This window comes from Burkholderia humptydooensis, assembly GCF_001513745.1.
Lineage (GTDB): Bacteria > Pseudomonadota > Gammaproteobacteria > Burkholderiales > Burkholderiaceae > Burkholderia > Burkholderia humptydooensis.
Genome location: NZ_CP013380.1, coordinates 1,091,359 through 1,148,040, shown reverse-complemented (window position 1 = coordinate 1,148,040; position 56,682 = coordinate 1,091,359). Strand labels below are relative to the sequence as shown.

The following is a 56,682-nucleotide window of genomic DNA, read 5'->3' as shown; positions in this document are numbered from 1 at the left end:
GCGTTCGAGCTGCACGTCGCGAAAGGCGCGGGCGCGTATGTCTGCGGCGAAGAGACGGCGCTCCTCGAATCGCTCGAGGGCAAGCGCGGCGTCGTGCGCGCGAAGCCGCCGCTGCCCGCGCTGTCGGGGCTCTTCGGGCAGCCGACCGTCATCAACAACGTGATCACGCTCGCGACCGTGCCGGTCATCTTCGCGCGCGGCGCGGCGTTCTATCGCGACTACGGGATGGGCCGCTCGCGCGGCACGCTGCCGTTCCAGCTCGCGGGCAACGTGAAGCGCGGCGGGCTCGTCGAGCTCGCATTCGGCGTCACGCTGCGCGAGCTGCTGTTCGACTTCGGCGGCGGCACCGCGAGCGGCCGCCCGGCGCGCGCCGCGCAGGTGGGCGGCCCGCTCGGCACCTACCTGCCCGACAGCCAGTGGGACATCCCGCTCGACTACGAGGCGTACGCGGCCGTCGGCGCCGTCGTCGGGCACGGCGGCATCGTGCTGCACGACGACACGTCGAACCTCGCCGCGCTCGCCGAATACGCAATGCACTTCTGCGCGCTCGAATCGTGCGGCAAGTGCACGCCGTGCCGGATCGGCTCGACGCGCGGCGTCGAGACGATCGCGAAGATCCGCGCGGGCGACACGTCGGAAAAGCAGGTGCGCCTGCTGCGCGACCTGTGCGACACGATGACCGCGGGCTCGCTCTGCGCGATGGGCGGCATGACGCCGTACCCGGTGTTGTCCGCGCTCGACCACTTCCCCGAAGATTTCGGCCTCGCCGCGCACGCGAGCGGCGCGGCGCCCGCCACGGCCTGACAGCAGGAGCCCCGATGACCTCTTCCGCATTCGATTCGTCCCGGCAAGGCTGCGGCTCCGGCCAGTGCGCGTGCAAGAGCGCGGCGCAAGCGCGCCGCGCCGATCCGTTCGACGACACCGACTACGGCACCCCGAAGCGCCACGCCGACGCCGACGTCACGCTCGACATCGACGGCCGCACGGTCACGGTGCCGGCCGGCACGTCGGTGATGCGCGCGGCGATCGAGGCCGGCATCAACGTGCCGAAGCTCTGCGCGACCGATTCGCTCGAGCCGTTCGGCTCATGCCGCCTGTGCCTCGTCGAGATCGAGGGCCGGCGCGGCTATCCGGCGTCGTGCACGACGCCCGTCGAGGCCGGCATGAAGGTGCGCACGCAAAGCGACCGGCTGCAGGACCTGCGCCGCAACGTGATGGAGCTCTACATCTCCGATCATCCGCTCGACTGTCTCACGTGCGCGGCGAACGGCGATTGCGAGCTGCAGGACATGGCGGGCGCGGTCGGCCTGCGCGAGGTGCGCTACGGCTTCGACGGCAAGAACCATCTGAACGACGCGAAGGACGAATCGAATCCGTACTTCAGCTACGATCCGTCGAAGTGCATCGTTTGCAATCGCTGCGTGCGCGCGTGCGAGGAAACGCAGGGCACGTTCGCGCTGACGATCGCCGCGCGCGGCTTCGAATCGCGCGTCGCGGCGAGCGCGGACGAGGCGTTCATGGATTCGGAATGCGTGTCGTGCGGCGCATGCGTCGCCGCGTGCCCGACCGCGACGCTCGTCGAGAAGAGCGTCGTGCGGCTCGGCCAGCCCGAGCACGAGGTCGTGACGACCTGCGCGTACTGCGGCGTCGGTTGCTCGCTGAAGGCGGAGATGAAGGGCGAGCAGGTCGTGCGGATGACGCCGCACAAGAACGGTCAGGCGAACGAAGGCCACGCGTGCGTGAAAGGCCGCTTCGCGTGGGGCTACGCGACGCACAAGGACCGCATCACGAAGCCGATGATCCGCGAGAACATCACCGATGCCTGGCGCGAAGTGAGCTGGGACGAAGCGATCGGCCATGCGGCCGCGCGGTTCCGCCGCATCCAGGACAGGCACGGCCGCGATTCGATCGGCGGCATCACGTCGTCGCGCTGCACGAACGAGGAGACGTACCTCGTGCAGAAGCTCGTGCGCGCGGCGTTCGGCAACAATAACGTCGATACCTGCGCGCGCGTCTGCCATTCGCCGACGGGCTATGGCCTGAAGGTCACGCTAGGCGAATCGGCGGGCACGCAGACGTTCGCGTCGGTCGGCTCGGCCGACGTGATCGTCGTGATCGGCGCGAATCCGACCGACGGCCATCCGGTGTTCGGCTCGCGCCTGAAGCGCCGCGTGCGCGAGGGCGCGAAGCTGATCGTCGTCGATCCGCGCCGGATCGATCTCGTCGATGGCCCGCACGTGAAGGCCGTCCATCATCTGCAATTGCGCCCCGGCACGAACGTCGCGCTCGTCAACGCGCTCGCGCACGTGATCGTCACCGAGGGCCTCGTCGACGAGGCATTCGTCGCCGAGCGCTGCGAGCCGCATGCGTTCGACGTGTGGCGCGCGTTCGCCGCGCAGCCCGAGAACTCGCCCGAGGCAACCGCGGACGTCACCGGCGTGCCGGCCGACGCGGTGCGCGCCGCCGCGCGCCTGTATGCGACGGGCGGACGCGCCGCGATCTTCTACGGGCTCGGCGTGACCGAGCATGCGCAGGGCTCGACGATGGTGATGGGCATCGCGAATCTCGCGATGGCGACGGGCAACCTCGGCATCGAGGGCGCGGGCGTGAACCCGCTGCGCGGGCAGAACAACGTGCAGGGCTCGTGCGACATGGGCTCGTTCCCGCACGAGCTGCCCGGCTACCGGCACATCGGCGACGCCGCGGTGCGCGCGCTCTTTGACGAAGCGTGGTCGACGACGCTGCAGCCGGAGCCCGGCCTGCGCATCCCGAACATGTTCGACGCGGCGCTCGACGGCAGCTTCAAGGGCCTCTACTGCCAGGGCGAGGACATCGTCCAGTCGGACCCGAACACGCAGCATGTCGCGGCCGCGCTGTCGTCGCTCGAATGCCTCGTCGTGCAGGACATCTTCCTGAACGAAACCGCGAAGTATGCGCACGTGTTCCTGCCGGGAGCGACCTTCCTCGAGAAGGACGGCACGTTCACGAACGCGGAGCGCCGGATCTCGCGCGTGCGCCGCGCGATGAAGCCGCTTTCCGGCTACGCGGACTGGGAGGTGACGCTGATGCTGTCGCGCGCGCTCGGCTACGACATGCATTACGCGCATCCGTCCGAGATCATGGACGAGATCGCGCGTCTCACGCCGACGTTCGCGGGCGTGTCGTACGCGCTGCTCGACGAGCTGGGCAGCGTCCAGTGGCCGTGCAACGACGCGGCGCCCGAAGGCACGCCGACGATGCACGTCGATCACTTCGTGCGCGGCAAGGGCAAGTTCATGATCACGCAGTACATCGCTTCGCCGGAGAAGGTCACGCCGCGCTATCCGCTCATCCTGACGACAGGCCGGATCCTGTCGCAGTACAACGTGGGCGCGCAGACGCGCCGCACGGAAAATGTCCGCTGGCACGGCGAGGACCGGCTCGAGATCCATCCGCACGACGCGAACGATCGCGGGATCGGGACGGACGACTGGGTCGGCGTCGAATCGCGCGCGGGGCAGACGGTGCTGCGCGCGCTCGTCACCGAGCGGATGCAGCCGGGCGTCGTCTACACGACGTTCCACTTCCCGGAATCCGGCGCGAACGTGATCACGACCGACAGTTCCGACTGGGCGACCAACTGCCCCGAGTACAAGGTGACGGCCGTGCAGGTCGCGCCCGTCGCGCAACCGTCCGAGTGGCAGCGCGCGTACACGCGCTTTCGCGCGGAGCAGCTCGCGCTGCTCGAGCGGCGCACGGCGGCGGGCGCGCCGGCAACGGCATCGGGCAAGTGAGGTCGACATGGAAAGCCGACACCTGATCGACATGGCAAACCAGATCGGCGCGTTCTTCGCGTCGATGCCGGATCACGACGAGGCGGTCGCGGGCATCGCCGACCACATCCGGCGCTTCTGGGAGCCGCGGATGCGCCGCGCGCTCCTCGCCGCGCTCGACGATCCGCATGACGAGGCCGCGCAAAGCGTCGCACCGATCGTTCGCGAGGCGATCGACAGGCACCGCGCGTCGCTCGAGCCGGCGCCTGCCTCGCCCGTCGCGCCGCACGCCGCGTAGGACGGGCGCAGGCGCTGCGCCCGCCGGGCGCGCCGTCGCCTTCAGCCTTCGAGCCGCATTCCCGAGAACCACGTCTCGCAATGGCGCAGCAACGCGTTCGCATCGGTCGCCGGGCGGCCGCGCGCGGCGACGTAGCCGTCCGGGCGCAGCAGGTAGAACACGGGCCGCGCGCGCCCGTACGCATCGGCCAGCAGCGGCGCGCCCTCGCCTTGCGCATCCGTCACGCGCCAGCAGCGCACCGCGCCCGGCATGATCCGCTCGAGCGCGTCGGCGAGCGTGCGGCCGTCCTCGCCGGGGTCCGACGGCAACGTGTCGTCAATCGCCTCGCGCGGCTCGAGCACGAGCAGCGTGAAATGCGCGGGATCGTGCAGATCGAAGAGGCGCGCGACGCCGGGCGCCTTGCCCAGCGGCCCGTCGAGTACCTGCACGAGCGCGTCCGGCGCGCGCTCGCCTGCGCGCGGCCCGCCGTCGAGCACGCGCTCGAGCGTGAGCGGGCTCTTCCGATACTGGATCGCGAGCTCGCTGACCGTGCGGCGCGCCGCATCGCGCAGCGGCCCGAACGACGCGAGGATCGGCACGACGTGATCGCGCAGCAGCTTGAGCGGCCCGCGGTCCGCCTCGACGAGCTGTGTCGCGAAGCTCGTCTGCCGCAGCATGTCGCGCTCGATCGGATGGCGCTCCGCGTGATACGTGTCGAGCAGCCGCTCGGGCGCGTTGCCGGCCAGCACGCGCGCGAGCTTCCAGCCGAGATTGAACGCCTCCTGGATACCCGTGTTCATCCCCTGCGCGCCCGCCGGGCTGTGCACGTGCGCCGCGTCGCCCGCGAAGAACACGCGCCCGACGCGCAGCTTCGCGACCATTCGGCTGTGCAGATGAAAATACGACGACCACGCAAGATCGCCGATCTTCAGATCCGGCGTCACGCGCGCGCGCACGATTTCGCGGCACAGGTCGAGCGACGGCCCGTGCTCGTCGTCGAGCGCGCCGTTGCGCGGCGGCCGATCGGCGACGAGCCGGTAGCGGCCGTTGCCCATCGGAAACAATCCGGCAATGCCGTCGCCCGTCGTGAACAAATGAATCTCGTCGTCCGGCCAGTCGGCGCCGACGTCGAGATCGGCGAGCATGAACGTCTGCTCGAACGCATGTCCGACGAAATCGACGTCGAGCAGACGCCGGACGGTGCTGTGCGCGCCGTCTGCCGCGACGACGTACGACGGCTGCAGACGCTCGTCGCGGCCGTCGCCGTGGCGCAGCCGGACGTCGAGCGCGCCTTCCGGCTCTCCGCAGTGCGTGAGCGTCACGCCGCGCTCGACGTGGACGCCGAACGTCGCGAGATGCTCGGCCAACAAACGCTCGGTGACGGTCTGGTCGAGAAACAGCAGGTACGGATAGCGCGTTTGCAGCGGATCGAAGTCGAGCTCGGCGATACGCTGCCCGGCCGAGTACAGGATCGCGACGCGCGCGCGATGGCCGAGCTCGACGAACCGGTCGACGACGCGCTGCTGCTCGAGGAGCTCGAGCGTTCGGGCCTGGATGCCGATCGCGCGCGAATGGCGCGCGGGCTGCGCCGCCTTGTCGACGATTCGCAACGGCACGCGGGCGCGCGCGAGGCAAAGCGCGGCGGCGAGCCCGGTCGGCCCGGCGCCGACGATCAGCACGGGAGGCGTGGCGAGCGGAACGACTGCCATAAGGACCTCGTCGATACGCAACATCCGCAGTCTACGCCCGCCGCCGCACCGCATCCATAGCGGGCGGCCGCACCGGTGGATTCGGCCGGCGCGGTTCGAGGTATGGGAAAATGCGGGGTTTCCCGTTTGTCCCGCGTCATGGAATCCGCTTTCGACCGCGCGTTCGCCGCGCACCGCGCCGGCCGGCTCGACGATGCCGAGCACGGCTACCGGGCGGCGCTCGCCACCAATCCCGCCGATGCCGACGCGCTGCACCTGTTCGGCGTGCTGCGCCATCAGCAGGGCCGGCACGAAGAAGCAGCCGATCTCGTCGGCCGCGCGGTGGAGTTGCGCCCGAACGACGCGGCGCTGCAACTGAACCTCGGCAACGCGTTCAAGGCGCTCGGCCGGCTCGACGAAGCGATCGAGCGCTTTCGCAACGCGCTCACGCTTGCGCCGGAGTTTCCGCTCGCGCATTACAACCTCGGCAACGCGTACGCGGCGCAGGAGCGCCACGACGACGCGGTCGACGCGTTCGAGCGCGCGCTCGCGCTCACGCCCGGCGACGCGTCGATCCACAACAACCTCGGCAACGCGCTCAACGCGCTCGGCCGGCACGACGGCGCGCTTGCGGCGTTTCGCCGCGCGCTCGAACTGCGCCCCGGCCACGCGGGCGCGCACAACAACCTAGGGATGGCGCTCGCCGCGCTCGGCGATACCGACGAGGCGGTCGCGCATTTTCGCGCGGCGCTCGCCGCCGAGCCGCGCTTCGTCGCCGCGCATTTCAATCTCGGCAACGCGCTCGACGCGGTCGGCCGGCATGCGCAGGCGCTGCGCGCGTTCGAATCCGCGCTCGCGCTGCAGCCGCGCTTCCCGCTCGCGCTGTTCGGGCTCGCGAACGCGCTCGCGGCGCTCGGCCGCCATCGCGACGCGCTGCCGCATTACGAGCGCGCGGTCGGGCTCGATCCGTCGTTCGTGCTCGCCTGGCTCAACCTCGGCACCGCGCATCACGCGCTCGGCGCGCACGAGATGGCGCTGCGCGCGTTCGATCAGGCGCTGCGGCTCGATCCGTCGCACGCGCTCGCGCAAATGCATCGCGCGGTCACGCTGCTCACGCTGCGCGACTTCGCACGCGGCCTGCCCGCGTACGAAGCGCGGCATGCGCTGCCGGGCGCGGCGCCGCTCGGGCCGCTGCCGCGCTGGCAAGGCGAGCCGATCGCGGGCCGCACGCTGCTCGTGCGCGCCGAGCAGGGCTTCGGCGACACGCTGCAGTTCGTGCGGCTCGTGCCGCTCGCTCGCGCGCGCTGCGCGCGGCTGATCCTGCAAGTCCAGCCCACGCTGCTGCCGCTCGTCGCGCCGATGGCCGCGCGCTGGCGCGTGAGCGTCGTGTCGGCCGATGCGGCGCAAACGCCCGCCGCCGATCTCGTCTGCCCGCTCCTGAGCCTGCCGTTCGCGCTCGGGCTCGAATACGACTCGATCCCGTCTCACACGCCGTATCTCGACGTGCCCGACGCCGCGCGCCGCCGTTTTCGCGGCTCGCTCGGCGGGCAGGCGAAGCGCAAGCTCGGCATCGCATGGTCCGGCAGCGCGCAGGTGCAGGAGAATCGCGCGTTGCCGCTCGATGCGCTCGCGCCGCTCTTCGCGCTCGCCGGCATCGACTGGATCGTGCTGCAGCCGACGCTGACGGATACCGAGCGCGCGGCGCTCGACGCGCATCCGGATGCGGCTCGCATCCATCGGCTCGACGGCCTGACCGATTTCGCGGCGACGGCCGCGCTCATCGATCGGCTCGACGGCGTCGTCTCGATCGACACCGCGGTCGCCCACCTCGCGGGCGCGCTCGACAAGCCGCTGTGGCTGATGCTGCCCGTCGCCGCCGACTGGCGCTGGAGCACGGGCAACGACAGCCCGTGGTATCCGCGCGCGCGGCTCGTCCGGCAATCGGAGCCGGGACGCTGGGACGACGTGGTCGCGGCCGTCGCGGGCGAGATCGCACGCGGGTGACGGCGCGCGCGCATTCGTGCGTGCCCCTTTTGACCGTATGAGCATCGCGTCCACGATGCGTCCGACGGGATTCGCCTTCTCGCCTTCTCGCCCTCTCGCTTTCTCGCTTTCTCGCCGCGACCTGCTCGATTCGTCGATGCTGCGCTCGCACGCCCTCACGGCTCGCGGCTTGCCCCGGCGTCTTCGCTGCGCGCCCACGCCAACGCTTCGCCCGAACAAAAACGGAGCGCGACGCGCTCCGTTTTCCGATTCGCCGACGACGGCCCGCTCGCGGCGGGCCGCCCGTCCGCTCAAGTCGTCTTGTACTGCTTGCGCGCTTCCGGCGACCGGTACAGCACGAGCGTCGCGATCAGCCCGCAGATCGCGGCGAGGCCGAGCCAGAGCCCCGGCGCCGCCTTGTTGCCGGTCTCGTGGATCAGCAGCGTCGAGATCGCCGGCGTGAAGCCGCCGATCGTCGTCGCGAGGCTGTACGCGAGCGAGAAGCCCGCGGTGCGCACGTCGGCCGGCATCGCCTCGGTCAGCGCGACGACCATCGCGCCGTTGTACGAGCCGTACAGGAACGACAGCCACAGCTCGACGGTCAGCAGCCGCAGGAACGACGGCGAACCGACGAGCCACTGCATCGCCGGATACGCGGTGAGGATCGTGAGCGCCGTGAACGCGATCAGCACCGGGCGACGTCCGATCCGGTCGGACAGCGCGCCCGACAGCGGCAGCCAGACCAGGTTCGACAGCCCGACGCAGACGGTCACGACGAGCGCGTCGGTCGCCGACAGGTGCAGCACTTCCTTGCCGAACGTCGGCGTGTACGCGGTGATCATGTAGAACGACACGGTCGTCATGATGACCATCCCCATGCCGGCGAGCACGACGCCCCAGTTTTCGAGCATCGACTTCATGATCTCGCCCATGCTCGGACGGCGGCGCTTCGCGAGAAACTCGTCGGTCTCCTTCAGCGAGCGGCGGATCAGGAACAGGAACGGCACGATCAGGCAGCCGATCAGGAACGGGATGCGCCAGCCCCACGACGTCATTTGCTCGACGGGCAGCGCGCGGTTCAGCAGCACGCCGACGAACGCGGCGAACACGACGGCCACCTGCTGGCTGCCCGACTGCCACGACGTGTAGAAGCCCTTGTTGCCCTTCGTCGCGATCTCCGACAGGTACACCGACACGCCGCCCAGCTCGACGCCCGCCGAGAAGCCCTGCAGCAGGCGGCCGAGCAGCACGAGAACCGGCGCGAGCACGCCGATCGTCGCGTACCCCGGAATCGTCGCGACGGTCAGCGTGCCGAGCGCCATCAACGCGAGCGTCAGGATGAGGCCCTTGCGGCGGCCGTGATGGTCGATGTACGCGCCGAGCACGATCGCGCCGACGGGACGCATCAGGAAGCCCGCGCCGAACACCGACAGCGACAGCATCAGCGAGGCGAACGCGTTGCCGCTCGGAAAATAGGTCTTGGCGATCGCGGACGCGTAGTAGCCGTAGACCATGAAGTCGTACATTTCCAGGAAGTTGCCGCTGACGACGCGGAACACGGTCCTGGCCTTGGATTCCTGCTGGATTGCGGGGGACGCGGTAGTCATGTCTCTCTCGATAAGGCTGCGCCGCGGCTGCCCCGAGGGCGGCGCACGGCGCATGTCACATCGTGTTTCTTGCCCCGGCGCGCCGGGGGCCGCGCAGATCGATGATGCGCTGCGCGGCGTCCGCCATCTTACTGCGAACGACGGCGAGATGCGTCAAAGCGCCGCTTGCGAAGCAATCCGAAAGGCATTTGAAAAAAAGCGCTTTTCGAGTCCTTTTACACGTCTTCTTACGCGCGGCGCGATCGCGCGATCATCCGGCCGACGCTCCGGACGCCGAACGAACGACGGGCCGCACCGAAGTGCGGCCCGTCTCTTTCCTGCTCGCGGGGAAATCGCGTCGCGCCGGCTACAGCCGCGTCTCGCGCGCCGCGCGCAGGAACGTGTCGAGAAGCGGCGTGCAGTCGAGCAGCTCCGGGCCGCCCGCGCGATGAAACTCCGGATGCCATTGCACGCCGACGACGAACGGCGCGCGGCGATAGCGGACCCCTTCGATGATCCCGTCTTCCGCCGACACCGCCTCGATGTTCAGATCGCGGCCGATGTCGCGGATCGCCTGATGGTGGATCGAATTGACGATCGCCTCGCGGCGGCCGGGGAACATGTTCGCGAGCGTCGAGCCGTCCGGAAAGCGGATCGCGTGCCGGTGCTGGTCGTAGTGCTCGCTGACGTGCGCGCCCGCGGTCGGCACGTCGGTCGCGATGTCCTGATAGAGCGAGCCGCCGAACGCGACGTTGATGAGCTGGCAGCCGCGGCACACGCCGAGCACCGGCTTGCCCGACTCGATGAACTCGTGCAGCAGCTCGAGCTCGTACATGTCGCGCACGCGATCGCCGGGCCATTCGGGACGCGCGTCGGACGCCGCGTAGGTCTGCGGCGACACGTCGGCGCCGCCTTGCAGCAACAGACCGTCGAGATGCTTCGCGTAGTCGCGCAGCCGGATGTTGCTCGGATGCAGCATCCCCTGATGGCCGACCGTCGGAATCATGAACACGAGCACGTCGCGCGACATCACCCAGTGCGCAATCGATTCCTCCAGATACTGCAGCGTCTTGCCGCGCAGCCCCGGCGCGCCCACCTCCGGATGGAAGATGCGCGCCGACACGCCGATGCGCAGCGTGCGCTGCGTGATTCGCTGCCCGGCGCGGTCGAAGAGCCGCCGCGCGCGCGCCGCGATGATCCGGCCGAACACCGACCACGGCGTGTCGCTCTGTTTCAGGTAGGCGGGCGGCGCAGGCGCGGCCGCGCTCGCGGGCGGCGGGCGCGACGTCTCGAAATCGGGTTGCGCGCCGAAGCCCGGCGGCGGCGAGCCGGCTTTCGCGTGCGCGGCGGAGCCCGCGGCGCCCGCCGCCGATGCGCCTGCGCTCGTCGCGCCCGAGGGCGCGGCGGCAGGCGCGCCGTGCGCGGCTGCCGCCGGCTCCACGGCCGCGCCGCCCGCCGCAACGCCGGGCGCGCCGGGCTCGGCGATCGTGCCGGTCGGCGCCGAGCCGGGATCGCCGACGTCCTGCGCGGCGGCGATCTGCGCGGCGAACGCGCCGACGTGAACAGTCGCGCCCGCGGGCGGTTTGTCGGAGACGGGAGACGGTGCGGAAGCCGGGCCGGCGTGCCCGGAGGGCGTCGCGGCGGAAGAAGAGGAAGAACCGGACTGGTCGGCTCTTGCGGACGTGTTTTCGCTCATGACGAAGGTCTGGCGCGTCGGTCACGCGGAGAATCAACAAAGATTCATTATGCTTCAGTACACGATCGACGGCAAACCGACAGAATTTCGTCAATATTGTTGCAACGCTGTGTCGAATTCACGCCGACGCGCGTTGCAATTGCGCGACGACACGCACGATTCGACGTGCGATTCGACCGACGAAACGACGCGCGGCGGCATCGCAACGGCAGCGGCGCGACAAGGTGCGCCACGCGAGCGCATCGACTTCGCGATTTCATGCCCGGCTCGCGGCCCTCGCCTCCGCGACGCACCGCTGTTCTACAATGCGCGAAGCCGCCCGCCGCCCTCCGTCGCGCGGCTTCGCGACGCGCCGGACCGTTCCGGGCCGCTTCGCGCGGCGCTTCGCCAACCCGATCCAGCCCGATACCGCCATGACCACTTTCGCCCCCTTCCCGCCGCTCGCCCGACTCGCCGCCGACCTCGCCGCCGGCACGACGACGAGCCGCGCGCTCGTCGAAGCCGCGCTCGAACGGATCGCCGATCCGGCGGGACAAGGCGCGCTCGCATTCACCGAGGTCGACGCGCAAGGCGCGCGCGCCGCCGCCGACGCGCACGATCGCCTGCGCGCGGCGGGCACCGTGCTGTCGCCGCTCGCGGGCATCCCGGTGTCGGTGAAAGACCTGTTCGACGTCGCGGGCCAGGTGACGCGCGCGGGCTCCCGCGTGCTAGCCGACGCGCCCCCGGCGGCCGCCGACGCCGTCACGGTCGCCCGCCTGAAGCGCGCGGGCGCCGTGCTCGTCGGCCGCACGAACATGAGCGAGTTCGCGTTCTCCGGCCTGGGCCTGAATCCGCACTACGGCACGCCGCGCTCGCCGTACCGGCGCGGCGTGCCTGGCGACGAGCGGATCGCGGGCGGCTCGTCGTCGGGGGCGGCCGCGTCGGTTGCGGACGGCATGGCGGCCGTCGCGCTCGCGACCGACACGGGCGGCTCGATCCGGATTCCCGCCGCGCTCTGCGGGCTGACGGGCTTCAAGCCGACCGCGAGCCGGATTCCGAAGCAAGGCGGCGTGCCGCTGTCGACGACGCTCGATTCGTTCGGCCCGATCGGCGTATCGGTCGCGTGCTGCGCGCTCGTCGACCGGATTCTCGCGGGCCTCGAGCCGCACGTGAGCGCCGCGCGTCCGCTCGAAGGCGTACGGCTGGGCATGCTGACGAACTACGTGACGGATGGTGTCGACGCGCACGTCGCGGCGTCGCTCGACGCCGCGCTCAAGCATCTCGAGGCGGCGGGCGCGATCGTGTCGGACGCGCGCTTCGCGCCGCTCGACACGCTGCCCGACATCAACCGCTTCGGTTTCGCTTCGATCGAGGCGTACGCGTGGCATCGCCCGCTCGTCGCGCGCCACCGCGACGCGTACGATCCGCGCGTGCTCGCGCGCATCCTGAGGGGCGAGCCGGCGAGCGCCGCCGATTACCTCGATCTCGTCGCCGCGCGCGCGGCGCTCATCGACGAGGCGGCGCGCACCGTGTGGCAGCGCTTCGACGCGCTCGTCGCGCCGACGGTGCCCATCGCGCCGCCGCGCATCGCCGAGCTCGAACAGGACGACGACGCGTTCACGCGCATGAACGCGCTCGTGCTGCGCAACCCGAGCGCGTTCAATTTTCTCGACGCGTGCGCGCTGTCGCTGCCGTGCCATCCGCGCGACACGGCGCCCGTCGGCCTGATGCTCGCCGCCGCGCCGCACCACGACGACGCGCTGCTCGCGATCGGCCAGGCGGTCGAAGCGGTGCTCGCGACGATCCGCTGAGCGCCGCTTGCGCGCCGGATGCCGCGCCGTCGGAAAGCGGCGCGGCGTTCGCGTTAAAATCCGACGATTGATTTTCCCGACCGCTCGAAGGAACTCCGTTTCGATGAACCATCTGACGCTCTCGCTGCGCCGCGAACGACGCCTGCTCGTGCTGCTGGGCCTCGTATGCCTCGCGCTTCTTGCCGGCGCGCTTTATCTGCAGTACGTGAAAAACGAGGACCCGTGCCCGCTGTGCATCATCCAGCGCTATTTCTTCGTGCTGATCGCGGTGTTCGCGTTCATCGGCGCGGGGGTGACGAGCGGCGCGGGCATCGCGGTGGCCGAGGCGCTCATCGTGCTGTCAGCCGCCGCGGGCGTCGGCACCGCGGCGCGCCACCTGTACGTGCAGCTCAATCCGGGCTTCAGTTGCGGCTTCGACGCGCTGCAGCCCGTCGTCGACAGCCTGCCGCCCGCGCACTGGCTGCCGGGCGTGTTCAAGGTCGCCGGGCTGTGCGAGACCGTCTATCCGCCGATCTTCGGCATCCTGCTGCCCGGCTGGGCGCTGATCGCGTTCGCGCTGATCGTCGTGCCCGTTGCAGTGAGCCTGCTGCGCCACCGCGGCCGGCTGCGCTGATCGGCGTCGGCGCGTCGGCGCCGCATCCGCCCCCCGCCCCGCCGCGACCCGCGCGGGGCAACGGTTTCCCGCCGCCGGCAACTTCGGCCCGGCGCGCGAATCCTACGTGCATCATGATCGCCGCCGAATAGCTCGCATCATTGCCAGGCCATACCGCCGCTTTTTTGCGGTGCTATCTTCGTTTCCGGATGGCGATCTACGTGCGCGAGGCGGGAGCCTCTCGACCCTGCGTAACGCGCGCCTGATCCGCAATGTCCCGTGGATTCGCCATGACAACGCAAACCATCCGCATGTCCCGCCGCGGCTTCGTCCGCGCCGCCGCTCGTCCTTGCCGCATCGACGACGTTTCCCGCATCGGCTTCGGCCACAGCGAGCAAGCCGGCCGCACGGGCTTCGCGCGCCGCATGCCGTGGGCTCGCGCTGCAATCGCACGTTCGCCGCGCCGCGACATGAAGTGCGCCCGCGCGCGATGCGCGCTTCACGCGGCAACCGCCGCCCGCCCGGCCGCCACGGCCTGATTCACGATCAGGAGAAACGCCGGATGGAAACCTGGCTCACCGACCTGCAGCATCTGCTCGCCCGCGGCGACGCGGCCGTCCTCGTGACGGTCGCGCGCGTCGACGGCTCCGCGCCGCGCGACGCGGGCACGAAGATGCTCGTCACGCGCGAGGCCGCGCGCCACACGATCGGCGGCGGCCATCTCGAATGGAAGGCGATCGAGATCGCTCGACAATTGCTGAAGGAAGGCGCGCACACGCCGCACGCACGCCGGCTCGAACGGCTCGCGCTCGGTCCGAGCCTCGGCCAATGCTGCGGCGGCGCGGTCGTGCTCGCATTCGAGCGGCTCGACATCGCCGATCTCGGCTGGATCACGTCGCTCGCGAAGCGCACGGCGGCGGGCGCGCCAACCGTGCGCAGCGTGTCGTTCGGCCCCGTCCCCGACGCGGTGATGCTGAGCGAGCCCGAACCGGGGTCGGGGCCGAACGCCGCGCGCACCGACTGCCTGTTGTGGGAGATGGGCGACGCGCCGCTGCTAACCGAGACGATCGCGCCGCACACGTTTTCGGTCGTGCTGTTCGGCGCGGGGCACGTCGGCGCGGCGCTCGTGCGCGTGCTCGGCACGCTGCCCTGCCACGTGCGCTGGGTCGACGAACGCGACGCGCAATTCCCGCCGCCCGACGCGCTCGCGGGCATCCGCAACCTGTCGCTCGACGCGAACGACGCGCCCGACGAAGCGGTCGATGAAGCGCCGCCCGGTGCGTACTTCGTCGTGATGACGCACAATCACGCCCGCGATCTCGAGCTCGCGCACCGGATTCTCGCGCGCGGCGACTACGCGTACTTCGGCATGATCGGCTCGCGCACGAAGCGGATGCAGTTCGAGCACCGGCTCGCCGCGCGCGGCATCGATCCGCTGCAGATCGCGCGGATGCAATGCCCGGTCGGCGTGCCCGGCATCGTCGACAAGGCGCCCGAGGCGATCGCGATCGCCGTCGCCGCGCAGATCCTGCAGACCGTCGACGCGCGCCGCGCGAACGAGCGTGCGGCCGCGTCGCCTTCGCCACCCGGCGCAAGCGCGTGCTGAATCGCCATCATTCAAACCAGGATACGACCACCGACACCACAATGACCCCGACATTCAAAGACAAGATCGCCCGCGCGCCGAAGGCCGAACTGCACATCCACATCGAAGGCTCGCTCGAGCCCGAACTGATCTTCAAGCTCGCGCAGCGCAACGGCGTGAAGCTCGCGTACGAATCGATCGACGCGCTGCGCGCCGCGTACGCGTTCACCGATCTGCAGTCGTTCCTCGACATCTATTACGCAGGCGCAAGCGTGCTCCTCACCGAGCAGGATTTCTACGACATGACGGCCGAGTACGTCGAGCGCGCGCTCGCCGATCACGTCGCGCACGCGGAGATCTTCTTCGATCCGCAGACGCACACCGAGCGCGGCGTGCCGATCGAGACGGTCGTCGCCGGCATCGATCGCGCGCTCGCCGATGCGCAAGCGCGCGGCTTCTCGAGCAAGCTGATCCTGTGCTTCCTGCGCCACCTGTCCGAGGAAGACGCGCTCGCGACATTCGAGGCGGCACTGCCCCTCTTCGAGCGCTACGCGCAGCGCCTCGTCGGCGTCGGCCTCGATTCGTCCGAGCGCGGCAATCCGCCGTCGAAGTTCGCGCGCGTGTTCGCGAAGGCGCGCGAGCGGGGCCTGAAGCTCGTCGCGCACGCGGGCGAGGAAGGCCCGCCCGAATACGTCACGCAAGCGCTCGACGTGCTGAAGGTCGATCGCGTCGATCACGGCGTGCGCAGCGCGGAGGACGCGGCGCTCGTCGCGCGCCTCGCCGGCGAGAAGATCGCGCTCACCGTCTGTCCGCTGTCGAACCTGAAGCTCCGTGTGTTCGACGACCTGACGAAGCACACGCTGAAGGCGCTGCTCGATCGCGGCGTCGCGGTGACGATCAACTCCGACGATCCCGCGTATTTCGGCGGCTACGTCAACGAAAACTACTTCGCGACCGTCGACGCGCTGCAGCTTGGCGAGGCCGACGTCTACACGGTGATCAGGAACGGCTTCGAAGCGTCGTTCGTGAGCGCCGACGAACGCGCGGCGCTGATCGCGAAGCTCGACGCGCACTGGCACGCGGCCTGACAGCCGCACGACGCGCGCGCGCTGCGACGCGGCGCGCCCGACGCGAGACTCTGAGGAGAGCTTAACGATGGACATCTATCAAGGCACCGCCGCGCCCGCGAAACGCTCGGCGCTCGAGCGCCATTTCGGCATCCGCGAGTCCGGCTCGCGGCTGCGCACCGAGATCGTCGCCGGCGTGACGACGTTCCTGACCGCGATGTACATCATCGTCGTGAATCCCGGCATCCTGTCGCAGGCGGGCGTGCCGTTTCCGGCCGCGCTGACGGCGACCGTGATCGTCAGCTTCCTCGGCAGTTGCGCAATGGGCCTGTACGCGCGCAATCCGGTGCTCGTCGCGCCTGGCATGGGCATGAACGCGCTCTTCACGTTCGTGATGGTCCACGGCGGCAAGATGCCCTGGCAGACCGCGCTCGGCTGCGTGTTCTGGGCGGGCGTGCTGTTCGCGACGCTCGCCGCGTTCAACGCGCGCAAGCTCGTCGTCGACGCGATTCCGGCCAGCCTGCGGCACGCGGTGTCGTGCGGCATCGGCCTGTTCATCAGCCTGATCGGGCTCGTGAACGCGAAGTTCATCGTAGGCGACCCGGTGACGATCGTCCATGCGACGTCGCTCAATCCGGTGATCGTCACGTTTCTCGCCGGCCTCGCGATCACGACCGTGCTCGTCGTGCGCCGCGTGACGGGCGCGCTGATGCTCGGCATCGTCGCGACGACGCTGCTCGCGATCCCGATTGGCCGTGTGTGGGGCGACGGCAGCGCGTACTGGCCCGCCGCGATCGCGACGAAGACGCTCGTCAACTGGAACGGCTTCGTCGCCGCGCCGGACTTCTCGGCGCTCGGCCAGCTCGATCTGCTCGGTTCGCTGAAGTTCGCGTACTGGCCGTTCATCTTCGTGATGCTGTTCACCGCGTTCTTCGACGCACTGTCGACCTTCATGGCGATCTCGGAGGCGGGCAACCTGCGCGATGCCGGCGGCAATCCGCGCAACATCCGCCAGTCGATGATCGTCGACGCGTTCTCGGCCGTCGTGTCGGCGCCGCTCGGCACGAGCCCCGCGAACGCGTACATCGAATCGGCGGCCGGCATCTCGGCGGGCGGCCGCACGGGGCTTGTCGCGGTGATCGCGGGCTTGTGCTTCGTGCCGTTCCTGTTCCTGTCGCCGCTCCTGTCGCTCGTGCCCGCGATCGCGACGGCGCCCGCGCTCGTGCTCGTCGGCGTGTTCATGATGGAATCGATCACGAAGATCGAATGGCACCGCTTCGACGAGGCGATCCCCGCGTTCCTCGCGATGATCCTGATTCCGCTCACGTACTCGATCACCGAAGGCATCGCATACGGTTTTCTCGCGTTCGTCGTGCTGAAGCTCTTCACCGGCCGCCGCCGCGACGTGAAGCCCGCGATGTGGGTGGTCGCCGCGCTGTCGGTGCTGCTCGTCGCGCAGCTCTGATTTCAATCGATACGGATTCCAAACGATGACTCAAACCGCTTTCCGCGCCCGCCTGCTGAGGTTCGACGGCGATCCCGCGCAATCGGACGATGCGATCGCGTACGACGAAGACGGCCTCCTGATCGTCGACGGCGGACGCGTCGTCGCGGCGGGCGCCCATGCGGCGCTCGCGCCGCGTCTCGCCCCCGACGCGACGCTCGTCGAGATGCGCGACAAGCTGATCGTGCCCGGCTTCATCGACACGCACGTCCATTATCCGCAGACCGAAATGATCGCGTCGCCGGCGCCGGGCTTGCTGCCGTGGCTCGACCGCTACACGTTCCCGACCGAGCGGCGCTTCGCCGATTCCGCGCACGCGCGCGACATCGCCGAGTTTTTCCTCGACACCCTGCTCGCGTGCGGCACGACGACGGCGCTCGTCTACTGCACGGTGCACAAGCAGTCGGCCGACGCGTTCTTCGACGCGAGCGACGCGCGCGGCCTGCGAATGGTCGCGGGCAAGGTGCTGATGGACCGCCACTGCCCCGAGTTCCTGCGCGACACCGCGCAATCGGGCTACGACGACAGCGCCGAGCTGATCGCCCGCTGGCACGGCCGCGGCCGGCAATCGTACGCGCTCACGCCGCGCTTCGCGCCGACGTCGACGCCCGAGCAGCTCGAAGCGTGCGGCGCGCTCGCGAAGCTTCATCCGGACGTGTTCATCCAGAGCCATGTCGCGGAGAATCTCGACGAGATCCGCTGGGCGGCCGAGCTGTTCCCCGAGCGGCGCAGCTATCTCGACGTCTACGATCATTACGGCCTGCTGCGCCGACGCGCGGTCTACGGCCACTGCATCCATCTCGACGACGACGATCGCCGGCGCTTCGCCGAAACGGGCGCGATCGCCGCGCACTGCCCGACGTCGAACCTGTTCCTCGGCAGCGGCCTGTTCGACTTCGATCGCGCGAACGCGCGGCAGATGGCCGTCACGCTCGCGACCGACGTCGGCGGCGGCACGTCGTTCTCGATGCTGCAGACGATGAACGAGGCGCACAAGATCGCGCGGATGACGGGCCATCATCTGAGCGCGACGCGAATGTTCTGGCTCGCGACGGCAGGCGCCGCGCACGCGCTCGACCTCGCGGAGACGATCGGCACGCTCGCGCCGCGCGCGGAGGCGGACTTCGTCGTGCTCGATCCGGCCGCGACGCCGCTGCTCGCGCGCCGCACAGCGCGCGCGGAATCGCTCGAGGAGCTGCTGTTCGCGCTCGCGCTGCTCGGCGACGATCGCGCGGTCTATCGCACGTATGCGGCGGGCCGCTGCGTGCACCGGCGCGACGCCGCCGACGCGGGCTGAGCGCGCGAAGGCCGCCGGGACCGCGGCCCGGCGCGGCAGGCGGCAGGTGGATCGCAACAATCGCCCCCTTCGTGCAAAAAAGGCGTGCTAGAATCCGCTCCTCATTGGGGAGTAGCCGCTCCGCTCGAGCCGACGCCGCCCGGCGCGCTCGTGACGGGGGCGTCCGTCAACAGACTTGGCCGTCGCGGCCATGGCGGACGCAGCCCGCAGGGCCTGGCGAGACCGATGGTTCACCGCACGCCGCAGATGGGCCCGGCGCGCGGCGAATCGTCGCTCGCGTTCAACCTGGCCCTGGGATATTCGTTCCGTGACTGAAGCCTTCCTGATCTCGACGGGCGCCATCGCCCTCGCCGAAATCGGCGACAAGACCCAACTGCTCTCCCTCGTCCTCGCCGCACGTTACCGCAAGCCGCTGCCGATCATCGCCGGCGTCCTCGCCGCGACCCTGATCAACCACGGCTTCGCCGGCGCGCTCGGCGAGTGGCTCGGCGTCTATCTGACGCCGACGGTGATGCGCTGGGCGCTCGCGATCTCGTTCATCGGGATGGGCTTGTGGACCCTCGTGCCGGACAAGCTCGACGCCGACGAGGCGAACGCGAACCGCTCGCGGCTCGGCGTGTTCGGCGCGACGTTCGTCGCGTTCTTCCTCGCGGAAATGGGCGACAAGACGCAGATCGCGACCGTCGCGCTCGCCGCGCGCTTCCAGGATTACGTGGGCGTCGTCGCCGGCACGACGTTCGGGATGATGCTCGCGAACGTGCCGGCGATCCTGCTCGGCGACCGCTTCGCGCACCGGCTGCCGACGAAGCTCGTTCACGGCATCGCGGCCGTGCTGTTCATCGTGCTCGGCGCGCTCGCGTTCATCCACGGCGACGTATGACGGCGCGAAGGGAACTGCCGGCCCGCCGTCGAGACGTTCGCGCGCCCCGCGCATCGCAGCCGCTCGTCACGGCGGCTGCGGCAACAGCGGCAACAGCCGCGGCAACTGACGGCCGGCTGTCGAACCGGCGTGGCGCCCGGTTCGGCATCGCGCCGTTTCACGGGTTCGCCGCTTCGCCTTTTTCCCGGCTCCCCTTTCACTGCGCCGGCGAGCCGGCTCGCCGATTCGTCGGCTCGCCGTTTCAACGCGCCGGCGCGACGGCTGCGCCGGATGCGGGCGCGGCCGGCACCGCGCGCTCGTTCGACGGCATCGGCGCGGGCGCGCCGTTCTTGTCGACGGGCAGGCGCACCGCGCGCACGGTGCCGTTGCCGAGCGGGAAGTCGGCGAGCGCCGCGCGGGCGAGATACGGCATCGCCTGCAGCAGCGACGAGCCTTCGCCCGCGTTGCGCGCGGCGACGTTATAGACCTCCGTGCCCGTCGCGCGCTCGGTGATCCGGATCTCGAGCGAGCGCTGGAAAATCTGGTAGCTCTGATTCACGTAGCCCGCTGGAAACGGTCCCCACGGACCGTATGGCCCCCACGGGCCGCCGCGCCAGTACGGGCCGGGGCCGAACCACGGGTCGTAGTAGACGGGCTGAGGCACCGACACCCAGTCGCTCTTGATGCCGTACGCGAGCCGGACGAGATAGCGCGCGTCCTTCGTCGGCACGCGCTTGAACGAATAGGTCGACAACTCGTTGCCGACGATCTGCTCATAGGTCGACTGCTCGAGGCTGTTCTGCTGCTCGGCGGTCCGCGCGAACGCGTAGGTGCGCGTCGCGTCGTTGCCGCTCCAGTTCGAGAATGCCGTGACCTGCGTCGTGACGTAGGACGTGCAGCCGGACAGCAGCACGATCAGGGCGCCCGCGACGAGCGCCGTGCCGCGGATGAAGGAAATGCGTTTCATGTTCGTCCTCTGGGTCAATGGCGCCGCGCGGGCTGGCCGGGCGGCGCGATGACCGGATCATACGCCGTCGCGCCGACGCCGCGCCGATATGACGAAGACCGCCCGCGCCGCCGAAAAGTTCGTCCCGCGCGCCTTGCGCAAAGGCTTTGTACAATGGGCCCTTGCCGCCGCGCCGCCCGCCCGGCGCGTGTCCATACTTTTCCTACGCCCACGATCGCCATGTCCGACATCGCCGCTCCCTCCGCCGTGATCCGCCGCAGCGACTACACGCCGCCTGCGTTCCTGATCGATACCGTCGCGCTCGAGTTCGATCTCGAGCCGGCGCGCACGATCGTCAAGAACACGATGCGCGTGCGCCGCAACCCGGACGCCGCGCCCGCGCCGCACTTCGAGCTGATGGGCGAGGCGCTCGTGTTCGCCGGCGCGCGTCTCGACGGCAAGCCGTACGACGCGGTGCGCGTGCACGAGCATGGCCTCGCCGTCGAGAACGTGCCCGACGCGTTCGAGCTGACGATCGAGAGCGCGTGCGCGCCCGAATCGAACACGACGCTCTCGGGCCTGTACGTATCGAGCGGCAACTTCTTCACGCAGTGCGAGGCGGAAGGCTTCCGGCGCATCACCTACTTCGTCGACCGTCCGGACGTGATGGCGTCGTACACGGCCACGCTGCGCGCCGACAAGGCCGCGTATCCGGTGCTGCTGTCGAACGGCAATCTCGTCGATTCCGGCGATCTGCCGAACAGCCGCCACTTCGCGAAGTGGGAAGACCCGTTCAGGAAGCCGAGCTATCTGTTCGCGCTCGTCGCGGGCACGCTCGTCAAGCTCGAGGAGACGATCAAATCGGCGAGCGGCAAGGACAAGCTCCTTCAGGTGTGGGTCGAGCCGCAGGATCTCGACAAGACCCGCCACGCGATGGATTCGCTGATCCATTCGATCCGCTGGGACGAACGGCGCTTCGGCCTCGAACTCGATCTCGACCGCTTCATGATCGTCGCCGTCGGCGACTTCAACATGGGCGCGATGGAAAACAAGGGGCTCAACATCTTCAACACGAAGTACGTGCTCGCGAATCCGGAGACGGCGACCGACGTCGACTTCGCGAACGTCGAATCGGTCGTCGGCCACGAGTATTTCCACAACTGGACGGGCAACCGCGTGACCTGCCGCGACTGGTTCCAGTTGAGCCTGAAGGAAGGCCTCACCGTGTTCCGCGACCAGGAATTCTCGGCCGACATGTCGGCGGGCGCCGAAGACGACGACGCCGCGCGCGCGGTCAAGCGCATCGAGGACGTGCGCGTGCTGCGCCAGCTTCAGTTCGCCGAGGACGCGGGCCCGATGGCGCATCCGGTGCGGCCCGAGAGCTACGTCGAGATCAACAACTTCTACACGATGACCGTCTACGAGAAAGGCGCGGAAGTCGTGCGGATGTACCAGACGCTGTTCGGCCGCGACGGCTTCCGCAAGGGGATGGACCTGTACTTCCGGCGTCATGACGGACAAGCCGTCACGTGCGACGACTTCCGCCACGCGATGGCCGACGCGAACGGCCGCGATCTCGCGCTGTTCGAGCGCTGGTACAGCCAGGCGGGCACCCCGCGCGTGACGGTTCGCACCGCTCACGACGCCGCCGCGAAACGCTACGCGGTGACGCTGCGGCAAGGCTACGGCGACACCTCGCCCGCCGCGCGCGACACGCAGGAGGGGCCGCTCCTGATCCCGTTCGCGATCGGCCTGATCGGCGCCGACGGCCGCGACCTGCCGCTGCGCCTCGACGGCGAAGCGGCCGCGTCGGGCACGACGCGCGTGCTCGAGCTGACCGAGACCGAGACGACGTTCACGTTCGCCGACATCGACGAAGCGCCGCTGCCGTCGCTGCTGCGCAATTTCTCGGCGCCCGTGATCGCCGAATACGACTACCGCGACGACGAGCTCGCATTCCTGCTCGCGCACGACAGCGATCCGTTCAACCGCTGGGAGGCGGGCCAGCGCCTCGCGACGCGCGCGCTGCTCACGCTCGCCGCGCGCGCGGCCGCGCAGCAGCCGCTCGCGCTCGACGACGCGTTCGTCGCCGCGTTCAGGCGCGTGCTGACGGACGACACGCTGTCGCCCGCGTTCCGCGAGCTCGCGCTCACGCTGCCGTCGGAGGCCTATCTCGCCGACCAGATGACGCAAGCCGATCCGGCCGCCGTCCATCGCGCGCGCCAGTTCGTGCGCCGCCAGCTCGCGACCGCGCTCGCCGCCGACTGGCTCGCGGTCTACGAGCGCCATCAGACGCCTGGCGCGTATACGCCGACGCCCGACGACGCGGGCCGCCGCGCGCTGAAGAACCTCGCGCTCGCCTACCTCGCCGAGCTCGACGAGCCGGCCGACGCGATCCGTCTCGCCACCGCGCAATACGACGCCTCGAACAACATGACGGACCGCGCGTCCGCGCTCGTCGCGCTGCTGTCGGCGGCGACCGCGTCGGCCGACGCCGCGCGCGACGCCGATCGCGCGCTCGACGATTTCTATCGCCGCTTCGAGAAGGAAGCGCTCGTGATCGACAAGTGGTTCTCGATGCAGGCGACGCGGCGCGGCACGCCCGAGCATCCGACGCTCGACCTCGTGCGCAGGCTGCTCGCGCATCCGGCGTTCAACCTGAAGAATCCGAACCGCGCGCGCTCGCTGATCTTCGGCTTCTGCTCGGCGAATCCCGCGCAGTTCCATGCGGCCGACGGCTCGGGCTATGCATTCTGGGCCGACCAGGTGCTCGCGCTCGACGCGCTCAATCCGCAGGTCGCCGCGCGGCTCGCGCGCGCGCTCGAGCTGTGGCGCCGCTTCACGCCGGCGCTGCGCGACAGGATGCGCGACGCGCTCGAACGCGTCGCCGCGAACGCGCAGTCGCGCGACGTGCGGGAGATCGTCGAGAAGGCGCTCGCCTGACGGACGATGCGGGCGGCCGCGGCTCTTTTCCCGGCGGCCGCGGACGAACGAGCCGGCATCGCGCCATCCGATGCCGGCTTTCTTATCGGACCGTATTCGATCGAACCCAGCAGAATCGCGTCAGGCCAGCGCCGTCTGCTCGACCGTCTGCCGCACGCGCTTCGCCGCGTCGACCATCGCCGTGAGCGCCGCGTCGACCTGCCCCCACTCGCGCGTCTTCAGCCCGCAGTCCGGATTCACCCACAGGCGCTGCGCCGGAATCCGCTCGAGCGCGAGCAGGATGAGCCGCTCGATCTCGTCCGAGTGCGGCACGCGCGGCGAATGGATGTCGTAGACGCCCGGCCCGATCTCGTTCGGATACTCGAACGTCTCGAACGCGTCGAGCAGCTCCATGTTCGAGCGGGTTGTCTCGATCGAGATCACGTCCGCGTCGAGCGCCGCGATCGACGGCAGGATGTCGCCGAACTCCGAATAGCACATGTGCGTGTGGATCTGCGTCGCGTCCGCGACGCCCGACGCCGCGATCCTGAACGCGCGCACCGCCCACTCCAGATACGCGGCGCGATCGCGCGCCTTCAGCGGCAATCCCTCGCGCAGCGCCGGCTCGTCGATCTGGATCATCCCGATGCCGGCCTTCTCGAGATCGAGCGTCTCCTGCCGCAGCGCGAGCGCGATCTGCAGCGCCGTCGTCGCGCGCGGCTGGTCGTCGCGCACGAACGACCATTGCAGCATCGTCACGGGCCCCGTCAGCATCCCCTTCACCGGCTTCGTCGTCAGGCTCTGCGCATACGACGCCCAGCCCACCGTCATCGGCTCCGGCAGATAGACGTCGCCATAGACGAGGGGCGGCTTCACGCAGCGCGAACCATAGCTCTGCACCCAGCCGTTGCTCGTGATCGCGAAGCCCCACAGCAGCTCGCCGAAGTATTCGACCATGTCGTTGCGCTCCGCCTCGCCGTGCACGAGCACGTCGAGGCCGTACGCGAGCTGCTTGTCGATCGCGATGCGCACCTGCTCGCGCATCGCCTCCAGATAGCCAAGGTGATCGAGCACGCCCTGCTTGAACGCGGCGCGCGCGCGGCGGATCTCCGGCGTCTGCGGGAACGAGCCGATCGTCGTCGTCGGCAGCGGCGGCAAGTCGAAGCGCGCGCGCTGCGCGGCCGCGCGCGCCGGATACGCGCTCGCGCGGCGCGCGTCGGCGTCGGTCAGCGCCGCGACGCGGCGCTTGACGAGCGGATTGTGGATGCGCGCCGACGTGCGGCGCGCGGCCGCCGCCGCAGCAGCGGCGTCGAACTCCGCCGCGACCGCCGCGCGCCCCTTCACGAGCGCGTCGCGCAGCGCCGCGACCTCGCGCGTCTTCTGCGCCGCGAACGCGAGCCACGCCTTCAGCTCGTCGTCGAGCTTCGGCTCGTGCGCGAGATCGACGGGCGCGTGCAGCAACGAGCAGCTCGTCGCGACCCACAGCCGCTCGCCGAGCGCGTCGCGCACCGGCGCGAGCCGCGCGAGCGAGCGGTCGAGGTCGTTGCGCCACACGTTGCGGCCGTCGACGATGCCGCACGACAGCACCTTGTCGGCCGGATAATCCGCGACGAATGCGTCGAGCTGCGCGTCGCCGCGCACGAGGTCGATGTGCAGGCCCGCGACGGGCAGCGCCTTCAGCCGCGCCGCGTGCTCGCTCGCGTCGTCGAAGTACGTCGCGACCAGCAGCTTCGGCGCGCCGGGCGCGAGCGCTTCGTACGCGGGCTGCGCCGCGTCGCGCCACGCGGCGGGCAGATCGAGCGCGAAGATCGGCTCGTCGATCTGCACCCAGTCGACGCCCTCTTCCTTCAGCCGTGCGAGCAGCGCGCGATACGCGGGCACGAGGCGCGGCAGCAGATCGAGACGCTCGGCGAGCCCGTCGCGCGCCTTGCCGAGCCAGAGCAGCGTGAGCGGGCCGACGAGCGCCGCCTTCGCGCGGTGGCCGAGCGCGCGCGCTTCGCGCACCTCGTCGAAGAGCCACTCGACGCCCGGCCCGAACGTCGTCGCGGGCGAATACTCGGGCACCAGGTAGTGGTAGTTCGTATCGAACCACTTCGTCATTTCCATCGCCGGCTGAGCGGCGTTGCCGCGGGCGGCCGCGAAGTGATCGGCGAGCGTGAGCGCGCGCGCGTCGAAGCCGAAGCGCGGCGGCAGGCCGCCGACATGCGCGAGCGTCGTCAGCACGTGGTCGTACCACGCGAAATCGCCAACCGTCACGCAGTCGAGCCCGGCGTCGCGCTGCGTGCGCCAGTGCGCGGCGCGCAGCGCGCGGCCGGTGTCGACGAGCGCGCGCTCGGCGTCGGCCGACGCACCGTCGCGCCAGTAGCGTTCGAGGGCGAACTTCAGTTCCCGTTGCGCGCCGATGCGCGGAAAACCCAGGATATGTGCGGTGCTCATCTCGATCCTCCAGAAGTGACCAGCAGTATCGGATTTGCCCTATCATTACTCAAACGAAAGTTTTTGCCGAACAACATGAATATTTTTCAACTTCAAACCCTGCGACGCGCACTGCGATGATCCGCTCCCCGCTCGAATTCCGGCATCTGCAGACGCTCGTCGCGCTGCGCGATACCGGCAACCTGTCGCGCGCCGCGCAGGTGCTGTGCCTCACGCAGTCGGCGCTGTCGCATCAGTTGAAGGCGCTCGAGACGCACTTCGGGCTGCCGCTCTTCGTGCGCAAGTCCGCGCCGCTCACGTTCACCGCGGCCGGCAAGCGGCTGCTCGCGCTCGCCGAGCAGGTCGTGCCCGCGATCGAGGAAGCCGAGCGCGACATCGCGCGCCTCGCGCTCGGCACGGGCGGCGCGCTGCGGATCGCGGTCGAATGCCATACCTGCTTCGACTGGCTGATGCCCGCGATGGACGCGTTCCGGCAGCGCTGGCCGGAAGTCGAGCTCGACATCGTGTCGGGCTTTCACGCGGACCCGATCGGCCTCCTGCACCAGGACCGCGCGGATCTCGCGATCGTCGCCGAGGCCGACGCCGACGAAGCGGTCGACTATCACCCGCTCTTTCGCTTCCAGATCGTCGGGCTCGTCGGCAACGACCACGCGCTCGCGCAAAAACCGTCGCTGGCGGCCGCCGACTTCGGCGACGAAACGCTCATCACGTACCCGGTGCCCGACGAGATGCTCGACATCGTCCGGCAGGTGCTGAAGCCCGCCGGCATCGAGCCGAAGCGGCGCACGTCGGAGCTGACGATCGCGATCCTGCAGCTCGTCGCGAGCCGGCGCGGCGTCGCGGCGCTACCGCTGTGGGCGGTCGCGACCTACCTCGACAAGCGTTACGTGAGCGCGCGCCCGGTGCTGCGCGCCGACGGCTCGACGCTGTCGGGCGAGCTCTACGCGGCGACGCTGCCCGCGTTCTCGACGCGCGCGTACGCGGCCGACTTCGTCGCGACGATGCGCGAGACGAGCGCGGCGTCGCTGCCCGAGATCGAGCTGCTGTAGGCGGCGCGCCGCCCGCCGCTTGCGGCCCGTTTTCGCCGAAAAACCGTCTGCCACGGGTCGCGACGGGTAAAATCGAGCCTATTCCTATCCCAACATCCAACGCATTCTTCAGCCTCTCGGAGTTCCCCATGTCCATTACCCGACGCACCACGCTGTCCAAGTATCTGATCGAGCAGCAGCGTGAGACCCACAACCTCCCCGCCGACCTGCGCCTGTTGATCGAAGTGGTCGCGCGCGCGTGCAAGGCGATCAGCTACAACGTGAGCAAGGGCGCGCTGGGCGATGCGCTCGGCACGGCCGGCAGCGAGAACGTCCAGGGCGAGGTGCAGAAGAAGCTCGACATCCTGTCGAACGAGATCCTGCTCGACGCGAACGAATGGGGCGGCAATCTCGCCGCGATGGCGTCGGAGGAAATGGAGACGTTCTTCCCGATCCCGGAAAATTACCCGCGCGGCGAATACCTGCTCGTGTTCGATCCGCTCGACGGCTCGTCGAACATCGACGTGAACGTGTCGATCGGCACGATCTTCTCGGTGCTGCGCTGCCCGGACGGCCAGTTGGCGACCGAGCAGTCGTTCCTGCAGCCGGGCACCGAGCAGGTCGCGGCGGGCTACGCGGTGTACGGCCCGCAGACCGTATTCGTGCTGACGACGGGCAACGGCGTGAACTGCTTCACGCTCGACCGCGAAGTCGGCTCGTGGGTGCTCACGCAGAGCAACCTGCGGATTCCGGAGGACACGCGCGAATATGCGATCAACGCGTCGAACGCGCGCCACTGGTACGACCCGGTGAAGCGCTACGTCGACGAGCTGAACGCAGGCGCCGAAGGCCCGCGCGGCGAGAACTTCAACATGCGCTGGATCGCGTCGATGGTCGCCGACGTGCACCGGATCCTGAACCGCGGCGGCGTCTTCATGTACCCCGCCGACAAGCGCACGCCGGATCGTCCGGGCAAGCTGCGGCTGATGTACGAGGCGAATCCGATGTCGTTCATCGTCGAGCAGGCGGGCGGCGCGGCGACGACGGGCCTGCAGCGGATCCTCGACGTGCAGCCGACGGGCCTGCACCAGCGCGTGCCGGTGATTCTCGGCTCGAAGAACGAAGTCGAGCGCGTCGCGCGCTATCACCAGGAAGCGCAGTCTTGACGCACGACCGCGGGCGTCGGGGCGCCGCCGCCGGCACCGCCCTGCCGCATCCGGCGCGCTCCGCTCGATGTGCACTCGTCGAATGACGGCGAACCGGCGCGAATCGGTTGCGCGAAATATCGACGAATCGGGCCGTTATCCGCGCGGCAAAAAACATCGATTTTTTTTCGCCAACCCTCTTGCCAAGCCTCCAGTAGCTCCCTATAATTTCATTTCTTTGTTGCCGGTGTAGCTCAGTTGGTAGAGCAGCGCATTCGTAATGCGAAGGTCGTAGGTTCGACTCCTATCTCCGGCACCAACAGATTCAAGGGCTGCGATGCGAAAGCATCGCAGCCCTTTTCATTTATCGATCCGATCAAGCCCGCCCATGCGGCCCGATCCGCAAGACACGTCGAAGCTTCCGCCTCTGTCGGCGTTGCGCACATTCGAAGCGTCCGCGCGCGGCGACAGCCTCGCCGAAGCCGCGCGTCATTCGCATGTCACGGTCGCGAGCAGCGGCAGGATCGACAGCCGCGTTCTCCTCACGACAACCGTCGTCGCGCTCCAAGCGATACCGGACAGCAGTCCGAACCAATCGCCAATAACGGTCCCGAATAAAGCAGCGCCTTCACGTGGCTCGACGTCGTTGGCGCGATGCCAGCGCGATCGCAATCGATCGCCACGCCTTCGACATGTTTCGACTCAAGCGCACTTGCGCGTTCATTCGTCCGCCTGAACGGTGCCGTACCGCACTGTGCGCATGCCCACCGTCGGCTACCGTCAAAACCATTCGCTGCGCCGCCGCACGCGCGCCGCTCGCAACGCAGCGCGTCATCGCAAGCCAATCGAGCACACGTTTTCTTACGCTTTTATTTCAATGCGCGCATCGGCATTCGTCCGGCAAAAAATATTTGGTCAATCCGGACGGGATGCGTAACATTACTTAACGATCCTGACCCGCCTATTGCAGTAAATTGCGTGTGCGACGCTCCGGGATCGGCGTGCGATCCGCGTCACGTCACAGGCAGCGCCCGACGTCGGCTCATTCGTGGGAACTAACAAAGGAGAGGACCACCATGGCTCATGGCTTGATTATGTGGCTCATCATCGGCGCAATCGCCGGCTGGCTCGCCGGCCTGCTCGTGAAGGGCGGCGGCTTCGGGCTGCTCGTGGACATCATCGTCGGCATCGTCGGCGCCGTCATCGGCGGCTGGCTCGCCGGCATTCTCGGCATTCACATCGGCGGCGGCTTCATCAGCTCGGTGATCGTCGCCGTCATCGGCGCAGTCATCCTGCTGTTCGTGATCCGGCTATTCAAGCGAGCCTGACGTATAGCGACGTTGCCCGGCGCGCCGCATGGCCGCCGGGCGCTTTCTCGCCGTCCCCCCGCCTTTCTCGCGGCCGCGCGCCGCGTTCTTCTGCATTCCGGATCGCTTACTCGCGCCGACGACCTTCGCCTCCCCACCGATCGTCAGGAATCCCGATGTTGCAGCCAAGCATCGAGCACGGCCGGCGTGAGCAAGCCGCTCTTCGCGCGCCGCGTGCCGTCCGCGCCGATCCACAGCGTGCGCGGCAGTTCGCCACGCCACGCCGGATCGAGCGCCGCGCGCAATCGTTCCGGCATCGGCTCCGCGTTCGCGTATTGCCTGACCGTTGCGGGCAGTTGCATCTGCGCGAGCGCGCCGGCGAGCGCCTGCGCGTGCTCGTCGAGCGAGTCGAGCGCGACGAGTGCGATGCGCACCTGCGGATGCCGCCGCTGCCATTCGACGAGATGCACGGCGTTCTCGCGGCAGTAGCCGCAGTCGAGCGACCACACTTCGACGACGAGCGGCGCCCCGCTTCCGCTCGCATAGAGCGATGCGACCTCCGACGCGCGCAGCGGCTGCGGCGCCGGCACTTCTCCCGCGACGCCCGACGCGACAATCGCGAACGCAGCGAGTGCGAAAACCATTCGTTTCATTGCTGCGCCTCCACGTCGATCAATCGATAGCCGTCGTTGCGCGTGCGCCATGACAGATAGATGCGTCCGCGGTCGGCCAGCAGTTGCGGGTTGTCGCTCGCGCCCGACGTGTACGCGAGCGTGCGCGGCGCGCTCCAGTGCATGCCGCCGTCGTCCGACCGGCGCAGCCTGATGCGCATCGTGTCGCCGTCGAACGCCTTCCACGCGAGCCATAGCGTGTCGCGCTGCGCGACGAGTGCCGCATGCGACGCCTGTTCGTTCGGCGCCGCCGGATCGTCGCCGAACGCGAGCGGCGTGCCGAGCGGCGCGCCGCTCGCATCGAGTCGCGAATAGAACACGTCTGCCTTGCCGTCGACGACGCCGAACCATGCGAGATGCCGCACGCCATCCGTCGTGATCGCGAGCGCAGGCCCGTGATCCGGGCACGCCTCGACATGCCAGTTCGAGAATGTCGCGCGCACGGGCTCGACCGCGCGGTCCGCCGACGCGGGCAGCACCGCCACCGCATGATCGCGGATCTGGCCTGGGAACACGTTGCGCCACGCGGCCTGCACGCGGCCGCCGGCATCGATCGCCATCGCGATCCGGCAGCATTCGCACGTGTGGTCGCTCACCTTGCGTTCCGGCTCGAACGTCGCGCCGCCGTCGGTCGACACCGCGTAGTAGATCGCCGCGCCGTCGTACGAACGCCCCGCCCGGTGCGCCGCGACGAGATCCCGCTTGTCGATCCACACGACGAAGATGCGGCCTTGCGGATCGATCGTCAGCATGTCGAAACGATGTGTGATCGCCTGCCGGTCGCGATGCACGGTGACGGGCACCGACCACGTCGCGCCGCCGTCGAGCGAGCGCGAGAAGCGCACCATCCCGGTGTAAGGCGCATCGAGCGGCATCGACCACGTGACGTAGATCGCGCGCCCGTCCGAGCTCGCGGCGATCTTCGGCCGGTTCTCTGCGCTCGTGTAGACCGGTTCGGGCAGCGCGTTGACCGTCGCGGGCGCGCTCAGCGTGCGCCCGGCGTCGTCCGAATGCGCGACGACGACATGCTGCCCTTCGACCCACGCGACCCACAGCCGATGACGCGCATCGAATGCGGCTCCCGTCGCGAGCGGCGCCTTCTGCGCCGCGCCGGCCGGCGCAGCGTCCATCTCTATGTGCGCAGCATGCGCGGACGATGCGCCCGCGGCCGGCTGCGCGTCGTGCGCGAGCGCACCGCGCGCGAACGCAACAAGCGCGACGAGCGCGACGCCCGCCGATCGATGCTTCATAGCGACCATTTCAACTCTCCATAAAAAGTGCGGCCCGGATAAGGATGGAACACGTAGTAGCGGCGATCGGTCACGTTGTCGATGCCGAACGACGCGAGCCAGTGCCGATCGAACCGGTAGCGCGCCTTCAGGTCGACGACCGCATACGAGCTGGTGCCGCCATACACGTTCGGATTCACGTCGCTGTTGTCGAGCGCGTTGTACTGCCGCCCCGAATAGCGAACGCCGACGCTCGTCATCCAGTGCTCGTCGAAGCGGTACGACGCGAGCAGGTTCGCGCGCATCCGCGGAATCCTCGGCCAGCGCGCGCCGACGTAGTTCGGGTTCGCCGCGTCGGCGAGCGTCTGCGCATTCGTCGCGGACACGTTCGCGTCGACGTCGAGCCCTCTGATTGCGACGTCCTGCCCCGAGAACGCGAGCTCGACGCCGCGCACCCGCACGCGGTCGACATTCGAGATGTTCGTGTACGTCGAAGCGCCCGCGAGCGTCGTCTGGCTGTAGATCGATTGGTGCAGATCGCTCTGGAACACGCTCGCGCGCACGACGCCGAAGCCCATGTCACGCTCGGCCGTGAAGTCCCAGTCGATCGCCTTTTCCGGCTGCAGGTTCGGGTTGTTGTTGACGATCGCGTTGTTCGAGATCGTGCCCTGGAACAGCTCGGCGACGGTCGGAAAGCGCGTGCCCGTCGCGAACGACAACCTCAAGCGCCACGCATCCGCCGGCTGCCATTCGAGCGAGAGCTTCGGCGAGAACGCGGTCGCGCCGCGGTCCGCATAGCCGAGCGTCGCGCTCGCGTTGCCGAGCTCGCCTCCATACGCGTCCCACCGCTCGTAGCGCAGGCCGAGCGTCGCGAGCCAGCCGGGCGCGAAACGCCACGCGTCCTGCGCATACAGCGCCTGCGTGCGCGTGTTGCCGCGATAGCGGTTCGCGAGCGTCGTCGGCACGGCGTTTTGCCAATCCGCCGTGTTGTAGGTCGCGTTGCGCAGGAAATAAGCGTCGAAGTGATAGCCGAACGAAAAGCGGTGCCCACGCACGTCGGGCGACTCCGCGCGCAAGTCGACGGTGCGCCAGCCGGTGCCGTCGCCGCGGAACACCGTTCCAGGCCCGCCGTCCCATGCGCCGGGCGGCGCGCTCGACGCGCTGCGCAGCACGTCGCGCGACACCTCGTACGCGGACGCGGTCGCCGACAGTTTCCAGCCGGACGCGAGACGCGCGTCGAGCCCGAGGCCGTACAGCCAGTTCTCCTGATCGCCGTTCTGCGGCGCGAACGCGGTGGGCGACACCGTGTAATTGCGCCCGCCGAACGACACGTTGCCGCCGTACACCGGATTACCCGCCGCGTCGCGCAGCAGCGTGTCGCCGTGCTGCCGGTAGTGGTTCTCCCAATGGCCGAGCGTGACCGTCGCGTCGACGTGGTCGGTGAACGCATAGCCGAAGCGCAGCGTTTCGTTGAGCTGCTCGGTGCGCTCGATCGTCTGCGCGCCGACGATTGTCCGCGGCCGCCCGTTCGGGCCGATGTCGGAAACGGCGCCCGTCACCGGCACGCTCGCGCCGAGCCTCGGATCGAACGCGCCGTTCGGGCTCGCGTATTGCATCGGCTGGCTGTCGTTTTCGAGCCGGTCGAGCGACAGCGCGTACCAGAAGCGCCCGACGCGGTCGGCGATGCGCGCGGTCTGGTGATTGCCGCCGAAGCTGTCGGCAAAACCATAGCCATCGTGATAGCGCTGCGTGAAGAACTGCGTCGACACCGACGCCTCGAGCCGATCCGGCTTGCGCGTCGTGATCTGCACGGTCGAGCCGATCGCGTTGCCCGGGTAGAGCGCGGAGAACGGGCCGTACAGCACGTCGACGCGCGCGACGTCGTCGGGCTGGATCAACGACCAGCGCGGCGGATACGAATAGCTGGAGCCGAGCAGATTGGACAGCAGGATGCCGTCCGCGTAGACGAGTCCGCGCGCGCTCTGCAACTCGTTGAAGTCGCGGCCGGCGAACACGGAGTTGCGATCGCCGATATAGCGCCGGCGCACCATCAGGTTCGGCGCGTACTTGAGCGCGTCTTCGGTCGTCACGTTGACGTGCGAATCGATCTGCTCGCACGTGAGCGTCTCGACGACGCCAGGCGTGCCGGGCGCGAATGCGGGGCGCGGCGCGGTGATCCTGACGACATCCAGGGTCTTTCCGGATGCGGCCGGCTCGGCGACGGCGGGCGTTGAATCGGCAGGGACGGCGGCGCCCGTCGTGGCGGCGTGGGCGGCGGGCCAGGCGAACGCCGCAGCGCACGCGGCCGCGAGCCGCCTGCGCGCGACATGCGCGGCAAGTTCATGGGACATGGAAAAGCGAATCCTGAAACGTGGTCGGCGGATCGCCGCGCGGGCGAACGCGCGCCGCGCCTGTCTTCAAGGAAGAACGGGCACGACGCCAGACGTCGCGCGCACGACGACGCTCACGCGTGGCGATGCGCGAGCGGGCTGCGGAAATCAGACCGGGACGGTTTCAGGCGGAGCGCGCGGCTGCGCGATGCGCACGCCGCGGCGAAAGAAGACGGTAGGCCGCTCGGCGCGGTTTGCATACACGAACGCGCGGACGAAGCGGGGCAACACGGGCGCGCTCGAGCCGAGCGCGACATTCGCGGCGAAGCCGGGACAGTAGACACAATGCGCGGCGTGCGCGAGCGAACCGTCGTCCTGGCGCGTCGCCCCGCCGCTGCCGATGACGACGCGCTGCGCGCCCGCTGCGCTGCACAATTCGAGCGCGAACGGCATGTCGTGTGCGTTCGCGGCGGCGCGCGCATAGCCGATGACGGGCGACAGTACATTGAGTACCAGCGCCAGCCAGACGAGGCTCAACCATCGCGTCGAACGTTTCATCGCAGTTTGGGGAAAAGAGGCGCGCAGTATAACAAGGCGGTTCGCGATCGCGCTTCGAAGGAGGCGCATCCCTGCGGGATCACGCATTGCTGCACATCAACGCAAACGCATGTGCTGTTTAAGCAACAGAGACAAAATCTAACGATTGAACACTGGCATAAAGCAAAGCTCGCGTTCGATAATCGTTTCACCAAGGAGAGAAATCATGGACGAAAGGCCCACCCGCATTCCGCCTCCCGAGAAAGTGATGAGCCCGGACCCTGAGCCCGTGGCCGTCGAGTTTCTCGCCGAGTTGCCCGAGCACGTGCGCGCGTTCTTCGACGAGCAGCGCAAGCTGTGCTCACCGAAATGACCGTGCATCCGCTGGCGGCACGTGCGGGCCGGTGAATCGTCGCGTGTCCGCGAACGCTTTCGTGCGCCCCACCACTTCGCCGTCCCGGCAAGCCGCACGAAATCCGGCCCGCCATCGTGAGCCGGGTCGAGGTTGTTGCGTCCGCTGATCTCCCGCTTGCGCCACGTCGCTGCGCAACGTCTTCGCTTATTCTTCTGTTTTTTCCATCGCCCGGTTCCCGCACGCCGGCATTGTCATTTTTCGCCATGAAACAGTCGCTTCGCGCAAGCCTGGCCGCCGCCTTGCTCGGCTGCGCCGTGCTGAACGCGCCCCGCATCGCCGCCGCCGACGGTGACGACACCGCGCTCACGAACCTCGTCGCGCTCGCGTCGCAGCGCCTTGCGCTTGCCGAACCCGTCGCTCACTGGAAATGGATCAACAGGAAGCCGATCTCGGACCCGCCGCGCGAAGCGGCGCTCCTGGCCGACGTCGAGAAGCGCGCCACGGCGAACGGCGTCGATCCCGCGTACGCCCGCGCGTTCTTCGACGACCAGATCGCGGCGAGCAAGCAGGTGCAGAACACGCTCTTCGCGACATGGCGCGCAACGCACGGTCCCGAAGGCCCGGCGCCCGATCTGGCGACGAGCACGCGGCCGCAGCTCGACCGGCTCACGCAATCGCTGATCGCCGCGCTCGCGCGCGTCGCGCCGCTGCGCGACGCGCCGGATTGTCCGTCGCGCCTCGCACGCAGCATCGCGAACTGGAAGACCTTGACGCGCTACGACTCCGGTCAGAAGGACGCGCTCGGCACCGCGCTGTCGCACGTCTGCACGGCGGGCAGCGCCAGCGCCGTCGGCTAGGCTGCGGCAGGCGCGGCGCCCGCGAGCGGAATCAGCTCGAGCCCGCGCGCGAGATGCGTCTGCAGAATGCGGCGCACCGCCGGCGCGGCGTCCGACATGCCCTCGCCCGCCGCGCGCGCATCGGCCGCGAGCGCCGCCGCCTGCTCGAGCGACGATGCCGCGCCGACGTAGCGCCAACGGTCGACCACATGGAAGACGCTCGACTCGCCGCGCTCCTCGAACGCGACCGGCCCATCGAACGGCCAGTGCGCCGCGCCCGCGGCGCTCCGGTCCGGCCGCCGGTTGAACGACGGCGCGAGCGACGCGATCCAGTCCGCCTCGGCCAGCAGCGCGCCGAGCTCGCCGCCCGTCTCGCGCCATTCGACGCGCCGAACCAGTTGAGCGAGCCGCATTTCCTTCGCCGAGCGTCGCTCGCCCGTCAGCAGCGCGCGCAACCGCTGGCGGACCCGAACGCTGCGACCGACATAGAGCGGCGCATCGTCGTCGCCGAACAGCGCGTAGACGCCGCAGCCGGCGGGCGCGCTTTCCAGATACGCTTCCGTCAACTCCCCGGCGAGCCTGAACCGGCGCGTCGTGCGCGCGATCTGCTCGCGCAGCCGCTCGGCGGGTATCGCGTCGTGCAATTTTTGCCAGAACTGCCAGATGAGATCGGCGTCGGCAAGCGCCCGGTGGCGCGCCGACGGCGCTAGCGCGTGCCGCTCGATCAGCGCGTCGAGCCCGTGGCGCGACTCGCGCGGAAAAAGCGCGCGCGACAGCCGCACCGTGCAAAGCACGTCGGGATTGAACGCGACGCCCGCGCGCTCGAACTCCGCGCGCAGGAAGCCGCGGTCGAAGCTCGCGTTGTGCGCGACGAAGAGTTTGCCGTCGAGCCGCTCGAACAACGCGGACGCGATGTCGGCGAACGTCGGCGCGCCGCGCACCATCGCGTCGGTGATGCCCGTGAGTTGCTGGATGAACGGTGGAATCGGCTGCCGCGGATCGACGAGCGTCGTCCACGTCGACACGTGGCTCGCATTCACGACGACGACGCCGATTTCGGTGATGCGATGCTCGGCGGCCGAGCCGCCGGTGGTTTCGAGGTCGACGAACGCGAGCGGCGTGTCGATCGCGGGATGAAGCAGCGGCGAGGCGGACATGGATGGGCGGACGGCGCTTCGTATTGTGTCGGACGGAGCCGGGAGAGCGGCTCCCGGCACTGGCAGTCCTTATTCTACCCGCCTGGAAAACCAAAACCCCCGCCGAAGCGGGGGGTTTGCACGGCCCTCGGCGCGTTTCAGGCGTTCAAAGCGCCTGAATATTCGCGGCTTGCTTGCCCTTCGGGCCGGTTTTCACTTCGAACGACACACGCTGATTCTCTTTAAGGGTCTTGAACCCCTCCATCTTGATTTCGGAGAAATGGGCAAACAAATCCTCGCCGCCATTGTCCGACGTAATAAAGCCGAAGCCCTTAGCATCGTTAAACCATTTCACGATACCGGTATCCATATTCCTAGTTCCCCACTAAATAAAAATAACACACGGGCTACGCCCTTATACCGTCACACAAAGCTCCGACGCTTCCTCCACCCCTCATACGATCTGCTGGAAGCACCGCAAGCTTGGTGTTGCTTTTATAAATTGGAAAATCCAATCCAGTCAAGAAAATTTTTGATGACCGCTTATGCGATTTGATACGAATACAACTGGAATCGGTACACTAGGGCCAAGAAATTAATTAACCGCAACAACACCTGTCATTATTACCGGGGAAAACGATCAATTAAATCCGCAAAAGAAAAATCTACCGCAATCAAGCGAATCGACCACGGCTCAGTATTTGTCCGGGTTGCGGTGCGCAACAAGCTTTGCAATGCTGGTCCTCGCCCAGAAAGGCGCTGGAGACTGTCATGCTGAACGGCATCAAACGTTTCGCACACCGGCTCGGTATTGTGCGCCGCAGCAATGCGGCAGGTCGCGCACCGGCGGCGTCCGACATGTTCGCCAGCGAATTCGATTCCACTTGGCACGGCGATCATTGGCAGAACCTGCTCGCCTCGCCGCTCGATGCGCGTCATTATGTGATGGAAGATTGGGCGCAACCCGCCATGCCCGAGCGAGACGAACAGGCGGACACGTCGCCGCCCAAGCGACGCACGCGCTGGTATGAACAATAGGCAGGCAAAAAAAAGCGCGACCGGAAAGTCGCGCTGACAAAGGTTTGGAGATCTTTTCCGTCAACGAAAAAGTCTGCTTAGGTAAGCAGAAGTTGCAGTATAACGAGTTGACTCCCTTTCATTAGTCATACTCCCCACAAACCTCTATTGCCGAAGCGTCAATAATCCCATTCCCACGCACGCAGCTCGGCCGCCTCCCCCAACAGATTGTCGCTGTCACGCAACGCTACGGCAGGTTCGGAAACGGAAAAATATTCCCTCGATTCGGGCCAAAGCCTTGCTCCACAAGGGTTTCCGTCGCAACCCCAATTATTTCTAAAACGCAAATATATTATTTCTTAAACTGAATTCATCGACTTTCGGCAACGCTCTTTTACACTGCGGATAGCTTGTGATGACGGGCGTCGGTACACGCCCGAGACATACCCCGGCTCCGTTTCTCGCAGCAGCGGCCGGGTACATCGAAGGACAGGTCAGATATCGTCATCCACCCTGTTTCGGACGGAGATAAACCCAATGAAAAAGACCCTCATCGTTGCCGCTCTCTCTGGCGTTTTCGCGACGGCCGCTCACGCGCAAAGCAGCGTGACGCTGTACGGCCTGATCGACGCCGGCATCACCTACACGAACAACCAAGGCGGCCACAGCGCCTGGTCGCAGTCCACCGGCTCGGTCAACGGCAGCCGCTGGGGCCTGCGCGGCGCCGAAGATCTCGGCGGCGGCCTGAAGGCGATTTTTGTGTTGGAAAACGGCTTCGGCATCAATAACGGCACGCTGAAGCAGAACGGCCGCGAGTTCGGCCGTCAGGCGTTCGTCGGCCTGTCGCACGAGCAATACGGCGCGCTGACGCTCGGCCGCCAATACGATAGCGTTGTCGACTACATCGGGCCGCTGTCGCTGACGGGCACGCAGTTCGGCGGCACGCAGTTCGCCCACCCGTTCGACAACGACAACCTGAACAATTCGTTCCGGATCAACAACGCGGTCAAGTACACGAGCGTGAACTGGGCCGGCCTGAAGTTCGGCGCGTTGTACGGCTTCTCGAACAACAATCAGTTCACGAACAACCGCGCATATAGCGCGGGCGTATCGTACAGCTACGCCGGCTTCAACGTCGGCGCCGGCTACTTGCAGTTGAACAACGAATTCGGCCCGACGGTCTCCAACGCGGCCGGCGCGGTCGCGCTCGACAACACGTTCGTCGGCAAGCGCCAGCGCGTGTTCGGCGGCGGCCTGAACTACACGTACGGCCCGGCGACGGCCGGCTTCGTGTTCACGCAATCGCGCGTCAACCGCGCGACGGCGATCAGCGCGGGCGCATCGGGCATCTCGAGCGGCATCGCGCTCGACGGCACGTTCATGCGCTTCAACAACTACGAAGTGAACGGGCGCTACGCGATCACGCCGGCATGGACGGTCGCGGGTTCGTACACGTACACCGCCGGCTTCATCGAGAACCATCACCCGGGCTGGAACCAGTTCAACCTGCAAACGGCCTACGCGCTGTCGAAGCGCACGGACGTGTACCTGCAAGGCGTGTATCAGAAGGTCAACAGCGACGGCACGGGCCTCGGCGCCTACATCAACGGTGTCGGCGGCATGTCGTCGAGCGAAAAGCAGATCGCCGTCACGGCCGGCCTGCGCCACCGCTTCTAATCGGTTCTTCGGCACCGATCCAAAGCGCCCCGCCCGGGGCGCTTTTTTTATGTCCGATCGTATCCAGCCGGTCGCGCGCGCATTGTTGCGCCGCGCGTCTTGCGTGCTGCCGTCGCGACGATCGTTCGCGCCTTCGCAAGCTTATCCAGGCACGCGCGCCGAGCGAATTCTCGCCCTTGCGATGCGCGACGAAAGCAAAGCGCGCCCCACGGCGGCGCTCACGCTGCACCCGGCGACGGGTAGCGGACGTCGAGCACGTCGATCGGCTCAGGACCGACGGGCGTCAACAGCGTGACCGTGTCGCCGACGCGCGCCTTCAGCAGCGCACGCGCGACGGGCGAGATCCAGCTCACGTGCCCGCGATCGAGATCGACCTCGTCGACGCCGACGATCGTCACCGTGTGCTCGGTGCCGTCCTGCGTCGCGTAATCGACGGTCGCGCCGAAAAACACCTGATCCGCGTTCTCCTGGCGGCTCGCGTCGACGACTTCGGCAAGATCGAGGCGCTTCGTCAGAAAGCGGATACGGCGATCGATTTCGCGCAGACGCCGCTTGCCGTAGATGTAGTCGCCGTTCTCGGAGCGATCGCCGTTCGACGCCGCCCACGACACGAGCTTCACCACATCCGGACGCTCTTCGTCGATCAGGTGCAGCAACTCGTCGCGCAGACGCTTGTGGCCCGCCGGCGTGATGTAGTTCTTCGCGCCGGGCGGAATCGCCGCCTGCGCGTGTTCGAGGTCGTCGTCGTCTCCGTCCGACTCCTTCACAAACGCCTTGTTCATGATGCAATTTCAACGACTATCGGATACTGCAAGGTTACACGAACGGCCTCATCCGATAAATCATCCAGGGCTTCCGCATGAAGAGGCATGTCAGGCAAGGCCGAGGATGGAGTCACGCATAGCGGTATCCCATGCGGCGAGGTTACGGATGTTCTTCAGGCTCACCTTCTTGGGCTGCCGACTCTGAGCCAGCCGGGCGAGATTGAGTGTGATCTTGCGCAGACTGGCCATGTTGCGGGCGGCCAGGGTGTCGCGGATCAGGCTGGCATCCTCGCCCCACGAGACATCGAGGACCCAGTGCAGTTGGTTTTCGATGCCCCAATGAGCACGGATGATCGGAGCCATCTCAGTTGCTTTCACCGCTTTCGAGCTGATGTAGTAACAGCGCTCGGTCGTCACTTTCTCGCCAATCTGGCGTGTGCGCTCAAGCATCACCAGCCGCTGGAGACCCGCCCAGTGCTGTCCTGTCCCGCTCAGCCACGCCACATCATCGCTGACCCGGCAAACCCGGGTCTCCAGCCGCCCGTGGCCTTTGTCATGTTCGGTGTGCTCCCAGTACGAGCTTTCGAGCTTGCCGTCCTGGGCAGCCGCAAACCACTGGCGCACGCCTTCGGCCAGTCGCGGCTGATTGTCCTTGACCGCCAGAACGTAGTCGGCCCCGGCCTCCACGATCGTGCGTGCGATCTCGTGCTGCGTGCCGATCGCGTCGATCGTTATCGTCGCGCCCTGCAAATCGAGCGCGGCCAGCAATTCCGGGATCGCCGTGATCTCATTGCTCTTATCGGCCGTGCTCACTTGCCCGAGGCTCAAGCCGTTGTTCGAGCACCATGCCGACACCAAATGCAGCGCCGCATGCGTGCCGCTACGGTTGCCGCGCACCGCCTTGCCGTCAATCGCCACATGCTGGCCAGCCAGCGCCGGACACAGTTGCCCGACCCAGTCGATGAAGCAGCGCTCAAACGCTTTCGCACTGAGCGCGCCGAATACCCGCCGGAACGTATCGGGCGACGGCACGCCGTTCTCATACGCCAGATGGCTACGCAGCCAAGCAAGCTGCGTGCGGCCCCACAGTGTCATCGTTTCCCAGTCCTCGACGCCGCATAAAACCGCGCACAGGGCGGCAAACAGGATTTCCTGCAACGGATAACGGCAGGCGCGGCAGCGCGGGTCTCGCAGTTCGGCAAACGCGTCCATGATCGTTGGCATCTCTCGTCCGGCAAAAATCGAGAGTAAACCTGAGACGCCAAATGTTTACAACAACCTTTTCCGCTCTCAGCCTTGATTCATGGGGGCCTTCATGCGGAAGCCCTGATAAATCATCACGAAAGGCTTCCCTTTTTAAATTTGTTTGCTATAATCTCACTTCTGCGTGCGGCTGTAGCTCAGTTGGATAGAGTACTTGGCTACGAACCAAGGGGTCGTGGGTTCGAATCCTGCCAGCCGCGCCACTTTTTCGAGGCCTTCTCCCGAGAAGGCCCTTTCAGTTGAAGTTGTACCGCTTTGCGTGCGGCTGTAGCTCAGTTGGATAGAGTACTTGGCTACGAACCAAGGGGTCGTGGGTTCGAATCCTGCCAGCCGCGCCATTTATGAAGGGCCTTCCTCCGGGAAGGCCCTTTGTTTTTGCCCATTCTCGGACAAACGCACCCCGCTGCCCCGCCGGCATCACGCCGAGGCAAGCGCGGCGCATGCGCCCCACCGCCGGGCGCCGCCCACGCACTAGTAGTCCTGCCGCTCGCGATCGATCCGCATCCCGCCATCGTGGCGCGCATGCACGACATCGTCGCTCGAGCGCTCACGCATGATCCGCATCACGTCCGGATTCGTGCGCACGCGGCGCATCACGTTCGCGAGGTGCACGCGATCGCTCACCTGGATCACGAAGCGCAGCACCGTCGATTCGTGCGTCAGATCCTCGTCCATCGCGATGTGGACGATGTTCGCGTCGGCCGACGTGATGTCGGCCGCGACGCGCGCGAAGATGCCCTTCGTGTTGCTCACGAGCGCCTTCACCGCGACGTCGAACAGGCGGCCCGGCTGCGGCGCCCATGCAACGTCGATCCAGCGGCCCGGATCGCGCCGGTGGATGCGCTGCGCGACGCGGCAGGCGGTCGTGTGGATCGCCATTCCGAGCCCGATGCCGATGTAGCCCATGATGTCGTCGCCCGGAATCGGCCGGCAGCACGCGGACAGTTGCACCGACATGCCTTCCGTGCCGGTGATGACGACGGGCGGCGCATGGTTCGCCGCATGACGCTCGGCGCGCGGCAGATCGTCGTCCGCATCGCGCCCGCTCGTCAGCACCTCGATCCGTTTCGCCATCACGGCGGCCACGCGGCGGCCGAGGCCGATGTCCGCAAAGATCTCCTGACGGCTCTTGTTGCCCGTCCACTGCACGAGCTTTTCCCATACCTCGGGCGCGACGTCGGCGAGCGCGAGCCCATAGCCCTTCAGGCTCTGATCGACGAGCCGCTCGCCCAACTGCACCGATTCGTTCAGGCGCATCGTCTTCAGGTAATGCCGGATCGCCGAGCGCGCCTTGCCGGTGCGCACGAAGCCGAGCCACGCGGGGTTCGGCTTCGAGTACGGCGCGGTAATCACCTCGACGATGTCGCCGCTCTTCAGCTCGGTGCGCAGCGGCAGCAACTCGTTGTTGATCTTCACGGCAACGCACTGATTGCCGAGATCGCTGTGGATCGAATACGCGAAGTCGAGCGCGGTCGCACCGCGCGGCAGCGCCATGATCTTCGACTTCGGCGTGAACACGTAGACCGCATCCGGGAACAGGTCGATCTTCACGTGCTCGAGGAATTCGCTCGAATCGCCCGCCTCGCTCTGGATGTCGAGGAGCGACTTGAGCCACTGGTGCGCGCGCTTTTGCACGTCGTTCAGATCCGCGCCGCCGTTCTTGTACAGCCAGTGCGCGGCGACGCCCGCTTCCGCGATCTCGTGCATCTTGCGCGTGCGCACCTGGAACTCGATCGGCGCGCCGAACGGGCCAACGAGCGTCGTGTGCAGCGACTGATAGCCGTTGACCTTCGGAATCGCGATGTAGTCCTTGAACTTGCCGGGCACGGGCTTGTAAAGCGCGTGCAGCACGCCGATGCACGTGTAGCAGTCGAGCGGATGTTCGACGACGATCCGGAAGCCGTACACGTCGAGCACCTGCGAGAACGACAATTGCTTGTCGCGCATCTTCTTGTAGATGCTGTAGATCGTCTTCTCGCGACCGGTGATTTCGGCATCGATCTTCGCGTCCGCCATCGCGCGCTGCACCGACTCAAGGATCTTGCCGATCACTTCGCGGCGATTGCCGCGCGCGGCCTTCACGGCCTTTTCGAGCGTCGCGTAGCGATGCGGATTGAAGTTCGCGAAGCTCATGTCCTGCAGCTCGCGATACGTATTGTTCAGGCCAAGGCGGTGCGCGATCGGCGCGTAGATGTCGAGCGTCTCGCGCGCGACGCGGCGGCGCTTCTCCATCGGCACCGCGCCGAGCGTGCGCATGTTGTGCAGGCGGTCGGCGAGCTTCACGAGGATCACGCGCACATCGCGCGCCATCGCGAGCAGCATCTTGCGGAAGTTCTCCGCCTGCGCTTCCTCGCGGCTGCGGAATTCCATCTTGTCGAGTTTCGACAAGCCGTCGACGAGCTCGGCGACCTTCGGGCCGAAGCGCTCGGCGAGCTCGCTCTTCGTCACGCCCTGGTCTTCCATCACGTCGTGCAGGAGCGCCGCCATGATCGCCTGCGCGTCGAGCTTCCAGCCGGCGCAGATTTCCGCGACGGCGACGGGATGGGTGATGTAGGGTTCGCCGCTCTGGCGATACTGGCCGAGGTGGGCTTCGTCGCTGAAGTGGAACGCCGCCTTGACCTCTTTGATTTCCTCGGGGCTGAGGTAATCGGCAAGCGCGGCGGTCAGTTTCGCGATGGAAACGACGCCGTGCTTGCGGGGCTGCTCGGGTGTCGCGGTCGGCCCGAACAGATGGCGAAACGACTGTTCGAGGACCGCGTCGATATATTGACGCGCGTGCGACGCAGCGGTGGCTTCGGCGTGCCCGGCCTCCGAGGAGGCGGACGATGGTGTAGTGCTCATTTTCGCCTCCTTGGTTCGCTCGTCGGTTGCGCGGGGGACTACATGGCTGAAGAAACCGGGTGCGCCTTAAACGGGCACTTTCTTCAGCATTTCCACGCCGACCTGGCCGGCCGCGATCTCGCGCAGCGCGACGACCGTCGGCTTGTCGCGGCTTTCGATCTTCGGCGTATGGCCTTGCGCGAGCTGCCGCGCGCGATAGGTGGCGGCGAGCGCCAGTTCGAAGCGGTTCGGAATCTGCTTCAGGCAGTCTTCAACGGTAATGCGAGCCATGTTGGGTCATTCCTTCTGAATATGTTGCTTATTCTACCTTATGTGCCTTGTTCGCCGCCGTCACTCCGCATGCGGCAGATGAATGCCGAGCTCGACGAATAGTTCGGCATGCCGTGCATATTGCGACGTGAAGCGCAGGCGCGTCGCGGCGACGATGCACTCGAGCTCGGCGAGCGCGCGCGCGAAGGTCTCGTTGATGACGACGTACTCCGCTTCCGCCGCGTGCGCGATCTCGCTGCCCGCGGCGAGCAGGCGCCGCGTGATCACGTTCGGCTCGTCCTGTCCGCGCTTTTTCAGCCGCTCCTCGAGCGCCGCGAGCGACGGCGGCAGGATGAAGATGCCCACCGCGTTGTGGAACTGCTTCTTCACCTGCTGAGCGCCCTGCCAGTCGATTTCGAGCAGCACGTCGTGGCCGTTCTTCATCTGCTCTTCGATCCACACGCGCGACGTGCCGTAGTAGTTGCCGTGCACTTCGGCGCTCTCGAGAAACTCGTGGCGCGCGTGACGCTCGCGGAAGTCCTCGACCGTCGTGAAGTGGTAGTGCTGGCCGTCCTGCTCGCCCGGACGCGGCTTGCGCGTCGTGTACGAAATCGACAGACAGATGTCCGGATCCTTTGACAGCAGCGCGTTGACGAGCGTCGACTTGCCCGCGCCCGACGGCGCGACGACCATGAAGAGATTGCCGGGATAGACGCCGGCGTGCAGCGAATGCGCCGCCGCGCCGTCGTGGTTCGAATCGGTCATGTTGCGTTACTCCAGGTTTTGCACTTGCTCGCGCATCTGCTCGATCAACAGCTTGAGCGCCATCGACGCGTCGGCGAGTTCCTTCGCCGCCGCCTTCGAGCCGAGCGTATTCGCCTCGCGGTTCAGCTCCTGCATCATGAAGTCGAGACGCTTGCCGACGCGGCCGCCCTTCTCGATCACGTGGCGCGTCTCGTTCAGATGCGCGGTGAGGCGCGACAATTCTTCCGCGATGTCGATGCGGATGCCGTACATCGTCACTTCCTGGCGGATGCGCTCGGCCGCCTCCTCGCGCGACACGACGGGCGCGCCGCCCTCCGGCGCCGCGACGCCGAGCGCTTCCTGCAGCCGCTCGACGATCTTCTGCTGATGCTTCGCGATCAGCTCCGGCACGAGCGGCGCGATGCGCGCGACGATGGCCTCCATCTCGGCGACGTTCGCGAGCAACATCGTCGCGAGCTGCGCGCCCTCGCGCGAGCGCACGACGACGAGCTCGCCGACCGCCTCCTTGCCGCACGCGAGCACCGCTTCGCGCAGCGCGTCGGCCGACACGCCGCTCTCGGCGAGCACGCCCGGCCAGCGCAGGATCTCGCCCGCGCGCAGGCGGCCCACGCCCGGAAACGCGTCGAGCACCGCGCGCTCGAGCTCCGCGAGCTGGCCGAGCGCCGCACGGTTCAGCGCGCCCGCGTTCACGTTCTGATCGCCGCGCTGCAGGTTGATGCGCACGTCGACCTTGCCGCGCGACAGCTTGTTCATCAGCATCTCGCGCAGCGCCGGTTCGCACGCGCGCACGTCGTCCGGCATCCGGAAATTCAGGTCGAGGAACCGCGAATTCACGGTCCGCAGTTCAACCGATACGCTCGTGCCGCCATTGCCGGAGGCCGTCGCGAGATCGCGCGTCGCGCTCGCATAGCCCGTCATGCTGTAGATCATCGTTCGTCCCGTCGTTTGATGGCCCAGCGGGCCGGAAGGATTCGAGACGCCCGGCGCTTACGAGGCGCGGGGCGCGAAACGGTCATTATCCCATTTTTGCGGGCCGGACCCGCCGGGCCGATGTGCCGCGCGCGCGGTAAAATTCGGGTTTCTCCTCAGCAGATTGCCCCGATGACGAATTCCTCCCCACGCCCGAGCGGCCGCCGCGCCGACCAACTGCGCGACGTGCGCATCACGCGCCACTACACGAAGCATGCGGAAGGCTCGGTGCTCGTCGAGTTCGGCGACACGAAAGTGATCTGCACGGCAAGCGTCGCCGAGCGCGTGCCCGAGTTCCTGCGCGAGCGCGGCCAGGGCTGGCTCACCGCGGAATACGGCATGCTGCCGCGCGCGACGCACACGCGCAGCGACCGGGAAGCGGCGCGCGGCAAGCAGACGGGCCGCACGCAGGAAATTCAGCGCCTGATCGGCCGCGCGCTGCGCGCGGTATTCGATCTGAACGCGCTCGGCCCGCGCACGCTGCACCTCGACTGCGACGTGATCCAGGCCGACGGCGGCACGCGCACGGCAAGCATCACGGGCGCGTTCGTCGCCGCGCACGACGCGGTGACACAGCTCGTCGCGGCGGGCAAGATCGCGCGCTCGCCGATCACCGACTACGTCGCGGCGATCTCGGTGGGCGTATTCGGCGGTGCGCCGGTGCTCGATCTCGACTACGACGAAGACTCCGCGTGTGACACCGACATGAACATCGTGATGACAGGCGCGGGCGGCTTCGTCGAGGTGCAGGGCACCGCAGAAGGCGCGCCGTTCTCGCGTGCCGAGATGAACGCGCTCCTCGACCTCGCGCAAGCCGGCATCGGCGAACTCGTGCGGCTGCAGCGCGCCGCGCTGGAGGCTTGACGATGTCGCACGCATCGCCCGGCGCCGCGCGCTCGCGCATCGTCCTCGCGTCGAACAATCCGGGCAAGCTGCGCGAGTTCGCCGCCCTCTTCTCGACAGCGGGCATCGATATCGTGCCGCAAGGCGAGCTCGGCGTATCCGAAGCCGACGAGCCGCACGTGACGTTCGTCGAGAACGCGCTCGCGAAGGCGCGCCATGCGTCGCGCGCGACGGGCCTGCCCGCCGTCGCCGACGATTCCGGCCTGTGCGTGCCCGCGCTGCGTGGCGCGCCGGGCGTCTACTCGGCGCGCTACGCGCAGCGCGCCGGGCGCGAGAAGAGCGACGCGGCGAACAACGCGTATCTCGTCGAGCAACTGCGCGACGTCGCCGACCGGCGCGCGTACTACTGCTGCGTGCTCGCGCTCGTGCGCCACGCGGACGATCCGGAGCCGATCATCGCCGAAGGCCGCTGGGCGGGCGAGATCGTCGATGCGCCGCGCGGCGCGCACGGCTTCGGCTACGATCCGCACTTCCTCGTGCCGGCGCTCGGCGCGACGGCGGCCGAGCTCGATCCGGCCGCGAAGAACGCAGTGAGCCATCGCGCGCTCGCGCTGAAGGCGCTCGTCGCGCGGCTCGGAGAGATTCGATGAGCGACGCGGCCGCCAACGGTGCGCGCGTCGTCGCGACGTTCGCCGCGCCCGGCCGGATCCGGCTCGCGTCGCTGCCGCCGCTCGCGCTGTACGTGCACTTCCCATGGTGCGTGCGCAAGTGCCCGTATTGCGACTTCAATTCGCACGAATGGAAGGACGGCGGCGCGCTGCCCGAGCGCGACTATCTGGGCGCGCTGCGCGCCGATCTCGAGCACGCGCTGCCGCTCGTCTGGGGGCGCCAGGTGCACACGGTGTTCATCGGCGGCGGCACGCCGAGCCTGCTGTCGGCGGCGGGGCTCGACCGGCTGCTGTCCGACGTGCGCGCGCTGCTCCCGCTCGACGCGGACGCCGAGATCACGCTCGAGGCGAACCCGGGCACGTTCGAGGCGGCGAAGTTCGCGCAATTCCGCGCGAGCGGCGTCAATCGTCTGTCGATCGGCATCCAGAGCTTCAGCGAAGCGCACCTGAAGGCGCTCGGGCGCATCCACGACGCCACGCAGGCGCGCGCCGCGGCCGAGATCGCCGCGCGCACGTTCGACAACTTCAACCTCGACCTGATGTTCGCGCTGCCGAACCAGACGCTCGACGAATGCCGCGCGGATCTCGAAACCGCGCTGTCGTTCGCGCCGCCGCATCTGTCGCTTTATCACCTGACGCTCGAGCCGAACACGTACTTCGCGAAGTTCCCGCCCACCGTGCCGGACGACGACACGTCGGCCGACATGCAGGACTGGCTGCACGAACGCACCGCGCAGGCGGGCTACGCGCGCTACGAGGTGTCCGCATATGCGAAGCCGCATCGGCAGTGCAGGCACAATCTCAACTACTGGCGCTTCGGCGACTATCTCGGGATCGGCGCCGGCGCGCACACGAAGCTGTCGTTTCCGAACCGGATCCTGCGCCAGGCGCGCTACAAGCATCCGGCGACGTTCATCGAACAGGCGAAAGCCGGCGCGGCCGTGCAGGAAGAGCGGGAAGTGGGCCCGCACGATCTGCCGTTCGAGTTCATGCTGAACGCGCTGAGGCTCGTCGAAGGCGTGCCCACGCACAGCTTCGCGGAGCGCACCGGCATGTCGCTCGCCTCGATCGGGCCCGCGCTCGCGCAAGCCGAGCGGCGCGGCCTCATCGTGCATGATCACACGCGCATCGCGCCGACGCCGCTCGGCCAGCGCTTCCTCAACGATCTGCAGGCGCTTTTCCTGCGCGACGAATGACGGGCGACCGACCGGCGTGAACCGACGCGTGCGCGCTCAGGCGCGCACGCGCGAATCGAACGCCGCGACGCAACGATTCGCGCGCCGTTTCGGTTACAATGCTCGACCTTGGAAGCGTGGCCGAGTGGTTTAAGGCACTGGTCTTGAAAACCAGCGACGGGCAACTGTCCGTGAGTTCGAATCTCACCGCTTCCGCCAAGTCCTCCTCTCGCCGTCTCCGAATCGATCCGGCAGTCACCTCCCCGCACGCGTGACCTTCAACGCATGGCCTTCATCAAGACAAGACGCGCCGCCAGGAAGCGTTTTGAATCTGTCGATGCCAGACAATGCGAACGACGCTTTCATCGATGCATCGTCCCGCTCACGACGCCAAGGCGTTCGAGCCGGACACGCACGCGCCTGAAGTCGTGCTGCGATGGAGCAAGTGCGCTCGACGCCTCGACCCGTGCGCTCCAAGGCCGAGTCGGGTCACTGCTGCTCGCCACGGTCATTCCGTGTCGGCACGTGGACGGCGGCCCGCGATATTCGTCGAGTCGACACCGAGGCCGACCGGCACGAACACCGGCTTCGACACCGATGAACGCGCTTCAACCGACCGCCCTTTACGACCTTTTTACTTGTAACCGGATGGCGGCTCAATAAAATATCCCTGTAATCCCACCGAGAGCCGGCGACATGACCATTCGATGTCCTCGTCCCCCAAGTTGCATCGCGACCTGACAGGCAGGACGCCGGCTCTTTTCTTCGAGCGGTCGCCCTGCCGACAGGCGGACGACGCGCGCCCGTAGCAACCTTTTCGAGTGCCTTTGCGCATACCCGGAGCCGCGATTGCGGCGATTCGGGATGTGACGCGCCCGGCCGCGATGGCCGGCGCGCCCCTGTGCTTCGCCCGCCCTTTCGAACTTCACCTCGCTTGCACGCAGCGGATGATGCGCGAGCACGCGCGCCATCTGCACCGAAGAAGAAAGGATGACTGATGAACGAGCTTCATGGAACGGCGACGCCGGCCAGCATGCCGCGATTGAGCGCGCATGAAATGGCCGCACTGATGCTGCTCGAACATGCGCCCGTCGAGGTCGAGCAGGGAACGCTCGACATGACCGCGCTCCGCGACGCAGGGCTGGCGGAACTGGTCGATCGGGAAAAGGGTGAGCCCAAGTTCTCCATCACGCGAAAGGGCAAGGTCCTGTTGCGAATCCTGAGCGTGCTGGTCCCACGGGAAAGCATCGCCTCAGCGGCGTATCGGTCCTGATTTCGCGAGCGTCTCGCCAAACGCGCGAGCCGCTACCCCATGCACGTCGGCGCGAACACGCTTTGATCCACGGGCATGCCCGCCTGCATGCATTGCAATGACGAACTGGAATCCTGACATGTTTGAACTCAACAAGCATTACACGCGCGAATTCATCCACACCGCCTGCGGCGGCAACAAGCAGGCCTTTCTGCCGACGAAGAACGGCAAGGTCGTGGCCGCCTGCCTGCGAACGGATCTCAATCCGCAAGCGCCGGACGTCATCATCTGCGACGGCAGCGCATCAGCGCGCGCCGCAGGCAAAACGCTCGCCGGTCAGGGCGGTACGATCCCCGTGTTCATCAAGATGGAGACGGACGCGTTTCGGTTCGTCGGCCTGTTTGCAGTCAGCGAATCCTTGATCGCGCCGCTCGATTACACGCCCTATGTGCGCAACAGCGGATTCACGATCGGCCAGGTTTCGCGCGTCCTGAAAATGAAGCGCTGCGAATAGGCATGAAAGAAGGCGGCGCGACGGCAATTCGGCGTCGTGCCGCCGTTCGGCTGCCGGCCGGCGATTCGGAAACGGCCTGCGTCGCCTTCTACCGCCCGGGGCGCGCACTCTTCTCCGCGAACTCGGCGACGAGCGGGCCATACGCCCCCATCGCCGGGAATCGGTCGAAGCTGTGCGCGGCGCCCGTCTTCGCCCAAGGCAGCGCCTCGCTGGCATAGGTTTCGATATAGGGCTTGAACCATCCGCAATCGTCGAGCATCGTCGGGCGGACGTTGACGAATCCCATGCTGGGTTCGAGCTCGGTGAACACCCAGCTTTTGCACCAGTCGCAATGCCGGTGATGAATCTCCGCGCCATGCGCGCCGCCGACGACCGGCTCGCCGGCCGTCACGCGAAAGCCGCCTTCCGGAATCGCCATCGAGAGTGAAAAGGCGCTTGCGCTCATCCTCTGGCAGCCGGTGCAGTGGCACGCCATCGTCAGCAGCGGCGGCGCGGTGATCTCGAAGCGCAATCGTCCACAGCGACATCCTCCCGTCCAGGGCAATTTCCAGTCGTCCATCGCACGCTCTTTGGCAGTGGGCATTCAAAGAGACGAAATCATATTACGGACCGGAACACACAATCAACGCAGTTCGCATGCGCCGAAATCCGGCGCGAGGCGGCTTCGCATCGTCACCACGCCGCCATCGCGCGGCGCCGAAACCGCTCCCCGGAGAACGGAGATCGTTTGTCCCGATGCACAGCGATACGCTCAGACCTATCATGAAATCTGCGCTCTGCCGATCTTCCGGGAGGCGATCATGACGACGCGCGACGAGTTCCTCCGAATCCGGGCCGCATGGCGCGGCGCTGTCCTGTCCGCGTGCGCGGCCGCGCTCGCGGCCTGCACGATCACGCTGCCGCCGCCGCACGGCGCGGTCGTCGTGCCGAGCGTCTCGTCGATGAGCACGACCGAATACCGCGCGGCCGTCGCGCAACGCATCGCCGACAGCAATTCGGATCGCATCCTGCACGGCACGCCACAAGCCATGCTGCGCTCGCTCGTCGTCGTCGCGTTCACCATCGATCGCAACGGGCAGCTCGTGAAGTCGGCCGTCTACCGCAGCAACGGCGACGACGAAGCCGAAGGCATCGCGCTCGCGTCGCTGCGCCGCGCCGCGCCGTTGCCGCCGCCTCCCGCGAAGTTGCTCGACGGGCGCGGCCAGATCGAAATGATGGAAAGCTGGCTCTTCAACGACAACGGACAATTCCAGTTGCGCACGAAAGCGGCGCCGCAGGCGCAGACGCTCAACTGAACGCGAACACGCACGCACTCGCGCGCGATCCACCGCGCTCTCGCACGCGGCGCGCGACAACGCGCGACGGCTCGCGGCCGCGTCGCTATAATTTCCCGCATCCGCATTCGGCCGCAAGGCCCGCTTGCGCGGCGCACCCACCCGGCGGGCCGCGCAACGCATCGACGACACGCGGCCGCACGATACGCGGCCGGCTCGCGGGCAAGCGACGGCCCGCGTGGGCGCCGCGTGCACTTCGCATTGCTGCGCGCGAACCGCCGGCATGCGCCGAGTGCCGCGTCGCGCCCGACTCTCGATTCGAACAAAGGGGCAACGACCGCCGACCGCGCGCGACGAGCGACGCGCGCTCGAGCGAACGCTGCGCCGCCACAACCGGAGACCCGCATGTCGGATACCCGTCTTTCCGCTTCCGCCGCCGCGCCGCGCGCCGCCGACACGACGAGCCACCGTCGCATCGCGTTCGCGAGCTTCATCGGCACGGCGATCGAGTTCTACGATTTCTACGTGTACGCGACGGCCGCCGCGCTCGTGATCGGCCCCGTGTTCTTCCCGCACGGCTCGGCCACCGCGCAGGCGCTGTCCGCATTCGTCACGTTCGGCATCGCATTCATCGCGCGGCCGATCGGCTCGTTCCTGTTCGGCCACTTCGGCGACCGGATCGGCCGCAAATCGACGCTCGTCGCGTCGCTGCTCGTGATGGGCGTCTCGACGACCGCGATCGGCTTCGTGCCCGGCTACGACGCGATCGGCGCGCTCGCGCCGATGCTGCTCTGCGTGCTGCGGTTCGGTCAGGGCATCGGCCTCGGCGGCGAATGGGGCGGCGCCGCGCTCCTCGCGACCGAGCACGCGCCCGCCGGCAAGCGCGGCTGGTTCGGGATGTTTCCGCAGCTCGGCCCGTCGATCGGCTTTCTCGCGTCGAACGGCCTGTTCTTCGCGCTCGCGCTCACGCTGTCCGACGAGCAGTTTCGCGGGTGGGGCTGGCGCATTCCGTTTCTCGCGAGCGTGGCGCTCGTCGCGGTCGGCCTGTACGTGCGCCTGAAGATTGCCGAGACGCCCGCGTTCCAGGCTGCGCTCGACCGGCACGAGCGCGTGCGCGTGCCGGTCGCGGCACTCGTCGCGCACCACTGGCGGCCGACGCTGCTCGGTGCGCTCGCGATGGTCGTCTGCTACACGCTGTTCTACATCTCGACGGTGTTCTCGCTGTCGTATGGCGTGTCGACGCTGCATTTCTCGCGCCAGAGCTTCCTCGGCCTGTTGTGCTTCGCGGTGCTGTTCATGGCGCTCGCAACGCCGCTCGCCGCCGCGGCCGCCGATCGTTTCGGCCGCAAGCCGGTGCTGATCGCGGGCGCGATCGCCGCGCTGCTGTCGGGCTTCACGATGGCGCCCCTCCTCGGCAGCGGCTCGACGGCGCTCGTCGCGCTGTTCCTGACGATCGAGCTGTTCCTGATGGGCGTGACGTTCGCGCCGATGGGCGCGCTGCTGCCGGAACTGTTTCCGACCAACGTGCGCTATACGGGCGCGGGCGTCGCGTACAACCTCGGCGGCATTCTCGGCGCGTCGATCGCGCCTTACATCGCGCAGTTGCTCGCCGCGCGCGGCGGGCTCGCGTGGGTCGGCGGATATGTGTCGGTCGCGGCGGCGATCAGCCTCGTCGGCGTGCTGCTGATGCGCGAGACGCGCGACGCGAAGCTGACGTGAACAAGCCGGCGCGAACGCACTGACCCGGGCGGGCCCGCGTCATCCGGCGCGATTCGTCGTGTCTATACTCGATTGCACGGGCGCCTGCCGCGCAGCGGCGCGCGCAACGCTTTCGGCATCAGCCGACAGGAGCCGTCGAGATGGATCTGATCCGCCTGCAGAACGCCGACCTCGTATTGATCGTTGCGCTGTCGCTCGGCGGTGCGCTGCTGCTTTCCGTGCGCTTCAAGCCGAAAAGCTGGCTCGGCATCGCGGTCGAAGCGCTCGCGGCGAATCTCGCGGCCATTGCGGCCGTGATCGCGTTCGAATTATTGCTGTCCTGAGCGCGCCGGCGCACGCTCACATCGCAGCGACGCGCCGCGGCTGCTCGATGACGCCCGTCGGATAAACACGCTCGATCGCGCCGAGCACGTCGCCGACGCCCGGCGTCGCCCCCTCGTCGCCAATCGACAGCGAGTGCGGCGCGCCGCTCACGCCCAGATGCTGGCGCGACGTCGCGCGAAAGATCATGACCGTCGGCTTCGCGAGCGCATGCGCCATGTGCACGAAACCGGTATCGACGCCGACCACGAGCGTCGCGCGATCGATCTTGCGCGCGACGTCGGCGAGCGTCAGCTTGGGCAGCACGACGGCGTCCGGCGCGCGCGCCGCGATCCGCTGCGCCTCTTCCCGCTCGTGCTCGCTGCCCCACGGCAGCAGCACGTGCAGCCCGCGCGCGCGCATCTCGCGCGCGACCGCGCTCCAGTGATCGGTCGGCCAGCGCTTGTCGTCGTTCGACGTCGCATGAAAGAACAGCGCGTACGGCCCGGCCGGCTCCGCGAGCGCGGCGAGCGGCGCCGTATGCGGCTCGCGCGATTCCGGCGGCACGTCGAGCAGGTAATCGGCGCGACCCTGCGGTTCGTAGCCGAGCGCCTCGCCCGCGCTCACGCGCATGCCGTGCCACGCGTCGCAGGCGGGACGCGGACCGAAGCGGCCGTTGTACGCGAACATCGCGCCAAGCTCGCCGAGATCCTGGTTCCGGTAGCCGTAGCGCCGCCGCGCGCGTGCAAGAAATGAAATGATCGCGCTCTTGTAAACACCGTGAAGATCGATCACCGCATCGTAGCGATACGCGCGCAACTCGCTGATCGAAGCCGCGATCGCCTTCAGGTCGGCCGGGCTGCGCGCCTTCTTGAAGCGACGCAGCGGCGCGCACAACACGCGGCTCACGCCGGTGTTCCAGCGCACGACGTCGGCGCACGACTCGTCGACGGCCCAATCCACCTGCACGCCGGGGAACGCGCGGTGGAGGTCCGCTACGACGGGCAGCGTCTGCACGACATCGCCTAGCGACGTGACCTTCACAATGAGAATACGTTTCATTTTTATATGGATGTATCCAACTCGTTAGTTGGGCATTCTAAATAGACAGAACGTCACAAACAGCACAAATTGCGAAGAATTTACATTTGTCCCCACGCCGATATCGTGCTAAGCGCGCAATTATAATGTCACCTTTTTACGCGCCGACGCCCATGCAACGCCCTCGCCTGTTCCCGACCCTCACCCGCCGCACGCAGCGCATCTGGCGCCAATATGGCGTGTTCTGGCTCGGCGCGATCGTGGTCGGTCTCACGGCCGTGACATATGCGCGACTCATCGACTGGGGCTACGAAGCGTTCCGCTCGCTCGAGGGCGGCCGCCCGTGGCTCCCGTTCGTGCTGACGCCCGCGCTCGCCGCGCTGTCCGTGTGGCTCACGCGCCGCTTCTTCCGGGGCGCCGAGGGTAGCGGGATTCCTCAGGTGATTGCGACGCTGCACGCGCAGCCGAGCGCGTTCGGCTCGCGGCTGCTGACGCTGCGCATCCTGTTCGGCAAGATCCTGATCTCGCTGCTCGGGATCGTCGGCGGCTTCACGATCGGCCGCGAAGGGCCGACCGTGCAGATCGGCGCGTCGCTGATGTTCAACCTGCGCCGCTTCTACCCGCGCTCGAACGCGCTGATTGAACGCCAGCTCGTGCTCGCGGGCGCGGCGGCAGGCTTGTCCGCGGCGTTCAACACGCCGCTCGCGGGCGTCGTGTTCGCGATCGAGGAATTGAGCCGCAGCTTTTCGGCGCGCGCGAGCGGCGTGCTGATCACCGCGATCATCATCGCCGGCGTGATCGCGCTCGGCTTGAACGGCAACTACACGTACTTCGGCACGATCGAGATCGGCCAGCATTTTCCGAAAATGCTCGCGGCCGCCGTGCTGCTGACGGCGCTCGTCACGGGCGTCGCAGGCGGGCTGTTCGGCTGGCTGCTGCTGAACACCGGCCGCTGGCTGCCGGCAAGGCTGCTCACGCTCTACCGCGAGCGGCCAATCGTGTTCGCGGCGGCATGCGGCCTCGCGATCGCCGCCGTCGGCGTCGCGTCCGGCGGCACGACGTTCGGCAGCGGCTATGCGGAGGCGCGCGGGCTCCTCGACGGCCGCGAACAACTGTCCGTCCTGTATCCGTTCCTGAAAATGATCTCGATGGTCGCGTCGTATCTGCCCGGCATTCCGGGCGGGATCTTCGCGCCGTCGCTGTCGATCGGCGCGGGCTTCGGCAATCTGCTGCATTTCGTGTTCAGCGGCATGCATCTGCCGATGCTGATCGCGCTCGCGATGGTCGGCTATCTCGCGGCCGTCACGCAATCGCCGATCACGTCGTTCGTGATCGTGATGGAGATGATCAACGGCCACGCGCTCGTGATCTCGCTGATGGCGACCGCGCTGATCGCAAGCCGCGTATCGCGCCTGTTCGTGCCGCCGCTCTACGAAACGCTCGCCGAGCGCTACTTGAAGCCGCCGCAGCCGAAGCGCTCGACGGCTGCGCCCGCCCCCGCTCCCGCGCACGCCGGCATCGCGGCGGTCAGGATGCCGGAAGACGCCGAATCGGCGCCCGCCGATCCGCTCGACACGCTGCGCGACGAAGCGACGGACGACGCGCAAGCAAACGCGGCGAACGATGCGAGCGCCGCCGACGGCAATGTCGGCGCGGATGCGTCGGCGCGCGCCGACGACGCGTCGATGACCGCGGCCGATGCCGAACGCGCGGCCTCGCCGCCCCACGCGGGCTCGGTATCGACGCCCGGCGCGGCCGACGAGCCGAATGCGCGCGCCGACGGCTCGACGTCGCCGT

49 protein-coding genes, 4 tRNA genes and 1 riboswitch (2 of these 54 cut by a window edge) are annotated in these 56,682 nt (G+C 67.9%); of the genes, 33 read left to right on the top strand and 20 right to left on the bottom strand.

Translation table 11 applies throughout. The features are described from left to right. The 3 genes in view from AQ610_RS05280 to AQ610_RS05270 are tightly spaced (at most 14 nt apart) and all read left to right on the top strand, a layout consistent with a single transcriptional unit that may run on beyond the window. Window positions 1–804 carry the 3' portion of a formate dehydrogenase beta subunit gene (locus AQ610_RS05280; RefSeq protein ID WP_006025655.1) on the top strand. Its footprint begins 765 nt before the window's first position, so only the last 804 of its 1,569 coding nucleotides appear in the window; its start codon lies off the left edge, out of view; its stop codon occupies window positions 802–804. A gap of 14 nt (window positions 805–818) precedes the next feature. Then, entirely contained in the window at window positions 819–3,773 is a 2,955-nt protein-coding gene (fdhF, locus tag AQ610_RS05275; RefSeq protein ID WP_006025654.1) for a formate dehydrogenase subunit alpha, read from the top strand. Between the two features lie 7 nt (window positions 3,774–3,780). Then, window positions 3,781–4,050 (top strand): formate dehydrogenase subunit delta, encoded by a 270-nt coding sequence (locus AQ610_RS05270; RefSeq protein WP_006025653.1) that lies wholly within the window; start codon window positions 3,781–3,783, stop codon window positions 4,048–4,050. Window positions 4,051–4,091: 41 nt separating this feature from the next. Here AQ610_RS05270 and AQ610_RS05265 read toward each other — a convergent pair whose 3' ends face one another. Further along, entirely contained in the window at window positions 4,092–5,738 is a 1,647-nt protein-coding gene (locus AQ610_RS05265) for an FAD-dependent monooxygenase (protein ID WP_006025652.1), read from the bottom strand. Window positions 5,739–5,876: 138 nt separating this feature from the next. Between AQ610_RS05265 and AQ610_RS05260 the strand changes: the two genes are divergently transcribed. Next, a complete protein-coding gene (locus AQ610_RS05260; protein WP_006025651.1) occupies window positions 5,877–7,721 on the top strand; it encodes a tetratricopeptide repeat protein in 1,845 nt (614 codons plus the stop codon). Window positions 7,722–8,011: 290 nt separating this feature from the next. Here AQ610_RS05260 and AQ610_RS05255 read toward each other — a convergent pair whose 3' ends face one another. Next, window positions 8,012–9,307: an MFS transporter gene (locus tag AQ610_RS05255; protein ID WP_006025650.1), complete on the bottom strand. Its 1,296-nt coding sequence runs from the start codon at window positions 9,305–9,307 to the stop codon at window positions 8,012–8,014. Between the two features lie 346 nt (window positions 9,308–9,653). Further along, window positions 9,654–10,982, bottom strand: a complete 1,329-nt coding sequence (locus AQ610_RS05250; RefSeq protein ID WP_006025649.1) for a gamma-glutamyl-gamma-aminobutyrate hydrolase — start codon at window positions 10,980–10,982, stop codon at window positions 9,654–9,656. A gap of 413 nt (window positions 10,983–11,395) precedes the next feature. On the opposite strand from AQ610_RS05250, the gene AQ610_RS05245 reads away from it, so the two are divergent. The 7 genes from AQ610_RS05245 to AQ610_RS05215 all read left to right on the top strand — a co-directional run bounded on the left by AQ610_RS05245 (window position 11,396) and on the right by AQ610_RS05215 (window position 19,697). Continuing rightward, window positions 11,396–12,772 (top strand): amidase, encoded by a 1,377-nt coding sequence (locus AQ610_RS05245; RefSeq protein WP_006025648.1) that lies wholly within the window; start codon window positions 11,396–11,398, stop codon window positions 12,770–12,772. Window positions 12,773–12,875: 103 nt separating this feature from the next. Continuing rightward, window positions 12,876–13,385 (top strand): disulfide bond formation protein B, encoded by a 510-nt coding sequence (locus AQ610_RS05240; RefSeq protein ID WP_006025647.1) that lies wholly within the window; start codon window positions 12,876–12,878, stop codon window positions 13,383–13,385. A gap of 541 nt (window positions 13,386–13,926) precedes the next feature. Next, the gene (xdhC, locus tag AQ610_RS05235) at window positions 13,927–14,970 is read left to right on the top strand and encodes a xanthine dehydrogenase accessory protein XdhC (RefSeq protein ID WP_043282465.1); all 1,044 of its coding nucleotides are present in this window, start codon (window positions 13,927–13,929) and stop codon (window positions 14,968–14,970) included. Window positions 14,971–15,011: 41 nt separating this feature from the next. Continuing rightward, window positions 15,012–16,037 (top strand): adenosine deaminase, encoded by a 1,026-nt coding sequence (locus AQ610_RS05230; protein ID WP_006025644.1) that lies wholly within the window; start codon window positions 15,012–15,014, stop codon window positions 16,035–16,037. Window positions 16,038–16,104: 67 nt separating this feature from the next. Then, window positions 16,105–17,481 (top strand): NCS2 family permease, encoded by a 1,377-nt coding sequence (locus AQ610_RS05225; protein ID WP_006025643.1) that lies wholly within the window; start codon window positions 16,105–16,107, stop codon window positions 17,479–17,481. A gap of 25 nt (window positions 17,482–17,506) precedes the next feature. Then, on the top strand, window positions 17,507–18,817 hold the full coding sequence (gene guaD, locus AQ610_RS05220; RefSeq protein ID WP_006025642.1) for a guanine deaminase: 1,311 nt from the start codon (window positions 17,507–17,509) through the stop codon (window positions 18,815–18,817). Window positions 18,818–18,911: 94 nt separating this feature from the next. After that, window positions 18,912–19,032, top strand: a riboswitch (yybP-ykoY riboswitch). A gap of 92 nt (window positions 19,033–19,124) precedes the next feature. Then, window positions 19,125–19,697, top strand: coding sequence for a TMEM165/GDT1 family protein (locus AQ610_RS05215; protein WP_006025640.1), 573 nt, complete (start codon window positions 19,125–19,127; stop codon window positions 19,695–19,697). Between the two features lie 241 nt (window positions 19,698–19,938). Here the strand turns inward: AQ610_RS05215 and AQ610_RS05210 are convergent, their stop codons facing one another. Both AQ610_RS05210 and AQ610_RS38035 read right to left on the bottom strand, forming a co-directional pair. Next, window positions 19,939–20,643: a DUF4136 domain-containing protein gene (locus AQ610_RS05210; protein WP_006025639.1), complete on the bottom strand. Its 705-nt coding sequence runs from the start codon at window positions 20,641–20,643 to the stop codon at window positions 19,939–19,941. Between the two features lie 57 nt (window positions 20,644–20,700). Next, window positions 20,701–20,838 (bottom strand): branched-chain amino acid ABC transporter ATP-binding protein, encoded by a 138-nt coding sequence (locus AQ610_RS38035; protein WP_075644773.1) that lies wholly within the window; start codon window positions 20,836–20,838, stop codon window positions 20,701–20,703. Between the two features lie 24 nt (window positions 20,839–20,862). Between AQ610_RS38035 and pepN the strand changes: the two genes are divergently transcribed. Then, the gene (pepN, locus tag AQ610_RS05205; RefSeq protein WP_006025638.1) at window positions 20,863–23,565 is read left to right on the top strand and encodes an aminopeptidase N; all 2,703 of its coding nucleotides are present in this window, start codon (window positions 20,863–20,865) and stop codon (window positions 23,563–23,565) included. Between the two features lie 120 nt (window positions 23,566–23,685). Here pepN and metE read toward each other — a convergent pair whose 3' ends face one another. Continuing rightward, a complete protein-coding gene (gene metE / locus AQ610_RS05200; RefSeq protein ID WP_006025637.1) occupies window positions 23,686–25,980 on the bottom strand; it encodes a 5-methyltetrahydropteroyltriglutamate--homocysteine S-methyltransferase in 2,295 nt (764 codons plus the stop codon). Between the two features lie 116 nt (window positions 25,981–26,096). Between metE and AQ610_RS05195 the strand changes: the two genes are divergently transcribed. From AQ610_RS05195 to AQ610_RS05180, 5 genes are all read left to right on the top strand, one after another. Beyond that, window positions 26,097–27,029, top strand: coding sequence for a LysR family transcriptional regulator (locus tag AQ610_RS05195; RefSeq protein ID WP_006025636.1), 933 nt, complete (start codon window positions 26,097–26,099; stop codon window positions 27,027–27,029). 128 nt (window positions 27,030–27,157) lie between these two features. Further along, window positions 27,158–28,174 carry a class 1 fructose-bisphosphatase gene (locus tag AQ610_RS05190; protein WP_006025635.1) on the top strand — a complete coding sequence of 339 codons (1,017 nt, stop codon included), beginning with the start codon at window positions 27,158–27,160 and terminating at the stop codon, window positions 28,172–28,174. A gap of 222 nt (window positions 28,175–28,396) precedes the next feature. Continuing rightward, window positions 28,397–28,472: transfer RNA gene (locus AQ610_RS05185), tRNA-Thr, on the top strand. A 441-nt stretch (window positions 28,473–28,913) separates the two neighbouring features. Next, the gene (locus AQ610_RS36765; protein ID WP_006025633.1) at window positions 28,914–29,090 is read left to right on the top strand and encodes a hypothetical protein; all 177 of its coding nucleotides are present in this window, start codon (window positions 28,914–28,916) and stop codon (window positions 29,088–29,090) included. Between the two features lie 139 nt (window positions 29,091–29,229). Then, window positions 29,230–29,481: a GlsB/YeaQ/YmgE family stress response membrane protein gene (locus tag AQ610_RS05180; protein ID WP_004197795.1), complete on the top strand. Its 252-nt coding sequence runs from the start codon at window positions 29,230–29,232 to the stop codon at window positions 29,479–29,481. Between the two features lie 143 nt (window positions 29,482–29,624). Here AQ610_RS05180 and AQ610_RS05175 read toward each other — a convergent pair whose 3' ends face one another. The 4 genes from AQ610_RS05175 to AQ610_RS05160 all read right to left on the bottom strand — a co-directional run bounded on the left by AQ610_RS05175 (window position 29,625) and on the right by AQ610_RS05160 (window position 34,248). Continuing rightward, window positions 29,625–30,113 (bottom strand): TlpA family protein disulfide reductase, encoded by a 489-nt coding sequence (locus AQ610_RS05175; RefSeq protein ID WP_006025632.1) that lies wholly within the window; start codon window positions 30,111–30,113, stop codon window positions 29,625–29,627. Beyond that, on the bottom strand, window positions 30,110–31,390 hold the full coding sequence (locus AQ610_RS05170; RefSeq protein WP_043282356.1) for a sialidase family protein: 1,281 nt from the start codon (window positions 31,388–31,390) through the stop codon (window positions 30,110–30,112). The genes AQ610_RS05175 and AQ610_RS05170 overlap by 4 nt, the downstream gene beginning before the upstream one ends. Further along, complete coding sequence (locus AQ610_RS05165) at window positions 31,378–33,711, bottom strand: TonB-dependent receptor (protein ID WP_006025630.1); 2,334 nt, start codon at window positions 33,709–33,711, stop codon at window positions 31,378–31,380. Before AQ610_RS05165 ends, AQ610_RS05170 begins: the two co-directional genes overlap by 13 nt. A gap of 147 nt (window positions 33,712–33,858) precedes the next feature. Further along, window positions 33,859–34,248 (bottom strand): DUF2946 domain-containing protein, encoded by a 390-nt coding sequence (locus tag AQ610_RS05160; protein ID WP_009913297.1) that lies wholly within the window; start codon window positions 34,246–34,248, stop codon window positions 33,859–33,861. 205 nt (window positions 34,249–34,453) lie between these two features. Between AQ610_RS05160 and AQ610_RS36760 the strand changes: the two genes are divergently transcribed. Further along, window positions 34,454–34,600: a hypothetical protein gene (locus AQ610_RS36760; protein ID WP_006025628.1), complete on the top strand. Its 147-nt coding sequence runs from the start codon at window positions 34,454–34,456 to the stop codon at window positions 34,598–34,600. Between the two features lie 245 nt (window positions 34,601–34,845). After that, window positions 34,846–35,439: a chorismate mutase gene (locus AQ610_RS05155; RefSeq protein ID WP_006025627.1), complete on the top strand. Its 594-nt coding sequence runs from the start codon at window positions 34,846–34,848 to the stop codon at window positions 35,437–35,439. On the opposite strand, the gene AQ610_RS05150 is transcribed toward AQ610_RS05155, so the two are convergent. Beyond that, window positions 35,436–36,575 carry an exonuclease domain-containing protein gene (locus tag AQ610_RS05150; protein WP_006025626.1) on the bottom strand — a complete coding sequence of 380 codons (1,140 nt, stop codon included), beginning with the start codon at window positions 36,573–36,575 and terminating at the stop codon, window positions 35,436–35,438. The two genes, AQ610_RS05155 and AQ610_RS05150, sit on opposite strands and share 4 nt — an antisense overlap. Before the next feature lie 145 nt (window positions 36,576–36,720). Beyond that, window positions 36,721–36,924, bottom strand: coding sequence for a cold-shock protein (locus AQ610_RS05145; RefSeq protein WP_009913299.1), 204 nt, complete (start codon window positions 36,922–36,924; stop codon window positions 36,721–36,723). Window positions 36,925–37,325: 401 nt separating this feature from the next. Here AQ610_RS05145 and AQ610_RS05140 point away from each other — a divergent pair, with 401 nt between their 5' ends. Together AQ610_RS05140 and AQ610_RS05135 are read left to right on the top strand one after the other, a co-directional pair. Beyond that, complete coding sequence (locus tag AQ610_RS05140; RefSeq protein ID WP_006025624.1) at window positions 37,326–37,592, top strand: hypothetical protein; 267 nt, start codon at window positions 37,326–37,328, stop codon at window positions 37,590–37,592. A gap of 516 nt (window positions 37,593–38,108) precedes the next feature. Beyond that, window positions 38,109–39,248, top strand: a complete 1,140-nt coding sequence (locus AQ610_RS05135) for a porin (RefSeq protein ID WP_006025623.1) — start codon at window positions 38,109–38,111, stop codon at window positions 39,246–39,248. A 218-nt stretch (window positions 39,249–39,466) separates the two neighbouring features. Here the strand turns inward: AQ610_RS05135 and greB are convergent, their stop codons facing one another. Both greB and AQ610_RS05125 read right to left on the bottom strand, forming a co-directional pair. Further along, window positions 39,467–40,030, bottom strand: coding sequence for a transcription elongation factor GreB (gene greB, locus AQ610_RS05130; protein WP_006025622.1), 564 nt, complete (start codon window positions 40,028–40,030; stop codon window positions 39,467–39,469). 90 nt (window positions 40,031–40,120) lie between these two features. Next, window positions 40,121–41,236, bottom strand: a complete 1,116-nt coding sequence (locus AQ610_RS05125) for an ISAs1 family transposase (protein WP_006029871.1) — start codon at window positions 41,234–41,236, stop codon at window positions 40,121–40,123. Between the two features lie 165 nt (window positions 41,237–41,401). On the opposite strand from AQ610_RS05125, the gene AQ610_RS05120 reads away from it, so the two are divergent. Next, window positions 41,402–41,478: transfer RNA gene (locus tag AQ610_RS05120), tRNA-Arg, on the top strand. Window positions 41,479–41,536: 58 nt separating this feature from the next. Beyond that, a tRNA-Arg gene (locus AQ610_RS05115) sits at window positions 41,537–41,613 on the top strand. Window positions 41,614–41,746: 133 nt separating this feature from the next. Here the strand turns inward: AQ610_RS05115 and AQ610_RS05110 are convergent. The 4 genes from AQ610_RS05110 to AQ610_RS05095 all read right to left on the bottom strand — a co-directional run bounded on the left by AQ610_RS05110 (window position 41,747) and on the right by AQ610_RS05095 (window position 46,060). Further along, on the bottom strand, window positions 41,747–44,116 hold the full coding sequence (locus AQ610_RS05110; RefSeq protein ID WP_006025621.1) for a RelA/SpoT family protein: 2,370 nt from the start codon (window positions 44,114–44,116) through the stop codon (window positions 41,747–41,749). A 66-nt stretch (window positions 44,117–44,182) separates the two neighbouring features. After that, on the bottom strand, window positions 44,183–44,386 hold the full coding sequence (gene rpoZ / locus AQ610_RS05105; RefSeq protein WP_006025620.1) for a DNA-directed RNA polymerase subunit omega: 204 nt from the start codon (window positions 44,384–44,386) through the stop codon (window positions 44,183–44,185). Between the two features lie 60 nt (window positions 44,387–44,446). Then, window positions 44,447–45,130, bottom strand: coding sequence for a guanylate kinase (gene gmk, locus AQ610_RS05100; protein WP_006025619.1), 684 nt, complete (start codon window positions 45,128–45,130; stop codon window positions 44,447–44,449). A 6-nt stretch (window positions 45,131–45,136) separates the two neighbouring features. Beyond that, the gene (locus tag AQ610_RS05095) at window positions 45,137–46,060 is read right to left on the bottom strand and encodes a YicC/YloC family endoribonuclease (protein ID WP_006025618.1); all 924 of its coding nucleotides are present in this window, start codon (window positions 46,058–46,060) and stop codon (window positions 45,137–45,139) included. Between the two features lie 171 nt (window positions 46,061–46,231). On the opposite strand from AQ610_RS05095, the gene rph reads away from it, so the two are divergent. From rph to AQ610_RS05065, 6 genes are all read left to right on the top strand, one after another. Continuing rightward, complete coding sequence (gene rph, locus AQ610_RS05090) at window positions 46,232–46,963, top strand: ribonuclease PH (RefSeq protein ID WP_006025617.1); 732 nt, start codon at window positions 46,232–46,234, stop codon at window positions 46,961–46,963. A gap of 2 nt (window positions 46,964–46,965) precedes the next feature. Further along, a complete protein-coding gene (rdgB, locus tag AQ610_RS05085) occupies window positions 46,966–47,592 on the top strand; it encodes an RdgB/HAM1 family non-canonical purine NTP pyrophosphatase (protein ID WP_043282355.1) in 627 nt (208 codons plus the stop codon). After that, window positions 47,589–48,806 carry a radical SAM family heme chaperone HemW gene (gene hemW / locus AQ610_RS05080; RefSeq protein ID WP_006025615.1) on the top strand — a complete coding sequence of 406 codons (1,218 nt, stop codon included), beginning with the start codon at window positions 47,589–47,591 and terminating at the stop codon, window positions 48,804–48,806. Before rdgB ends, hemW begins: the two co-directional genes overlap by 4 nt. 110 nt (window positions 48,807–48,916) lie before the next feature. Continuing rightward, window positions 48,917–49,004, top strand: a tRNA-Ser gene (locus AQ610_RS05075). A gap of 778 nt (window positions 49,005–49,782) precedes the next feature. Continuing rightward, window positions 49,783–50,058 (top strand): hypothetical protein, encoded by a 276-nt coding sequence (locus AQ610_RS05070; RefSeq protein ID WP_009913301.1) that lies wholly within the window; start codon window positions 49,783–49,785, stop codon window positions 50,056–50,058. Between the two features lie 118 nt (window positions 50,059–50,176). Beyond that, on the top strand, window positions 50,177–50,551 hold the full coding sequence (locus AQ610_RS05065) for a hypothetical protein (RefSeq protein ID WP_009913303.1): 375 nt from the start codon (window positions 50,177–50,179) through the stop codon (window positions 50,549–50,551). Between the two features lie 88 nt (window positions 50,552–50,639). Here the strand turns inward: AQ610_RS05065 and AQ610_RS05060 are convergent, their stop codons facing one another. After that, the gene (locus AQ610_RS05060; RefSeq protein WP_045554823.1) at window positions 50,640–51,110 is read right to left on the bottom strand and encodes a GFA family protein; all 471 of its coding nucleotides are present in this window, start codon (window positions 51,108–51,110) and stop codon (window positions 50,640–50,642) included. A 241-nt stretch (window positions 51,111–51,351) separates the two neighbouring features. Between AQ610_RS05060 and AQ610_RS05055 the strand changes: the two genes are divergently transcribed. The 3 genes from AQ610_RS05055 to AQ610_RS05045 all read left to right on the top strand — a co-directional run bounded on the left by AQ610_RS05055 (window position 51,352) and on the right by AQ610_RS05045 (window position 53,867). Further along, window positions 51,352–51,846: a TonB family protein gene (locus AQ610_RS05055; RefSeq protein ID WP_006025611.1), complete on the top strand. Its 495-nt coding sequence runs from the start codon at window positions 51,352–51,354 to the stop codon at window positions 51,844–51,846. Between the two features lie 384 nt (window positions 51,847–52,230). Continuing rightward, window positions 52,231–53,544, top strand: coding sequence for an MFS transporter (locus AQ610_RS05050; protein WP_006025610.1), 1,314 nt, complete (start codon window positions 52,231–52,233; stop codon window positions 53,542–53,544). A gap of 140 nt (window positions 53,545–53,684) precedes the next feature. Further along, window positions 53,685–53,867 (top strand): hypothetical protein, encoded by a 183-nt coding sequence (locus AQ610_RS05045; protein ID WP_009913304.1) that lies wholly within the window; start codon window positions 53,685–53,687, stop codon window positions 53,865–53,867. Between the two features lie 16 nt (window positions 53,868–53,883). On the opposite strand, the gene waaC is transcribed toward AQ610_RS05045, so the two are convergent. After that, window positions 53,884–54,906, bottom strand: a complete 1,023-nt coding sequence (waaC, locus tag AQ610_RS05040; RefSeq protein ID WP_009913305.1) for a lipopolysaccharide heptosyltransferase I — start codon at window positions 54,904–54,906, stop codon at window positions 53,884–53,886. A gap of 125 nt (window positions 54,907–55,031) precedes the next feature. Between waaC and AQ610_RS05035 the strand changes: the two genes are divergently transcribed. Further along, window positions 55,032–56,682, top strand: the 5' portion of a protein-coding gene (locus tag AQ610_RS05035) for a chloride channel protein (protein WP_006025608.1). 47 nt of this gene lie beyond the right edge of the window; the window shows 1,651 of its 1,698 coding nt (coding positions 1–1,651); the start codon lies at window positions 55,032–55,034; its stop codon lies off the right edge, out of view.

Coding starts and splice junctions, on each gene's coding strand:
- AQ610_RS36765 (WP_006025633.1), top strand. CDS start 28,914: ATGCCCACCGTCGGCTACCGTCAAAACCATTCGCTGCGCCGCCGCACG.
- AQ610_RS05165 (WP_006025630.1), bottom strand. CDS start 33,711: ATGTCCCATGAACTTGCCGCGCATGTCGCGCGCAGGCGGCTCGCGGCC.
- AQ610_RS05255 (WP_006025650.1), bottom strand. CDS start 9,307: ATGACTACCGCGTCCCCCGCAATCCAGCAGGAATCCAAGGCCAGGACC.
- AQ610_RS05170 (WP_043282356.1), bottom strand. CDS start 31,390: ATGGTCGCTATGAAGCATCGATCGGCGGGCGTCGCGCTCGTCGCGCTT.
- AQ610_RS05265 (WP_006025652.1), bottom strand. CDS start 5,738: ATGGCAGTCGTTCCGCTCGCCACGCCTCCCGTGCTGATCGTCGGCGCC.
- AQ610_RS05050 (WP_006025610.1), top strand. CDS start 52,231: ATGTCGGATACCCGTCTTTCCGCTTCCGCCGCCGCGCCGCGCGCCGCC.
- hemW (WP_006025615.1), top strand. CDS start 47,589: ATGAGCGACGCGGCCGCCAACGGTGCGCGCGTCGTCGCGACGTTCGCC.
- AQ610_RS05125 (WP_006029871.1), bottom strand. CDS start 41,236: ATGCCAACGATCATGGACGCGTTTGCCGAACTGCGAGACCCGCGCTGC.
- guaD (WP_006025642.1), top strand. CDS start 17,507: ATGACTCAAACCGCTTTCCGCGCCCGCCTGCTGAGGTTCGACGGCGAT.
- AQ610_RS05190 (WP_006025635.1), top strand. CDS start 27,158: ATGTCCATTACCCGACGCACCACGCTGTCCAAGTATCTGATCGAGCAG.
- fdhF (WP_006025654.1), top strand. CDS start 819: ATGACCTCTTCCGCATTCGATTCGTCCCGGCAAGGCTGCGGCTCCGGC.
- gmk (WP_006025619.1), bottom strand. CDS start 45,130: ATGACCGATTCGAACCACGACGGCGCGGCGGCGCATTCGCTGCACGCC.
- AQ610_RS05180 (WP_004197795.1), top strand. CDS start 29,230: ATGGCTCATGGCTTGATTATGTGGCTCATCATCGGCGCAATCGCCGGC.
- AQ610_RS05145 (WP_009913299.1), bottom strand. CDS start 36,924: ATGGATACCGGTATCGTGAAATGGTTTAACGATGCTAAGGGCTTCGGC.
- rph (WP_006025617.1), top strand. CDS start 46,232: ATGACGAATTCCTCCCCACGCCCGAGCGGCCGCCGCGCCGACCAACTG.
- pepN (WP_006025638.1), top strand. CDS start 20,863: ATGTCCGACATCGCCGCTCCCTCCGCCGTGATCCGCCGCAGCGACTAC.
- AQ610_RS05250 (WP_006025649.1), bottom strand. CDS start 10,982: ATGAGCGAAAACACGTCCGCAAGAGCCGACCAGTCCGGTTCTTCCTCT.
- AQ610_RS05060 (WP_045554823.1), bottom strand. CDS start 51,110: ATGGACGACTGGAAATTGCCCTGGACGGGAGGATGTCGCTGTGGACGA.
- AQ610_RS05055 (WP_006025611.1), top strand. CDS start 51,352: ATGACGACGCGCGACGAGTTCCTCCGAATCCGGGCCGCATGGCGCGGC.
- AQ610_RS05225 (WP_006025643.1), top strand. CDS start 16,105: ATGGACATCTATCAAGGCACCGCCGCGCCCGCGAAACGCTCGGCGCTC.
- AQ610_RS05260 (WP_006025651.1), top strand. CDS start 5,877: ATGGAATCCGCTTTCGACCGCGCGTTCGCCGCGCACCGCGCCGGCCGG.
- xdhC (WP_043282465.1), top strand. CDS start 13,927: ATGGAAACCTGGCTCACCGACCTGCAGCATCTGCTCGCCCGCGGCGAC.
- AQ610_RS38035 (WP_075644773.1), bottom strand. CDS start 20,838: ATGGACACGCGCCGGGCGGGCGGCGCGGCGGCAAGGGCCCATTGTACA.
- AQ610_RS05270 (WP_006025653.1), top strand. CDS start 3,781: ATGGAAAGCCGACACCTGATCGACATGGCAAACCAGATCGGCGCGTTC.
- rpoZ (WP_006025620.1), bottom strand. CDS start 44,386: ATGGCTCGCATTACCGTTGAAGACTGCCTGAAGCAGATTCCGAACCGC.
- AQ610_RS05140 (WP_006025624.1), top strand. CDS start 37,326: ATGCTGAACGGCATCAAACGTTTCGCACACCGGCTCGGTATTGTGCGC.
- AQ610_RS36760 (WP_006025628.1), top strand. CDS start 34,454: ATGGACGAAAGGCCCACCCGCATTCCGCCTCCCGAGAAAGTGATGAGC.
- AQ610_RS05210 (WP_006025639.1), bottom strand. CDS start 20,643: ATGAAACGCATTTCCTTCATCCGCGGCACGGCGCTCGTCGCGGGCGCC.
- AQ610_RS05150 (WP_006025626.1), bottom strand. CDS start 36,575: ATGTCCGCCTCGCCGCTGCTTCATCCCGCGATCGACACGCCGCTCGCG.
- AQ610_RS05160 (WP_009913297.1), bottom strand. CDS start 34,248: ATGAAACGTTCGACGCGATGGTTGAGCCTCGTCTGGCTGGCGCTGGTA.
- AQ610_RS05070 (WP_009913301.1), top strand. CDS start 49,783: ATGAACGAGCTTCATGGAACGGCGACGCCGGCCAGCATGCCGCGATTG.
- AQ610_RS05175 (WP_006025632.1), bottom strand. CDS start 30,113: ATGAAACGAATGGTTTTCGCACTCGCTGCGTTCGCGATTGTCGCGTCG.
- waaC (WP_009913305.1), bottom strand. CDS start 54,906: ATGAAACGTATTCTCATTGTGAAGGTCACGTCGCTAGGCGATGTCGTG.
- greB (WP_006025622.1), bottom strand. CDS start 40,030: ATGAACAAGGCGTTTGTGAAGGAGTCGGACGGAGACGACGACGACCTC.
- rdgB (WP_043282355.1), top strand. CDS start 46,966: ATGTCGCACGCATCGCCCGGCGCCGCGCGCTCGCGCATCGTCCTCGCG.
- AQ610_RS05245 (WP_006025648.1), top strand. CDS start 11,396: ATGACCACTTTCGCCCCCTTCCCGCCGCTCGCCCGACTCGCCGCCGAC.
- AQ610_RS05195 (WP_006025636.1), top strand. CDS start 26,097: ATGATCCGCTCCCCGCTCGAATTCCGGCATCTGCAGACGCTCGTCGCG.
- AQ610_RS05155 (WP_006025627.1), top strand. CDS start 34,846: ATGAAACAGTCGCTTCGCGCAAGCCTGGCCGCCGCCTTGCTCGGCTGC.
- AQ610_RS05230 (WP_006025644.1), top strand. CDS start 15,012: ATGACCCCGACATTCAAAGACAAGATCGCCCGCGCGCCGAAGGCCGAA.
- AQ610_RS05065 (WP_009913303.1), top strand. CDS start 50,177: ATGTTTGAACTCAACAAGCATTACACGCGCGAATTCATCCACACCGCC.
- AQ610_RS05095 (WP_006025618.1), bottom strand. CDS start 46,060: ATGATCTACAGCATGACGGGCTATGCGAGCGCGACGCGCGATCTCGCG.
- AQ610_RS05045 (WP_009913304.1), top strand. CDS start 53,685: ATGGATCTGATCCGCCTGCAGAACGCCGACCTCGTATTGATCGTTGCG.
- metE (WP_006025637.1), bottom strand. CDS start 25,980: ATGAGCACCGCACATATCCTGGGTTTTCCGCGCATCGGCGCGCAACGG.
- AQ610_RS05110 (WP_006025621.1), bottom strand. CDS start 44,116: ATGAGCACTACACCATCGTCCGCCTCCTCGGAGGCCGGGCACGCCGAA.
- AQ610_RS05135 (WP_006025623.1), top strand. CDS start 38,109: ATGAAAAAGACCCTCATCGTTGCCGCTCTCTCTGGCGTTTTCGCGACG.
- AQ610_RS05240 (WP_006025647.1), top strand. CDS start 12,876: ATGAACCATCTGACGCTCTCGCTGCGCCGCGAACGACGCCTGCTCGTG.